General features: G+C 30.1%; 44 protein-coding genes and 1 pseudogene. 15 read left to right on the top strand and 30 right to left on the bottom strand.

Going from position 1 to position 43,153, the window contains the following annotated elements:
• The 5 genes from HGI79_RS16495 to HGI79_RS16515 all read right to left on the bottom strand — a co-directional run.
• Positions 1 to 1,123: dihydroxy-acid dehydratase (locus tag HGI79_RS16495; protein ID WP_185651783.1), on the bottom strand; the 1,123-nt coding region annotated here is incomplete at its 3' end.
• Between the two features lie 433 nt (positions 1,124 to 1,556).
• Entirely contained in the window at positions 1,557 to 2,237 is a 681-nt protein-coding gene (locus HGI79_RS16500; RefSeq protein ID WP_185651784.1) for a FadR/GntR family transcriptional regulator, read from the bottom strand.
• Positions 2,238 to 2,422: 185 nt separating this feature from the next.
• Positions 2,423 to 3,445: a sugar kinase gene (locus HGI79_RS16505; protein WP_185651785.1), complete on the bottom strand. Its 1,023-nt coding sequence runs from the start codon at positions 3,443 to 3,445 to the stop codon at positions 2,423 to 2,425.
• Between the two features lie 18 nt (positions 3,446 to 3,463).
• Entirely contained in the window at positions 3,464 to 4,111 is a 648-nt protein-coding gene (locus tag HGI79_RS16510) for a bifunctional 4-hydroxy-2-oxoglutarate aldolase/2-dehydro-3-deoxy-phosphogluconate aldolase (protein ID WP_185651786.1), read from the bottom strand.
• Positions 4,112 to 4,449: 338 nt separating this feature from the next.
• Positions 4,450 to 5,211 carry an IclR family transcriptional regulator gene (locus HGI79_RS16515; RefSeq protein WP_185651787.1) on the bottom strand — a complete coding sequence of 254 codons (762 nt, stop codon included), beginning with the start codon at positions 5,209 to 5,211 and terminating at the stop codon, positions 4,450 to 4,452.
• Positions 5,212 to 5,388: 177 nt separating this feature from the next.
• Here HGI79_RS16515 and HGI79_RS16520 point away from each other — a divergent pair, with 177 nt between their 5' ends.
• Both HGI79_RS16520 and HGI79_RS16525 read left to right on the top strand, forming a co-directional pair.
• A complete protein-coding gene (locus tag HGI79_RS16520) occupies positions 5,389 to 6,366 on the top strand; it encodes a D-glycerate dehydrogenase (protein WP_185651788.1) in 978 nt (325 codons plus the stop codon).
• A gap of 407 nt (positions 6,367 to 6,773) precedes the next feature.
• Positions 6,774 to 7,859: a DUF3298 and DUF4163 domain-containing protein gene (locus HGI79_RS16525; RefSeq protein WP_185651789.1), complete on the top strand. Its 1,086-nt coding sequence runs from the start codon at positions 6,774 to 6,776 to the stop codon at positions 7,857 to 7,859.
• Between the two features lie 118 nt (positions 7,860 to 7,977).
• Here the strand turns inward: HGI79_RS16525 and HGI79_RS16530 are convergent.
• A pseudogene (locus HGI79_RS16530) lies at positions 7,978 to 8,412 on the bottom strand (glycosyl hydrolase family 18 protein); the annotation flags it as partial.
• Between the two features lie 2,026 nt (positions 8,413 to 10,438).
• On the opposite strand from HGI79_RS16530, the gene HGI79_RS16535 reads away from it, so the two are divergent.
• Positions 10,439 to 10,612, top strand: a complete 174-nt coding sequence (locus HGI79_RS16535; protein WP_185651790.1) for a hypothetical protein — start codon at positions 10,439 to 10,441, stop codon at positions 10,610 to 10,612.
• Positions 10,613 to 10,647: 35 nt separating this feature from the next.
• Here HGI79_RS16535 and HGI79_RS16540 read toward each other — a convergent pair whose 3' ends face one another.
• Positions 10,648 to 10,848 (bottom strand): hypothetical protein, encoded by a 201-nt coding sequence (locus HGI79_RS16540; protein ID WP_185651791.1) that lies wholly within the window; start codon positions 10,846 to 10,848, stop codon positions 10,648 to 10,650.
• 44 nt (positions 10,849 to 10,892) lie between these two features.
• Complete coding sequence (locus HGI79_RS16545) at positions 10,893 to 11,039, bottom strand: hypothetical protein (RefSeq protein WP_185651792.1); 147 nt, start codon at positions 11,037 to 11,039, stop codon at positions 10,893 to 10,895.
• A gap of 154 nt (positions 11,040 to 11,193) precedes the next feature.
• On the opposite strand from HGI79_RS16545, the gene HGI79_RS16550 reads away from it, so the two are divergent.
• Together HGI79_RS16550 and HGI79_RS16555 are read left to right on the top strand one after the other, a co-directional pair.
• Positions 11,194 to 11,616, top strand: a complete 423-nt coding sequence (locus tag HGI79_RS16550) for a helix-turn-helix domain-containing protein (RefSeq protein ID WP_185651793.1) — start codon at positions 11,194 to 11,196, stop codon at positions 11,614 to 11,616.
• 109 nt (positions 11,617 to 11,725) lie between these two features.
• Entirely contained in the window at positions 11,726 to 13,255 is a 1,530-nt protein-coding gene (locus tag HGI79_RS16555; RefSeq protein WP_185651794.1) for a recombinase family protein, read from the top strand.
• Here HGI79_RS16555 and HGI79_RS16560 read toward each other — a convergent pair.
• Positions 13,194 to 14,141 carry a LysM peptidoglycan-binding domain-containing protein gene (locus tag HGI79_RS16560; RefSeq protein WP_241428243.1) on the bottom strand — a complete coding sequence of 316 codons (948 nt, stop codon included), beginning with the start codon at positions 14,139 to 14,141 and terminating at the stop codon, positions 13,194 to 13,196. The genes HGI79_RS16555 and HGI79_RS16560 overlap by 62 nt on opposite strands.
• A 342-nt stretch (positions 14,142 to 14,483) precedes the next feature.
• On the opposite strand from HGI79_RS16560, the gene HGI79_RS16565 reads away from it, so the two are divergent.
• From HGI79_RS16565 to HGI79_RS16580, 4 genes are all read left to right on the top strand, one after another.
• On the top strand, positions 14,484 to 15,005 hold the full coding sequence (locus HGI79_RS16565) for a sigma-70 family RNA polymerase sigma factor (RefSeq protein ID WP_185651795.1): 522 nt from the start codon (positions 14,484 to 14,486) through the stop codon (positions 15,003 to 15,005).
• Positions 14,995 to 16,065 carry a DUF4367 domain-containing protein gene (locus HGI79_RS16570; RefSeq protein ID WP_185651796.1) on the top strand — a complete coding sequence of 357 codons (1,071 nt, stop codon included), beginning with the start codon at positions 14,995 to 14,997 and terminating at the stop codon, positions 16,063 to 16,065. The genes HGI79_RS16565 and HGI79_RS16570 overlap by 11 nt, the downstream gene beginning before the upstream one ends.
• A 93-nt stretch (positions 16,066 to 16,158) precedes the next feature.
• Positions 16,159 to 16,983 carry a protease complex subunit PrcB family protein gene (locus HGI79_RS16575; protein ID WP_185651797.1) on the top strand — a complete coding sequence of 275 codons (825 nt, stop codon included), beginning with the start codon at positions 16,159 to 16,161 and terminating at the stop codon, positions 16,981 to 16,983.
• Between the two features lie 291 nt (positions 16,984 to 17,274).
• A complete protein-coding gene (locus HGI79_RS16580; RefSeq protein ID WP_185651798.1) occupies positions 17,275 to 18,348 on the top strand; it encodes an NlpC/P60 family protein in 1,074 nt (357 codons plus the stop codon).
• Positions 18,349 to 18,413: 65 nt separating this feature from the next.
• Here HGI79_RS16580 and HGI79_RS16585 read toward each other — a convergent pair whose 3' ends face one another.
• The 16 genes from HGI79_RS16585 to HGI79_RS16660 all read right to left on the bottom strand — a co-directional run bounded on the left by HGI79_RS16585 (position 18,414) and on the right by HGI79_RS16660 (position 31,827).
• Positions 18,414 to 18,764: a four-helix bundle copper-binding protein gene (locus HGI79_RS16585; RefSeq protein ID WP_185651799.1), complete on the bottom strand. Its 351-nt coding sequence runs from the start codon at positions 18,762 to 18,764 to the stop codon at positions 18,414 to 18,416.
• 476 nt (positions 18,765 to 19,240) lie between these two features.
• Positions 19,241 to 21,034 carry an oligoendopeptidase F gene (gene pepF / locus HGI79_RS16590; protein WP_185651800.1) on the bottom strand — a complete coding sequence of 598 codons (1,794 nt, stop codon included), beginning with the start codon at positions 21,032 to 21,034 and terminating at the stop codon, positions 19,241 to 19,243.
• A 329-nt stretch (positions 21,035 to 21,363) separates the two neighbouring features.
• The gene (locus tag HGI79_RS16595) at positions 21,364 to 21,528 is read right to left on the bottom strand and encodes a zinc-ribbon domain-containing protein (protein WP_185651801.1); all 165 of its coding nucleotides are present in this window, start codon (positions 21,526 to 21,528) and stop codon (positions 21,364 to 21,366) included.
• A gap of 166 nt (positions 21,529 to 21,694) precedes the next feature.
• Positions 21,695 to 22,342 (bottom strand): fructose-6-phosphate aldolase, encoded by a 648-nt coding sequence (gene fsa / locus HGI79_RS16600; protein WP_185651802.1) that lies wholly within the window; start codon positions 22,340 to 22,342, stop codon positions 21,695 to 21,697.
• Between the two features lie 133 nt (positions 22,343 to 22,475).
• Positions 22,476 to 23,024, bottom strand: a complete 549-nt coding sequence (gene hxlB, locus HGI79_RS16605) for a 6-phospho-3-hexuloisomerase (RefSeq protein ID WP_185651803.1) — start codon at positions 23,022 to 23,024, stop codon at positions 22,476 to 22,478.
• A gap of 3 nt (positions 23,025 to 23,027) precedes the next feature.
• Positions 23,028 to 23,675 (bottom strand): 3-hexulose-6-phosphate synthase, encoded by a 648-nt coding sequence (gene hxlA, locus HGI79_RS16610; protein WP_185651804.1) that lies wholly within the window; start codon positions 23,673 to 23,675, stop codon positions 23,028 to 23,030.
• A 200-nt stretch (positions 23,676 to 23,875) separates the two neighbouring features.
• Complete coding sequence (locus HGI79_RS16615) at positions 23,876 to 25,177, bottom strand: MFS transporter (protein ID WP_185651805.1); 1,302 nt, start codon at positions 25,175 to 25,177, stop codon at positions 23,876 to 23,878.
• 83 nt (positions 25,178 to 25,260) lie between these two features.
• Positions 25,261 to 26,247, bottom strand: a complete 987-nt coding sequence (locus HGI79_RS16620; protein ID WP_185651806.1) for a sugar kinase — start codon at positions 26,245 to 26,247, stop codon at positions 25,261 to 25,263.
• Between the two features lie 52 nt (positions 26,248 to 26,299).
• Complete coding sequence (locus HGI79_RS16625) at positions 26,300 to 27,067, bottom strand: sugar phosphate isomerase/epimerase (protein ID WP_185651807.1); 768 nt, start codon at positions 27,065 to 27,067, stop codon at positions 26,300 to 26,302.
• Between the two features lie 211 nt (positions 27,068 to 27,278).
• Positions 27,279 to 28,358, bottom strand: coding sequence for a LacI family DNA-binding transcriptional regulator (locus HGI79_RS16630; protein WP_185651808.1), 1,080 nt, complete (start codon positions 28,356 to 28,358; stop codon positions 27,279 to 27,281).
• 277 nt (positions 28,359 to 28,635) lie between these two features.
• Positions 28,636 to 28,842, bottom strand: a complete 207-nt coding sequence (locus HGI79_RS16635) for a DUF1657 domain-containing protein (protein WP_185651809.1) — start codon at positions 28,840 to 28,842, stop codon at positions 28,636 to 28,638.
• A gap of 38 nt (positions 28,843 to 28,880) precedes the next feature.
• Complete coding sequence (gene spoVAE / locus HGI79_RS16640) at positions 28,881 to 29,234, bottom strand: stage V sporulation protein AE (RefSeq protein WP_185651810.1); 354 nt, start codon at positions 29,232 to 29,234, stop codon at positions 28,881 to 28,883.
• Positions 29,235 to 29,250: 16 nt separating this feature from the next.
• On the bottom strand, positions 29,251 to 30,252 hold the full coding sequence (gene spoVAD / locus HGI79_RS16645) for a stage V sporulation protein AD (protein WP_185651811.1): 1,002 nt from the start codon (positions 30,250 to 30,252) through the stop codon (positions 29,251 to 29,253).
• Positions 30,253 to 30,732 (bottom strand): stage V sporulation protein AC, encoded by a 480-nt coding sequence (gene spoVAC / locus HGI79_RS16650; protein WP_185651812.1) that lies wholly within the window; start codon positions 30,730 to 30,732, stop codon positions 30,253 to 30,255. It lies immediately after the preceding gene.
• An 11-nt stretch (positions 30,733 to 30,743) separates the two neighbouring features.
• On the bottom strand, positions 30,744 to 31,604 hold the full coding sequence (locus HGI79_RS16655) for a DUF421 domain-containing protein (protein ID WP_185651813.1): 861 nt from the start codon (positions 31,602 to 31,604) through the stop codon (positions 30,744 to 30,746).
• 16 nt (positions 31,605 to 31,620) lie between these two features.
• Positions 31,621 to 31,827, bottom strand: a complete 207-nt coding sequence (locus HGI79_RS16660; RefSeq protein WP_185651814.1) for a DUF1657 domain-containing protein — start codon at positions 31,825 to 31,827, stop codon at positions 31,621 to 31,623.
• 399 nt (positions 31,828 to 32,226) lie between these two features.
• Between HGI79_RS16660 and HGI79_RS16665 the strand changes: the two genes are divergently transcribed.
• Together HGI79_RS16665 and HGI79_RS16670 are read left to right on the top strand one after the other, a co-directional pair.
• A complete protein-coding gene (locus HGI79_RS16665) occupies positions 32,227 to 32,493 on the top strand; it encodes a DUF1294 domain-containing protein (protein WP_185651815.1) in 267 nt (88 codons plus the stop codon).
• 72 nt (positions 32,494 to 32,565) lie between these two features.
• On the top strand, positions 32,566 to 33,129 hold the full coding sequence (locus tag HGI79_RS16670; protein WP_185651816.1) for a hypothetical protein: 564 nt from the start codon (positions 32,566 to 32,568) through the stop codon (positions 33,127 to 33,129).
• A 162-nt stretch (positions 33,130 to 33,291) separates the two neighbouring features.
• Here the strand turns inward: HGI79_RS16670 and HGI79_RS16675 are convergent, their stop codons facing one another.
• Both HGI79_RS16675 and HGI79_RS16680 read right to left on the bottom strand, forming a co-directional pair.
• A complete protein-coding gene (locus HGI79_RS16675; RefSeq protein WP_241428244.1) occupies positions 33,292 to 33,855 on the bottom strand; it encodes an AAA family ATPase in 564 nt (187 codons plus the stop codon).
• Positions 33,856 to 34,140: 285 nt separating this feature from the next.
• Positions 34,141 to 34,677, bottom strand: coding sequence for a peroxiredoxin (locus HGI79_RS16680; RefSeq protein WP_185651817.1), 537 nt, complete (start codon positions 34,675 to 34,677; stop codon positions 34,141 to 34,143).
• A gap of 379 nt (positions 34,678 to 35,056) precedes the next feature.
• On the opposite strand from HGI79_RS16680, the gene HGI79_RS16685 reads away from it, so the two are divergent.
• A complete protein-coding gene (locus HGI79_RS16685; protein WP_185651818.1) occupies positions 35,057 to 36,769 on the top strand; it encodes a methyl-accepting chemotaxis protein in 1,713 nt (570 codons plus the stop codon).
• 392 nt (positions 36,770 to 37,161) lie between these two features.
• On the opposite strand, the gene HGI79_RS16690 is transcribed toward HGI79_RS16685, so the two are convergent.
• Positions 37,162 to 37,743 carry an NAD(P)H-dependent oxidoreductase gene (locus tag HGI79_RS16690; protein WP_185651819.1) on the bottom strand — a complete coding sequence of 194 codons (582 nt, stop codon included), beginning with the start codon at positions 37,741 to 37,743 and terminating at the stop codon, positions 37,162 to 37,164.
• Between the two features lie 233 nt (positions 37,744 to 37,976).
• Between HGI79_RS16690 and HGI79_RS16695 the strand changes: the two genes are divergently transcribed.
• Positions 37,977 to 38,885, top strand: coding sequence for a patatin-like phospholipase family protein (locus HGI79_RS16695; RefSeq protein WP_185651820.1), 909 nt, complete (start codon positions 37,977 to 37,979; stop codon positions 38,883 to 38,885).
• 48 nt (positions 38,886 to 38,933) lie between these two features.
• On the opposite strand, the gene glpX is transcribed toward HGI79_RS16695, so the two are convergent.
• Positions 38,934 to 39,908, bottom strand: coding sequence for a class II fructose-bisphosphatase (gene glpX, locus HGI79_RS16700; RefSeq protein WP_185651821.1), 975 nt, complete (start codon positions 39,906 to 39,908; stop codon positions 38,934 to 38,936).
• A gap of 716 nt (positions 39,909 to 40,624) precedes the next feature.
• On the opposite strand from glpX, the gene HGI79_RS16705 reads away from it, so the two are divergent.
• The gene (locus HGI79_RS16705; RefSeq protein WP_185651822.1) at positions 40,625 to 40,798 is read left to right on the top strand and encodes an aspartyl-phosphate phosphatase Spo0E family protein; all 174 of its coding nucleotides are present in this window, start codon (positions 40,625 to 40,627) and stop codon (positions 40,796 to 40,798) included.
• Positions 40,799 to 41,045: 247 nt separating this feature from the next.
• On the opposite strand, the gene HGI79_RS16710 is transcribed toward HGI79_RS16705, so the two are convergent.
• Entirely contained in the window at positions 41,046 to 41,444 is a 399-nt protein-coding gene (locus HGI79_RS16710) for a hypothetical protein (RefSeq protein WP_185651823.1), read from the bottom strand.
• A gap of 545 nt (positions 41,445 to 41,989) precedes the next feature.
• On the opposite strand from HGI79_RS16710, the gene rocF reads away from it, so the two are divergent.
• Positions 41,990 to 42,886 (top strand): arginase, encoded by an 897-nt coding sequence (gene rocF / locus HGI79_RS16715; protein ID WP_185651824.1) that lies wholly within the window; start codon positions 41,990 to 41,992, stop codon positions 42,884 to 42,886.
• Positions 42,887 to 43,153 lie beyond the last annotated feature (267 nt).

The raw sequence follows: 43,153 nt of genomic DNA on the forward strand, positions 1-43,153 counted from the left end.
TTTCTTTAGTCTTTATTACATCTTCTTTCTTAACTCCAAGAGCTTCTAGGAATTTACTGCATCTTTCATAGTAACCACCTTGTTTTAATTCTTCTAAATTTTCTCCTAAGGTTTTACCTGTAGCAGTAAGCACATCTAAGTGTAAGAATTCTTTAATTTCTTCCATTATTGCTGGTACTCCACCAGCATACCAGAAGTATGCTCCTGGGTAAAATCCACTTGGTCTTATGTTTAGTATATATGGTATTTTTCTGTGAATTTCATCAAATAACTCTGGTTCTATTTCTATTCCTAACTCATGTGCAATAGCTGGAATGTGAAGTAAACTGTTACTTGACCCTGCAATAGCTGCATGTACCATTATAGCGTTTTCAAAAGCTTTTTTAGTCATTATTTCAGATGGTTTAATATTCTTCTCTACAAGCTTAAGAGCATGCTCTCCTGCATGTCTTGCTGCTATTTTAATTTCATCTAAAGTAACTGGTATTAATGCTGTTCCTGGTAGAGCAATCCCTAAGGCTTCAGCCATTACCTGCATTGTTGAAGCCGTTCCCATAAATGAGCAAGCTCCGCAACTCGGACAAGCATTGTGTTTATAGTAAGTATACTGTTTCCCAGTTATTTCTCCTCTTTCATGTTGAGCATGATATTTTCCTATTTGCTCTAGTGTAAGCATATTTGGACCAGCATTCATAATTCCACCAGGTACTAGTACTGCTGGCATATCAAGTCTAGCAATAGCCATAAGGTGAGCTGGCATAGACTTATCACAGCTTGCTATAAACACTCCTGCATCAAAGGGGGTAGCTTGTACTTGTATTTCAATCATATTTGCCATCATTTCCCTTGAAGGAAGTGAAAAATTCATTCCATCATGTCCTTGAGCTTCTCCATCACATATGTCTGTAACAAAGTATTTAGCAGCTCTTCCTCCATTCTCATTTACTCCTTTAAATGCTTCTTCTACTAAAACATCTAAATGAGCGCTGCCTGGATGACTGTGTCCAAAACTACTTTCTACTATTATTTGTGGCTTTTCAAGATCTTCTACTTTCCAGCCTGATCCTAATCTTAAAGAATCAAGTTCTGGTGCCTTTTCTCTTAATTCTTGACTTTTTAACATTTATAAATCACCTCGTAATATTTTTTACTTGTATTACATCTTAGATTAACATTTGTTGTAATATAAACTTTTATATCGTTTTCACTTGTATTACAACTTACTTATATATTACTATGAAAACGATTGATAGTCAATACTTTTTTCGATATATAAAAATAGGTTTTGTATATCGAAACACCGATATATTACACCGGTAAGTTTTTATAAATAAATGTATATACATAATATATTATTTATTTAAATTAACATTTGTTGTAATATAAGCTTTTATGTCATTTTTAATTGTATTACAACTCACTTATATATTACTATAAAAACGTTTATAGTAAACATCTATTTTTTTGATATACAAAAATAAATTTTGCATAGTAAAACGCCCTTGTAATACAATTTGTACTGCAAGGGCGTTTTAGTTCTTAATTTATTGTAACTTTTATTTATATTTCATAGTTTTTATATCTTTTATAGTTCTTTGTAAATGTCTTACCATATAAATATCTGCTAATTCAGAGTCTCTATTTTTTATAGCATCTAAAATAAGTTTATGTTCATTAAGTCCACCAGAAGGTCCTAATGTTTTATATAAGACCCTTTGATGATATTCTAATAAATTTCTCAATATCTCATTTACTTTTATAATTAGAGAATTACTACTACCTTCTGCAATCTTCATATGAAAATTTAAATCTTCCTCTGTAAATTTCTCAATATCCTGTCGATAATTAATCATTCTTTCATAACTTTCTTCAATTTCCTTTATTGTATTATCGCTGCACTTTTCTGCACACATACTAGCAGTTTTTGGTTCTGTAATAAGTCTAAATTCAAGAATATCTAAATAGTTATCCTTGTCTAATGTTATCATAGGTATTAAGCTATTCAAGTAAATAGATGGTTTTAAGTCATTTACAAAGGTCCCTTCTCCCTGACGCTTGCTTATAATGTTAAGAGTAGCCAGTTTCTCTATAGCCTCCCTTACAGACACCCTGCTAACATTTAATTCCTTACACAACTGAGGCTCTGACATAATCTTTTCACCAGGTTTCCATTCACCGTTAAATATTTTCTCTTGTATTGTTTTAAAAACTTTATCGCTTGTTTTAACCTCTTTCATGTTCTATTCTCCTATCTAAAGTGTCAAAATACATTTTAGTACATTATATCTAAAATTAAAAAAATAAAAAAGACATATAGTGATTTAATACGAACTCAATAAGAAGTATTAATCATACTATATGTCTTTTCATCCTTAGGCATCTTCAAAAATAACTTGTTATTTTTGAAGACATCTAAATATTTCTATCGTTGTACGCTTCCAGAAACATTTCCATTTACAAGCTGCATTATTTCACTTTCTGTAACTAAATTAGCATCTCCCTCAACAGTATGTTTTAAGACCCCAGCAGCTACGCCAAACTCTAAAGCATCCTTATGATTTTCTCCTTGTACTAATTTATATATTAATCCTGCAGCAAATGCATCTCCAGCCCCTACCCTATCTTGAATTGTAAAATCATATTTCTTTGATTGATATATTTCATTTCCATCATAAATAATAGCTGATAATGCATTATGACTAGCAGAATAGTTCTCTCTTAAAGTTGATACCATATATTTTATATTGAATTTTTCTCTCATTTTACTAAATACATTTACAAATCTCTCAAGATTTACTTCTTCTTTTGTAAAGTCAGCAACCTTATATTCGCCTTTTTCTTCCTCTATACTGCTTAACCATCCAAAGCAAACATCTACATTTTGTAATAAATTAGGCATTACTTTTTGAAATTCTTCGTAACTCCAAAGTTGTTTCCTATAGTTTAAATCTAAACTTATAGGCACACCATGATTTTTAGCTGCTTCAGCAGCTTTTTCCGCAAGTTTTATACAGTTTTGTCCTAAAGCTGGTGTAATTCCGGAAAAATGGAACCAATCAGCATCTTTGAATATTTCATCAAAGTCTATTTTATCTGCATCTACCTGCGTTATGGCTGAGTTTGCTCTATCGTAAACAACCTTAGATGGTCTTACAGAATTACCTTTTTCAAAGTAATATATTCCTACTCTGTCTCCATCTCTCACTACAAGATCTGTATTTACTCCATATCTGTTTAAATAATTAAGAGCACTCTGTCCAATTGGATTATCAGGTACCTGAGATAGGAAATAAGAATCCAATCCTAATGTTGCTAAAGATACCGCAACATTTGCTTCTGCTCCACCATATACTATTTCAAAAGATTCCGCTTGAGTAAATCTCTCATATCCTGGTGTAGACAATCTAAGCAATAATTCTCCCATAGTTACTACTTTTTTTGCCATAAAAGTCTCCTCCTAAAGTTATTTACTTCTAGCTTCTTTTACTTTTGATACAAACTGCTTTGCAGTTTCAGTTATTGATTCGTAGTCTCCAGTTACTGCTCCTGCAGTAAGTTTGCCACCTACTCCAACTGCAATACATCCATTTTTAATCCATTGATCAACATTTTCTAAACTAACTCCACCAGTTGGCATAATAGGAACTTGTGGAAGTGGTGCTTTTACATCTTTTATAAAACTTGGACCAAATGCACTTCCTGGGAATAGTTTTATAACATCTGTACCAGCTTCCATCGCTCTTATCATTTCTGTTATTGTCATACATCCAGCCATATATGGAATTTGATATCTATTACAAAGCTTAGCTGTTTCTAAATCAAACCCTGGACTTACAATGTATTGAGCTCCAGCAAGTATTGCTATTCTTGCAGTTTCGCTATCAAGCACAGTTCCAGCTCCAACTATTAATTCTTCTTTAGTAAATTTTTCTTTTAAAGTACTTATTACTTTATCTGCATTAGGTACTGTAAAAGTAACTTCTATAGCTGGTATTCCACCTTCTATACAAGCCTTAGAAATTTTTTCTGCCATTTCTGCATTTTCAGCTCTAACTACTGCTACTACCCCAACCTCTTCAATTCTTCTCAATGTTTCTAACTTTTCGATCATAACTAATCCTCCTAGTATACTATTAAATTTTTTAACAATTAAAATATGAATCAATAAATTAATCTATACTATACTTAGTATAAATTATGTAAATAATTTATATTTAATTTCATAAGATCAAATATAAATTTCACTTTAAATACGTCTTTTCTATTTCATTATACAAAATTATGTTTCACATATCAAAACCATTATACACTGTTATTCATCATAATTAATTAAATACTATGCTATAGTTAGCATTTCCTCTAAAATACTATTGAACATTTAAATGTATGTAATATTTAATTTGGGCACAACTTTGTCTTAACTTTACCCATACAAAAAAACTTGGCTACTTATAAAACGTAACCAAGCTCTCTAGAAATATTCTTAGCATATTCTATGACCAATTTTGAAAACTGCTCTATTTTATCCTCTGTAAAACTTATTATAGATCCAGATATGCTAATAGCTCCACAAATCTTACCACTATAATCAAATACAGATGCAGCAACACATCTTATACCAATTTCATTTTCCTGTTCATCAATAGCATATCCTTTCTTTTTTATCAACTTTATGTGCTCTTTAAACTTTTCAAAATCAACTATAGTATTTTCTGTATATTTTTTTATATCACTATTTTCCCAAATCTCTCTAACTTCCTCTTTATTCATATGGGAAATCATTGACTTACCAACAGCAGTACAATAAACGGGACTTCTTTTTCCTATTCTTGAATACATTCTTATAGTATTCTGTGATTCAACCTTTGCAACATATACAATCTCCACTCCATCTCTCACTACTAAATGTACTACTTCATTGGTTTTTTCCATTATCTCCTGTAAATACGGCCTTGCCACAGTAACAATATTCATTTTTTCTACTTTTTTATTCCCAAGCTCAAATAGCTTCAATGTTAACTTATACCTATTAGTTATTTCATTTTGTTCAACATATCCTTTAAATATTAATGTACTTAAAAGTCTATGCACTGTACTTTTATGCAATTTTACTTTTTCACTAATTTCTGTAATTCCTAATCCATTTTCATAATCTGATAACACTTCTAAAATTGATAATGATCTATCTACTGATTGTACAACTTCTTGCATCTTTATACTTCCTCTCCTATGATATACACATTATATTATATTTAATAAATAAAAAATAAAAAAGGGGGTATATTGAATTACTTACATAAATATATTTTTGCAATAATATTCAAAAAGTGTTATTTTATTTATAAAATAATACTTTATCCTAATTAATAATTTTAGTGGAGGGATATTATGAGCAAACCAAAAGTATTTATTGCAAAGCCTATACCTAGACATGTAGAGAATTATATTGCACAATATTGTGATTATAGAAAATGGGATTTTAATGAGGAAATCCCTAAGGAAAAACTATTTAAAGAGTTACTAGATGCAGAAGGACTTTTAACAGCCGGTAGCAAAATTGATGAAGAACTAATATCACATGCACCAAAGCTAAAGGTAGTAAGTAACCTCTCTGTTGGCTATAATAATTTTGACATAAATGCTATGAAAACAAGAAATATCTTAGGAACTAATACACCTTATGTACTTAATGATACTGTAGCTGATTTAGCTTTTGCACTTATTTTATCTTCAGCCAGACGAATCTCTGAACTAGATTTATATGTAAAACAAGGAAAATGGGAAGAAGAAGTTAACGAAAATTTGTTTGGTATAGATGTACACCATTCTAAACTAGGAATTATAGGTATGGGTAGAATAGGGGAGGCCATCGCAAAACGAGGTAAACTTGGATTCGATATGGATGTACTTTACTACAATAGAAGTCCAAAGTCCCATGTAGAAGAAAAATTAGGTGTAAAGTATACTAGCTTAGAAATCCTTCTAAAAGAATCAGACTTTATAGTGCTAATGACACCGTTGACAAAAGATACCTATAATTTAATTGATTATAAAGAGTTTGATTTAATGAAAAAATCTGCTATTTTTATAAATGTTTCTAGAGGCCAAACAGTAAATGAAGAAGCGTTAGTACATGCTCTAAGAAATAAAAAAATTCTAGCAGCAGCACTTGATGTATATAATACAGAACCTGTAAACCTAGATAACCCTCTTCTAAAAATGCCTAATGTAGTAACTGTACCTCATATTGGCTCAGCTACATCTAAAACTCGCTTTGATATGGCTATGACAGCAGCACAAAACTTAGTTAAAGCTGTGTTGGGAGAAATACCGCCTGATTTAGTACCTGAGCTTAAAAAACTATAAATCTTTAGATTTAGTTTTTAATGTTCATAAAATCAGCACTGTTGCATCTTTTGTATTATAGATAAGCATGCCCTAAATTTAACTCATACGACCGGATATATTGCCATTTTTCGTCACGTTAAATATTTTTGATTAGTCTAAAGCTCCAATTTAAGCAGACATACAAAATCTATGATTTTGATATGGTCGCTTACTCTGTGAGTACTCCTCTGACGAAAGGAAGAGGATTTTCATATAAAAACTTTAGAATGACTAAAAGTTTTTAACGTGCCTAAGTTTAGCAGCATATTCGGTGGTATAAGTTAAATTTCTGCCATAGTTATATATATAAATACTGTAAAAAATACGAAATATCTAAACTTATAATGAATATAGTATTATACAAATAATTTTTGGTGGGATAATCATTGATTGAGATTAACTATGGAGAGCTAGATCTTTCAACTTTATTTTTAAGAAGCAGCACTTATACTAACTCCTTAACAGTTATGGATAAGGTATTTTCACCTAGGCTACTAAAAATTTCTTATCCTTTTATAACTAACCACAATGACATTGAACTTCAAAACCGCCTTAATAAGGCGCTTGATAGCTTCCTATGGAATTTTATTATAGAACAAATTTCTCTTTATGAGGAAGATTCTAATGTTTCTAGTATTACAGCTACCTATAAAATATTTATGAATCAAAATAATGTCATTAGTATTCTATATAACTTATATACTCATTTACATGAGTCTTCTAGTAATATCACTGTATTAAAATCAATCACATTAAATACTTCCACGGTGACAGTATACTATCTAAAAGATTTGTTCAAACAAAATTCTAGTTATCAAAATATACTAAGCAATATAATAAAAAAACAAATTAAAAGCAGGAACATTTCTTTGATTAAGGAATATGATGGTGTGAAAGATACCACACAGTTTTATTTAACTCCTTCATCAATAGTTATTTATTATGGAGTATACGAGTATACCGCCTATGCAGGGAGCCCTCTCATATTTGAGATACCTTATAAAGAAATATCAAATATTTTGATTCCTAACTTTTCGGCTAAAGTATATTCTTCATATGGTATAAGCAGTCAAAATACATCTCAAAAGGATGATATCAACGTAATGAAAACAGCTCTTAATTTATTTAAAAATGCTTTAGAGGAATTTGCTGCGTATTCACCAGAAGAAGCTGCTCTTCTTTGGGCAAAAGGAGTAAAAACACGAAATGGTGCTCTCCAGTATTCTGTACTAAATAATAGTTTAAAATATAAAATGAAAAAATGCCTAAAACATACAAATTGGATTACAGGCTCCTCAAGTCCCTGGGTGGATACCTATGATATTATTGAAACTAAAAAAATTGATTCTATAACCTACAAAGTTATAATAAACTTTCATTTAGTTTCTCATAACTATGATGCTGGTTATGTTAGTGCTAATCTAACTGTTGAAAAGAAAGGCAATCACTGGCTTATAGCTAACATAAAATAAAAATTAAGGCATATAACAGAATCAACTCTGTTATATGCCTTAATATTTCTCCATTTGTTATAAAGCAGGAATGTCTGATTAACCGATTCGCACCAAATCACGGATTTGAGCTCTCTGCTTATCTTACAACTTTTGTAATTTGAAACATATCATCAAGTACTTGCCAATTTTGTGGGAACGGTTGAGCCAGTACCCAATAACTTACACCTCTTAATCCATACTCACTGGCTAACTTATATTTAGCTTCAACACTTCTTGCATCTTCAAACCACACTACATGTTGTCTTCCTTGTTCATCTGTATAATTGTAGTAGGGTGATTGAGACTGTACGTCATATTTTATAACAGCGCCATATTTAGCTGCTCTATCTATAGCCTCTTGGTTCCCTATAGCTTCAGCAAATTCTCCTCCAGGTGTGTATGGCAATGTCCAATCATAGCCATATAGAGCCATTCCCATCATAATTTTTTTAGGAGGTATAACAGATACTGCATAGTTAATAACCTTCCTAACTTCATTAAGAGGAGCTACTGCTAGTGGAGGACCACCTGACCGTTTTAATTGCTATTATTTTAAAAAGCTCTGGTTCATTCTCCAGAGCTTTTTAATATATCCCTATTTTCCATCTTTTCATTGGTGTCCACATTTTAAATAAGTGATCATAACTTTTTTATTTCCAACCATTTTTATCATGATATAATTTAACAAAAGTAACTAATCTAAAATTTATTTCATAGTAGCTAGATAAATAAATTATCATTTCCAACCAACGTCCCTTTAATAATAGGTGCTAATTAATTTTAGTGCCTGTTATTTTTTATTTATTGTCAGACAAATAATAAAAACGAAAGTGAAGCTATTAGGAATACAATTATAGAGCTTAGGCGTAAATTTTAGTACCTATTATTTATTTGTATAAGTAGAAATTATATAATTAGAGTATTATATAATGTTATGATTATTAGGTATTATGTAACTCATATTCATCTTAAATCTCCTTTTATTAACTTCAATACTATATCATGTTATGTTTATATTGGAAAATTGTTACACAAAATTTATATTGAGATAAAAAAAGAACAACCATAAAAGGTTGAACTTTTTTATAATAATGGAGGTGCTCCAGCATCATTAATAAAAATAATGTTATAGAGAGCATTAGAGTAATAATTAGAAATTTCCTTTAATATGGTATATTCAAGATTGTTTTATTTTGTAAATATAATTACAAGAATTCAAAATAAAAATACATTAATTGATAAGAAGAGTAACTATAAAAGGTTGCTTTAACTTATAGTCGAGGCCATAATTATGAAACTTTAACACACACTTATATTATATACAAGTTAACCATATTTGTGATTATATTATAATAATGTGGTTATAATTTTAACTGATGCACTTTAATCTCCAATCATTAATTTTTGTCTTACTCCTAAAATTTATGACAAAAGCTGGCGTTATATTGCCAGCTTATTTTTTAAATAACCTTTATTTTTTTCTAAAGGTTAACCTGATATACTAAAATTTTAATATAAAACATAGAGTTATTTAAGTACTAGTTGTTTTTAGACCTAGTATCTTTAATAAAACCTTTATCAAAAAGTTATCACATGCTCTTTTATTGTTAACATTGTCAGCATAGCTATTATTGTATAGTTCGTTATTATTACATGAATATATATACCCTTCAGATGATTTAGCTGAGTTTCTTCAACCTTTTAAAACATAGTGAAGATAGTCTTCTTTTAGCATAATCCTTTGAACTCTTATAATAGCTGCATACTGAATAGTGATATATTCCCACAGTATATCTAAAGTATCCTTCTCCTTAATATTTTGTAAAAAAATAAGCACCTGGAGTTACCAAGTGCCTCTCTTAAAGGGAAGTTGCGTATATACATGTATTTATAAACTTAATGAAGATCTACAATATTATATTAAAATATAATTGTTATATAATTATGACGTAATTATTAAAAATTTGTTTAGTTTTGTAAACAAATAAGCATCAGTGGATTCTACTGATGCTTTAAATAAGGTTATGGTAAGGTATAACTTTATCCCTTAAATACATACTAATACTAAATAATGTAATATTTGTTATGATACTATTAATATTCTGTAAAGTAATAAGCACCTAGATTTCTCTAAGTGCTTTACTGTTGCCACACAGTATGTAATCCCTGCTGGCAAAATATAAATTCTTACACTATGATTTTATAATAAATAATCCCCTAAGAAAATACCACCTTTTTCCTTTTATATCCCTAATGCTTCGACTCCCCATAATAACAAACTTAATTCCTCTGTAACTGTATCTTTCCATATCTTTGGAGAACTTTTACCACATCCTAGTAATTCCTGTTTTTCTTCATTTGTCTTTTTCTGAATATAATATAGTTTAAAAGCTTTAAACTTATATTCTTCACAATTATTTATAAATCGATTTTTTAATATTTCTAATGCACTATCTATTCACATTTTTCTCTTTCAATTCGTTACTTTATCTTTCATGTCTTTTTTTATTACACATATTTAAAATATTCTTTCTCATAATATTACTGGAGGTGATACTATGAAAGATACGTCTAAAGATAAAGCTAATCCTATCACTGACTTTGTCAGCATATTTACTTCAGACTCAAAATTCAATGAGAGCTCTGGTGACGATGTAGATTATGATGAAATACACTTAGCACCAATCAGTGATTTATTTAATAACGATGATGAATCAAAATCTGAAAAGTAGTACTTTAAATTGGGGCACGCAGCCCCTTATTTAGCTTATCTACCATTCCAGCTAACCTTATCAACACGACTATTTGCATATCCTTCTGTTATTGTAATAGCTCCCTCATGTTGTTCAACTACTAAAATATCTACAGCTCTACATGATTGTTCATTAACTTCTTTATAAATAATTTTATCCGTGTCTATAAAAGCATCTCTTACAAACTCATTCCATATGTTATCTAATCTGTTCATCAATTTTCCTCCTATTTTTATTAAGGTGCTAATTTCACTTTTGCTTATTGTGCAATTCCTTTAAGATCGTCTTTGGAAGTCTCCCTAATATATTCCTCATATAGGACTTTCATAAGTTTTTCTTTAGCAGCTTGAAGTCTTTCAGGATTCATGATTACTACTTTTACTTGCTCATCTTTTCTTTTTGCCACCTAAATCACCTATAAAAATATTTATATTATAATATGATGATAGTCTTACACTTGTTACTAACAATTGTAGTTAAGTAAGATTTTCACGTTCTACATTTTACACTATCAGCGTAACATTTTATAATATCATCATAAACACAAGGAGGTTGTAATCATGAAAATATCAAAGAAGGTAAGAGATTTAAGAAAACAAAATAATTTAACTCTTAAAGAACTTTCTGAAAAAAGTGGTCTTTCAGTTTCTTTTATTTCTGATATCGAAAATGAAAGACGTAACCCAAGTATCGAAAAGTTACAAGACTTAGCTAAAGCTCTCGGTGTATCTGCTGATGAGTTTTTGAAAGATGATACTAATGAAAATATGAATATTCCAAAAGAATATACAGATAAGTATACAATCACAAAGAGAGATTTAAACCAGCATGATAACGTATTAGAACATGCTCAAACTTTCATGATGGATGATACAGTTGACGAAAAAGATAAAGAAAAATTATTTGAGAGAGTAAATAAACTTTACTGGAAAGCAAAGGCAAATAATAAAGAAAAATACGGTAAGAAAAAAGATAAAGAATAAAACGTGGTGTTTTTATTTATAGTTATAAATTCTAATTTAAGTGAAGAAAACAGACACATTGTATTAGCGATTCACATAAAAAAATGATTTAAGGAGCTGTTATAGTAAAATGCGGATTGCAATATATAGTAGAAAATCCATTGAAACAGATACTGGTGAAAGTATTAAAAATCAAATAGCAATATGTAAAAGATATTTTGAAAGAGAAAATGAAGAATGTAAGTTTGAAATATTTGAGGATGAAGGATTTTCTGGAGGAAACACTAATAGACCAGATTTTAAGCGTATGATGGAACTTGTTAAAGCTAAACAGTTTGATGCAGTAGCAGTTTATAAGATTGATCGTATTGCAAGAAACATAGTTGATTTTGTTAATACATATGACGAATTAGAAAAGTTAAATGTAAAGCTTGTATCAGTGACGGAAGGTTTTGATCCTTCAACGCCGATAGGCAAAATGATGATGATGTTATTGGCTAGTTTTGCTGAAATGGAAAGAATGAATATAGCTCAACGTGTTAAAGATAATATGAAAGAGCTTGCTAAATTAGGCCGTTGGAGTGGTGGAACTGCACCAACCGGTTATACAGTTGAGAAAATTCAGGAAGATAATAAAACATTTGCATACTTAAAGTTAATACATAGTGAAGCTAACAACATCAGAGAAATATTCTTGAAATACTCTCAAGGTTATACAGCTTTTGATATATCAAAGTATTTTGAATGTAAAGGGGTTTCTTATAAACCACAAACTATATATGGAATACTGACTAATCCAACATATTTAAAATCCTCAGAAGAAAGCATAAAGTATTTGCAGAATCAGGGTTATACTGTATATGGTCAACCAAATGGTTGTGGGTTTTTACCTTATAATCGTAGACCGAGAAAAAATGGCATAAAATCATGGAAAGATAAAAGTATGCTAGTTGGAGTATCGAAACATGAAACTGTTGTTGATTTGGACCTATGGATCTTAGTCCAAGAACAACTTGAGAAAAAAACTGTAGAACCCCATCCACATGAAAGTCAATTTTCATTTTTAACTGGGGGAATCATGAAATGTAAATGTGGTGGTGGTTTAGGTGTTGCCCCTAGTATAAAAAGAAAGGATGGTACGAGGAGATATTATTTTATCTGTAGAAGTAACAGATACCGAGAAAGCGACTGTAAAAATCTTTCTATAAGAGTTGAAAAAGCAGAAAAAGAAGTAGAGGATTTTTTACAAAGTATATGCGATAAAAAAATATTAAGTGAGTATGTAAAGAAAAATAAAAAGACTACAAATATAGATGATGAAATTAAAGCTATAAACAAAAAAATATCTGAAAATAAAAAAGCTATGGATAGTTTGATAGATAAATTAATACTACTATCAAATGAAGCTGCTAAAGAAGTTGCTAAAAGAATTGAGGAAATGACTAAAAATAATAACACCTTAAAAGAAGAATTATTAAAACTAGAAAGAGAAAGACTCTTTAATGAAGTTTATAATATTAATATTGATACATTATATATAAGTATTAAACAGTTTTTGAATGCTAAGACATTAGAAGATAAAAGAAGGTTAATAAAGCTTATAGTTGACAGAATAGTGTGGGATTCAGATAAAAATGAATTGCAGGTTTTTTTGACTTAGAGCGATAGCAATTATTTTGATCTGCACCACCTGACCATCCCCATTCGTAAGTCATAATTACAACAAAATCCACAATCTGCCCATGAGCTCTGTAATCATGTGCCCCGTGCCATGATCCAGTGGTTACATCATAAGTCTTAGGTGCCAACGCAGTTCCTACAACATAGTTTGGATGTAGTCTTTCTACTAGTTTCCTTAAAAAATCATTGTATTTTTGTCTGTCTGCTGGTGGAATTCTCTCAAAATCTATTATTACACCATAGTAACCCTTACCTCTCAAAAGTCCTAAAATATTGTTTATTACTGTTTGTTGTAATAAGTTATCATTAAGAATACGACTAACAAGGTTAGTATCAAAATTAGCACCAGATATGTTAGTAACAGACAACATTGGTGCAACTCTATTAGCCTTTGCCACTTGTAATATAGTCGCATCGTTAAGTGGAGTTAAACTACCATCAGCATTTACTTGATGACTAAATGGCGTAATATAAGTTAGATATGGTATTCCCTCCGCCATAACTCTTCTCTCTCTTTCTGGGGTTGATGGTTGTATAAATGCGTTAACTTCAATATAGCCGTAATTCTTTGATTTTTCTGGAATTCTTATAATCTGTCCTGGAGAGATAGTATATGGACTAGAAAGATTATTTAACCTAATAATACTTTCAACTGATACGCCAAATCTTTTTGCTATAGAATATATACTATCTCCTGGCCGTACCCTATACGCACTTTCTCTTGATGGAATGACTAGAGTTTGACCAACAACCAATTTTGAAGCTTCACTAATTCCATTAGCCCTAATAATGCTTTCAGGTGTTACACCAAAAGCTCTTGATATAGACCATATAGAGTCTCCAGATTTAACCACATATATTTTCAATAAATCTACCTTCTTTTACATACTATCAATAATCAGTATATTCATATCCTAAATTTAGGTTCAATAAAATCTATATAAATATTACTATATTTTAATCCAATATTCTAATGCAATTTCCTCCTTTTAAATAAACGTTTTATATGATATTATATGAATAAATTGATTTAATTTCACATTTAATGCATATTTATTTATCTAAGTAATTGCCTCATGTATTACGCACAAATCATTTGCAACACATATTTTTCTTAAAATACATAGCTATATAGTAAAATATACTTCTATCAATAACTAATATACTAAGAGGAGGTAAATATCTTTATGTAAGATATTATTGTACATATGGACAAAGAAATCGAAAGATTAATTAATAGTTATGGTAATGAAGTTTTAAAAATTGCTTACATATATCTTAAGGACAGGCATCTAGCTGAAGATATTTTTCAAGAGGTTTTTGTTAAGGTATACAAAAATTATGAAAAATTTCGTGGAAAGAGCAGCGAAAAAACATGGATTTTAACTATTACTATAAATACCTGCAAAGATGCATTACGAAGTTCCTGGCTTAAGAAAGTTTTCATGTTTAAAGATGCTGAAAAAGACACTATAGATGCTCTACCTAGTGTGGAAGAGTTAGAAAATAGTGTAATCAAACAAATACAACATAAACAATTGCTAACACATATTATGAATTTACCTAGTAAATATAAAGAAATAATACTTCTTTATTATTATGAACACATGTCTACTTTTGAAATCAGCAAAATACTAAAAATACCAGAGGGTACTGTGAGAAGTAGACTGTTTAGAGCTAGGGAAATATTGAAATATGATATAGATGGGAAGATAGAATATGAAGGATAATATACGAGATATAAAAGAAATTATAGATTTAACTCTTAATGACATCTATGTCACGGACAATCTAAAAAATAAAACCCTAAAAGCTTGTACTATTGAAAGGAAACCTAAGTTAAAACCATATATTGTTGCGGCAGCCTCAGCAGCCTTTATAACTTTATCAATAGTAGGGTACCAACAATTTTATAATAGAGATATTAATCCTTCTCAAAAATTAAGCCAAGCTTTTACTAAATCAACTAGTAAGGATATTAAAGATAAATCAGACAATAAGGTTGTTAAAAATCAGCCAAATAACACATATGATAACAAAACTAACGTAGATGCAAATAATATAATCCCTTACGACAAACAAGTAGTATATAATAAAGATAAAAATGAAGCTATAACAAATAATCATAACAACACTACAGCACCTTTGCCTAATACTAACAAAGATACTAAGACAACAATTAATAAAACTGAAAATCAACAAAGTAACACTACAAATGTATCACCACCAGTTGATACTAAGCCTGATATTACCACTGCCGTTTCAGATAAACTAAAACAAGATCCGCTAATTCAGGATAAAGTTGCTAACATTAACGATACTTCACTTTCTTCTATGGCGGAAGGATTACCATCTATAACAAAGAATTCTACAGATATATCAGGTACAATTTCCAACTCCTCTGTGTCGCACATGGTTTCTCCAAGTACTGCAGAAGCTGAAAATTATTGGGGAGATAAACTATCTTTACCTTCCTATGTACCAAAGGATTTTGAACTTACTGATATATATATTCCTAAAAATGATTCTAAAGAAAAATATGTAAAACTTACATATAGCTTTAAAAATAACTATTTTAAATTACTTGAGAATAAAAGTACAACTTATAGTGGTAACGGAAAGACTATAGATATAAATGGTGCTAAAGGTTATGTTACACAAAATAAAGATGATAGCAACCCCAATAGTACTATTACTCAAATATGTTGGAACAAGAATAATATTCAATTTAGTATCACTGGCAATATCCCTGAAGATGATTTAATAAATATTTGTAACTCAATTAAATAATAATTTTTTATAACTTTATGAAGCAAAATGATAGAATCTATCGTCTATACTAATATAAAAAACTTAATAATTGCAAACTAGGAGGTTTTATCATTGAATAAAAAGCTAGTGTTATGCCTTACTTTAGCTTTAATATTAAATGGTATACAGATTACCCAAAAGAAAGTTAAAGCTGAGCAAAATCAACCTATAACCTTAAATCAAGGAATAATGTATCATAAAGTTAACTTTGAACCTATTAGTAATATAGATACCTTGCAGCATATGAAGGATATTATAAACACTTATAAAGAGAAACAAGGTTTTATATCCTATTATGATGACTCATCTGGATATTATTATATTGCCATTATGTATGGCTTAAAACCTAGTGGAGGTTACTCCATAAATGTAAAATCTGTAGAAGATATTGAAGGTAAAACCAAAATACTTGTTGAAGAAAAAGAACCTGCTCCTGGAACTATGATTCCTATGGTGGTAACCTACCCCTACACTGTAATAAAAGTCACAGGTATAACTAGTAATATAACGGTTGAAAGTACTTCTGGAACTACTTACACTAATTATAGTGAATATGTAAAAAAAGTAGACATGTCTCAATTGACAGATAAACATTGGAAGGACTTAAAAAGTTATAATAATGTATCAACAAATAAACAATGGACGATTAAATTTAATAAACCTGTTATGGAGGAAAATGTAAACAGCCTCAATATATATGTAGTTGACCACCAAGGTAACAAAGTAGCTGCTAAGTTATTATTAGATAAAGATAAAAAATCAGTTATAGTTATTCCAGTTAACCACTATGACTTTAACCAAAGCTACTACTTATTTATATCCAATAGTAAAAATTCACCTTATGCTAATACTATAAAAGGATTTAGAATGCAGTTTACCACAAAGAGTGATGTATAGAATTAAAGCAGAGGTTATATCACCACACCTCTGCTCATTTTACATACAAAAATTCTACCGGCATATTTCTGCTATTATCCTTTGTTCAATTTTATTATATGTATGGGCTTATGCTATGTTACCAATTTAATAGAAAATTCATAACTTCTAATTAAATATTATACATAATATTTAATTAGAGGTTATTTTATATTTATGTTATAATTATAACCTGTCCTAATATTAAATCATAAAAGTATTCTATGGCGTATTTAACGCTTAAATATATATAAATGTCATGGAGGGATATTTTTGAATAAAATCAATAAAATATTTTCCATTAGTTTGCTATCAATATTAGTTTTAAATAAACCTGTGTTAGCAGATCCCACACCTACTAACATTCAAGACCTACAAGTTAAGATTCAAAATATGGAAAGCGATATAGAAAAAATGGATAATCAGATACAAATAGTTCTAAATCAGATAGATGAAAACCAAAAGCAAATTGCTGCCGCTGAAAAAGAAATAACCGATACTGAAAAAAGCTTAAAAAATACACAGGATGACCTAAAGAGCAAAGAAGATCTTTTTAATCAGAGAGTTAGATCTTCTTACATTACGGGAACAGATGGTTATTTCAAGGTGTTGATAGATTCCTCTAATTTAGATGATTTTTTGTCTAGAATAGATTTTATACGAAGAGTTTTAGTTTTTGATAATGATATTATAGATAGTTTGGAAAACAAGGAAAATGAAATATCCTCTAAGAAAAAAAGTTTACAAGATAAAAGAAATAAATTATTATCCCTAAAGACTGATAACGAAAGCAAGCTTTCTAAATTAAATGCTGATAAAGATAGTGAAAAGAAATTAATAGATTCCTTGATAGAGCAAGAGCTTTTATACCAACAGCAAATTTTACAAAATTCTTTAGGAAGTGATGGTCAAATAAATACCTCTTTAAAACAGTTGGAAGAATTAAGAAAGTCTTTTGCATCAGCTGATTTAACTAAGGGAGCCATACCATTTTCTAAAGATGCAGTTATAGCCTATGCTTCTACTTTTTTAGGAACAACTTATGTATGGGGTGGCACAACTCCATCTCCTGGTTTTGATTGCTCTGGTTTTCTTCAATATGTATATGCTAAATTTGGAGTAACAATTGGCCGAACAACTTATGACCAAATTAAAGATGGCACAGAAGTTCCTATGGACAAACTTCAACCTGGTGACTTAATTTTCTTTGGTACATGGGCTGACCCTCATCATGTTGGTATGTACATAGGAAACGGAAACTATATTCATGCTCCACATACTGGTGATGTTATTAAGATTTCAGCTCTAGGTAGAAGTGACTATTTGACAGCAAGAAGAGTTAAATAACTGCACTATAAAATTATAATAAGAGCAGGATTTTACTTTTAATAAAATCCTGCTCTTTATTTAATTTACGTAGCTACTATCTTCCTACATTCATCAGCACATTTTCTACATGCATCAGCACACATTTTATTGTATTCACTGTTAAATTTACTACATTGAACTGCACATTCATCACATATATTAGCACAGGCAGTAAGTATTTCCTTTAAATGCCTGCTTCTTCTTGACATTGAACAAGAAGCTACTGCACATATATCTGCACAATCCATAAGGTCTAATATACAGTGTTCTTTAGCTCGCACATCTGATTCTTCCAAACAAAGTCTAAAACATTCTTGGCAAATTTGAGCACATTTATTGCAAGCATCAATACAATCTTGATATTCTTTATTAGGTGCCATTATAGTTGCATTCATATTAAGTTAACCTCTCTTTCTTTTTACTTTAATGTGTTATCATCAAATTTATTTTGCTCCTAAACTGATGTTTTATACTAAGCCACATAAAGTTTATATATTATTATGGAAAGCTTATTTTTTAATAATTTAGTAATATTTTCTCATTATTAGTGTAATAATATTATATTATAACTAAGAACTTTAAATTAGAAAGGATAAAATTATGAATAACTATAAAGGAAAAAACTTTTTATTTATTTTCTTGGCAATTGCTTGAACTATTATAGTGCTATTGGATATAGTATCAATTATTATAGGTGCAATGAGCTAAAGATATTATTTAATTATGGTAGTAATATACAAGCTATAAATTTAATATTTTTAAAGGGGAGTATCCTCCCCAAGCTGCTGCCATGTAATCCCTTTTGTTCAACAACCTTATCTTAAATATTTAACATAAAATAGTGTTTATATACCATATTTCTACTTTAATTCTACTTTTCAAGCATATCTAAAAGTTCATCAAATCTTTTTATAGTATCTTCTAAAGGTTTTGGAGTACTCATATCAACTCCAGCTTTTTTAAGCACATTAATAGGATAATCACTAGATCCGCTTTTTAAGAAGCCTTTGTATAATTCCACTGCTGATTCTCCATTTCTAAGAATTTCTGATGCAAAGGAATTAGCAGCAGCATATCCTGTAGCATATTGATATACATAAAAATCTCTATAGAAATGAGGTATTCTAGCCCATTCTATATCTACTTCTTCATCTACTGTCATTTCTGAACCAAAATATTTTACATTTAAATCGTGCCATATTTTACATAAATCTTCTGCTGTAAGAGCATTACCTTTTTCAATACTTTCATGAGTTATTTTTTCAAATTCAGCAAACATAACCTGTCTAAATACAGTGGTTCTAATTTGTTCAAGTTGTTGATTTATAAGATAAAGCTTTTTATTTTTCTCACTTTCCTTATTAATCAAGTAATTAATTAATAGACTTTCATTAGTGGTTGAAGCAACTTCAGCTACGAAAAGAGAGTAATCTGAATAAACATATGGTTGATTTTTTCTTGAATAATAGGAATGTATGGAATGGCCCATTTCATGAGCTAAGGTTGACACGTCATTTAACTTATAGTCATAGTTCAGAAGTACATAAGGCATAGTATCATAGTCCCCTGAGGAATAAGCCCCTCCTCTTTTACCTTTATTAGGGTAAATATCTATCCAGCCTGCTTTTATACCTTCGTTAAATATATTTAAATACTCTTCACCCAAAGGTTTAAGCCCCTGTTTTACAGTTTCTACAGCATCCTTAAATTCTATATTTTCTTTTGGGGTATCTATAATAGGTACATACAAGTCATACATATGGATTTCATCAAGTTTCAAAAGCTTCTTCTTTACTTTTACATATCTATGTAAAGACTTTAAATTATTATTTATTGTTTCGATTGTGTTGTCATATACTTTCAGCGGAATATTATGTGGTTCAAGTGAACTTTGCAATGCACTATCATACTTTCTAACCTTTGATATAAATACAAAGTTCTTTATACTTGAAGTTAGTGACGCTGCAAAAGTATTTCTGTATTTATTATAGGTATTAAATAATCCCTTAAATGCATCTTTCCTAACCTTTCTATCCTTAGATTGTATAAATCTTCCGTAGTTTGCTTCTGTTAACTCTACATCCTTCTTTTCTTCATCTTTAATCACAGGAAAAGTCATATCTGCATCAGATAACATACTATATATCTTTCTTGGACCTTGTAAACAATCCGATACTGAAGCTATAAGCTCTTCTTTTTCTTTAGTTAATGAATGGGCCTTTTCTCTTAATATATTTTCGAGAAAAAAGGAGTACATTTTAAGTTCAGGATTATTTTCTATTTCCTTTTTTATAGTTTCTTCTGGCAAACTTAAAATTTCTGGTATAAAGAAAGAACCTATGCTTTTTAATTCTGCAATATATGCAAAAATTCTATCCTTTAAAGATTGAAATTGTGGATTTGCAGTATCTTCGTCACTTCTCATGTGTGCATATACAGCTAACTTCCCTGCAAGCCTTGACACCTTTTCATCTAACTTCAAATATTCTAATAATTCTTTCCCATCTCCAAGTTTTCCAGAGTACTTTGAAATCTCAGGTGTAAGGTTTTTTAAGTTTTGAAAATCCTCTTCCCATAAACTTATACTTTCATATATTTTTTCCACATTCCATTTAAAATCCTCTGATATTTCATCTCTAGTTTTTATTTTTTTAATTTCTAACATATTAATCTCTCCTTTATATGCAGATTATATAGTCATTAGAAAAACTTTCCTACATTTAGTGTATATTATAGCATAACTACTATAATATTTCAGTTACATGCTGTTTTGTTTATCCCATGACTACTGGCTCTAATACTCCCATCTGATTCAAGCTTCACTTTATTTATATACAACATACTTTATGCAATTAATTAATTTATATGATACATTTTGTATATTTAAAATATTTTATCTCGTAGTTAACTGGCATCCCCCTATGAATTCCAGTTTCATTTTATCGCAAAAAGCTAATATAGCTGCTAGCAAAGCTAGCAGCTATATTATTAAAATTAGTATCTTCTACTATTGTTTCTTTCTTGTTTTCTTGCTCTTCTGCAGTCTGGACATCTTACTGGTTCATTTTCAAAACCTTTTTCTTTGTAGAACGCTTGTTCTCCTTCAGTGAATACGAATTCTTTGCTGCAATCTTTGCAAGTTATTGTCTTATCAGCCATGTTAAACATACCTCCGTTTTATAGTGGGTATCTAACTAATCATAAACAATCATTTTCCAGAATAAAATCGGAGAATGTTTTCATGATATTAAATCCCTTAGTTTTTATTACATGTGATATTGTACCATATTGTTTTATATAAGTCTATATACTTTTCAAAAATTTCTTATTTTTGTGGAACATTTTTCCAATCACTAAGAAATTTTTCTATACCAGCAGTAGTAAGAGGATGCTCAGCCATCTTTAAAATAATATTGTATGGCACTGTAGCTATATGTGCACCTATTTCTGCTGCTTGTAAAATATGAATAGGATGTCTAATACTTGCAGCTATAATTTCTGTTTTTATATCATGTATATTAAATATGTTAACAACTTCTTCAATTAAATTTATGCCATCGCTTCCTATATCATCTAGCCTCCCAATAAATGGACTTACATATGTGGCACCAGCTCTTGCTGCAAGTAATGCTTGAGTTGATGAAAATATAAGAGTAACATTAGTCTTTACACCTTCACTAGATAATATTTTAACTGCTTTCAACCCTTCTACGGTCATTGGTATTTTAATTACAATATTTTCATGTATTTTTACTAGCTCTCTAGCTTCACTTACCATTCCTTCTGATTCTAAGCTAATTACTTCTGCACTTATAGGTCCATCAACTATAGAAGTTATTTCTTTTACTACCTCTATAAAATCCCTACCTTCTTTAGCTATAAGTGATGGATTAGTTGTAACTCCACATATGACTCCTAAATCATTAGCCTTATGAATTTCATCTACATTAGCTGTATCGATAAAAAATTTCATAATTTACACTCCCCCAAATTTTTTTTAGTTAGACATAATATAACATTTTCTTTTCCACTTTCACAATAACATAAATTTACCGATAACTTCAAGTAATTACTGTTAATTTTATAAGCATTTTTTCAGAATATTACTACTCCAAGTTACTATGTCTCGCAAAAGCAGAATCATTATTCTGAGACTTTAAGCTACTATATTCTAAACATATAGAGTCAAATAATATATGGGCACACTGGTCAAATAAAGAACCTAGTGGTTGTATACTTGGACTTTCCCCTTCCCTTCTGTATTTAGTTGCTGCTGGAACGTGTATTATAATTGATGCTAAAGCACCTAAATCTGATTGAGGATTAGTTGTTACAACTAGTACTTTGCATCCAAGCTCTTTGGACTTTTCTGCTGTCATAATAACACTTTTTGTAGTGCCAGATCCAGATATAGCAACCAGTACGTCTCCTTTTTCTATAGCTGGTGTTATAGTTTCTCCAACTACATAAACATTAGCTCCAAGATGCATTAAACGCATAGCAAAAGATTTTCCCATAAAACCGGAACGACCTTCTCCAATAACAAATACTCTTTTGCCTTCATTTATTACCTTTACAAATTCAGTAATTTTTGATAAATCAACATTATCCAAAACTCTTTGTATTTCTTGTAATATAGTTTTTATTTTATTCATTATCTATACCTCCTGTATTGTTTTTACTACTTCCTGTATTAATTTCGCAGCTAATATTGGATCTTCAGCTTTAGTTATGGTTGAACCAACAATAACTACATAAGGATTAATCTTATTTAAACTTTTAACAGCATCTATATCAATTCCCCCTGCAAAAGCTATTTTAGCATTATTCTTTATTAATAGTTCTTGAATTCTAGTTAGTCTGCTAAATTCCTGTTTTTCTCCCTTAACCTCTTGCTGATCTTTGCTCACGTGAGAACAAAATATAGCATCCTTAAATTCTAATAATGCTTGTACTTGTTCTTCAGATGTATTTAATAAATCTATCATGACATTCTTTTTATATTTACTTGCTATTTCTATGCAGGTATCAATAGAAACCTTAGGTGCTGCTCCCATTACTGTAGCCACATCAGCACCAGCCTTAAAACACATTTCAAACTCATACTTTGCATTGTCAAAGGTTTTAACATCTGCAAGTATTATTTTATTTGGGAAAGCCTTACGTATTTGTATTATACTTTCTACTCCAAATTCCTTAATCAGTGAAGTTCCAACCTCTATCCAGTCAATATAATCCTGAACCTTTTTTCCAATATTTATAGCCTCTTCTATAGACAATCTATCTAAAGCTAATTGAGTATTCATTATATTTTCCTCCAATTTCCATTATATAGTTTTGATTTTTTATTACTTACTATTAATGATGTAATACTTCGCATAATTGGTATAACTACCCAAATTAGAACTAATAAAAAATTTATATGCCTTAAATATTAAAAACTTTTGTTTTAAACTACTAACAGTTATTATACTATACAACAACTGTTAGCAGTGAAGTAATTTAACTAAATATCACTTGAGCTAAGAATACCATCTGATGCCTGTTTATCCTTATATGAAGATGAGGTTTTTACTACAAGAGTAAATATTACTGATAGTAATAATGATGCTGCCATAAATTTATAAGATGCATTAGCATTTCCTGTTACACCATTTAAATATCCTACCACATAAGAACCAACAAAGGAACCAAGAGCTCCCATACTATTAATTAGTGCAGTGGCTCCACCAGAAACATTCTTAGGTAATATTTCTGGTATTATAGCGAAAAATGGACCATATGGTGCGTACATAGCGCCTCCAGCTATTACGAGTAATATGAATGATGCCCAAAAGTTTGAAGTTCCAATTAAGTATGAACCATAGAAAGCAATTGTGCCGATTAGTAGATATATCCAAACAAAGCCTTTACGATTCATAGTGCGGTCTGAATAATAAGAAGTTACAACCATTAGTATAGATGCCAACAGATATGGTACAGAAGAAAGCCAACCAGCTGTAACAATACTAATGTTGGATGCAGACTTTAGTATTGATGGTAACCACATTACAAATCCATATACACCAATACTCCAAAAGAAGTATTGACAAGATAAAAGTATTACTTTAGGATTTTTAAATGCTTCTCTATAATTCTTAACAGGCTTTATTTTCGCTTGTTCTTCTTTAAAGGTCATTTCCATATCTCTTTTTTCTTGTTCTGTTAACCATGTTGCGTCTTTAGGGTTATCGTTTACAAGTTTCCACCAAACAAAAGCCCAAATAATTGGTGGCAATCCTTCTAATATGAACATCATTTGCCAACCTAAAGATTTTACTAAATATCCAGATACAACAGACATCCATAAAACGGTTACAGGATTACCTAAAATTAAGAAAGTATTTGCTCTAGAACGTTCTGCTTTTGTAAACCAATTACTTAAAAATATAAGCATAGCAGGCATAACTGCACTTTCTACAACACCTAACATAAATCTAATTCCATATAGATACTTAACATTAGTGATTAAACCTGTAGCACTTGCCAATACTCCCCAAAGTATTAAACTAACAAAAACAAGTTTCTTAGCACTTTTCTTTTCCGCATAAGCTGCTCCTGGAATTTGAAAGAAAAAATATCCAAGAAAAAATAAAGCACTTAAAAGAGAAGCTACACTTGGAGTAATATGAAGAGTTTTTCCCATACCACCAGCTACACCAAAGCTGTAATTTGCACGGTCTAAGTAAGCTAGACTATACGTAATAAAAGCAATAGGTATTAGCTTGCTCCATCTTTTAGGAGCTAACTGTTTATTGGCTTTTTCCATGATTAATGCACCCCTTCTTATATATAATAAATTTTTTATTTACCCAAGTTTTAATTATATAGTATATATATTTTAGTTTTCAGTTAACACTCACTAACCCTTTTTTTCGTAGAAGGCAGTACCCTTGATTCTTTAGAATAAATAAACTGCTCTAAAATTCTTCTTGTTGGCAATCCATCTGAATCTCCTGGTGACATTACTGCTAATGCTCCTATTGCATTTCCTCTAATAACTGCATCCTCTATATTTAATCCGTCTAATAAACCACTAATTACCCCTACAGCAAAACCGTCTCCTGCTCCTACTGTATCTATAACTTTTTCAACATGAAATCCTGGAACAAACGTTTCTTCATTTTCTGTTCTAAAATAAGCTCCCATTGGACCTAACTTTATAACTACAAGTTTTACCCCTTGATCTAAATAAAATTTTGCAATGTCTTCTGCTTTTGAATATCCTGTTAGTAATTTTCCTTCTGATATACCTGGAAGCACCCAATCTGCTTGTACTGCAAATCTATTTATAACCTCAACCATCTCATTTTCACTATTCCACAAATTTGGACGTAAATTAGGGTCAAAAGAAACGGTTTTACCAGCAGTCTTCATTCTTTTTATTACTTCTTCTGAAAATTCTCTCGCTGAACTTGACAAAGCTGGAGGTATGCCTGTAGCATGTAAGTGCCTAGCTGCCATAAAATAAGTATTATCAATGTCTTTCTTAGAAAGTGTACTTGCCGCAGACCCTTTCCTAAAATATTTAACTTTAGGATCTCCTACTAAAACCTTTGACTTTAATTGAAAACCTGTTGGATAACTTGATTCTATACTGATACAGCCTGTATCTACTCCCTCAGATTTTAATGCCTCTATTATATATTGGCCAAAAGGATCATCCCCAACTTTGCTGACCCACCCAACCTTATACCCTAGCCTTGAAAGTCCTATAGCTACGTTAGTTTCTGCTCCAGCTAAGGCTCTAGTAAACTTTTCAACCCTGTGTAATTCTCCTATTTCATCTGCTATAAACATAGTCATTGCCTCTCCAAAAGTAACTATATCGGTGTACATACTATCAACCTCCATATTATATGATTAAGAATTTAATATATTAATTATAAATTTAAGCATTTTTTAGTAATGTTACATATTTTATCGTCTCTTCTTCTAGATTTATTCCTGTTATGGGGAACTCTATAGCTCTTAAAGCATCCTGCGGTAATTTTGCTAGTACTTTTCTCCAAATCGCATTTGGAGCCTCTGGTAAAGGTACAGTATTTAACTGAGTTCTGTCCCTGTCAACATGCTTAAAATGAATATATACCACATATTTACTTAGTTTTTCTGCAGCTTCTATAGGATCTTCATTAGTCCAATTCCAGTTCCCCACATCAAAAGTCATGGATATTGGTATATTGTATTTTTCACACTGTTTTAAAAAATAGTGTAGATTATACAAGTTTCCCCCATAGCTTGTTTGATCATTTTCTATAGTAAGAGTTAAATTGTATTTTTCAGTTTCAAGCTGTCCAATAACTCTTTGTAGTGCCTCTATATTGGATACATTATCTTTAAAGTTACCTAAAGAAAATTTAACTATTTTTGCTTCTAGCTCTATGGCCTTCGATACCACAGACCATATCAGCTCTCTATTTAATTCTCCATTTTCTTTCCAAAGACTTACTGGTGCAGAATATATGCATTCTAATCTTTCTTTTTTAACCACCTCCCTTAGAGTACCTAATGGTATATCTCTTTCTGTGATTAATTCTTCTCTTATTTCTACTCCATTAGCTCCTGACTTAGCTATAACTGGTATATAAAATTGCTGTCCTTTATCACATACCTGTTTTGTTCCAAAAGCTGAGGTTGTTATATATACAAATTTCATATTATTCATCACTCCTATACTAAAAAATATTCACTTAAATTAATATGTTTTAGAAACCGATTCCATCACTATCAAAAGAAATTCTAAGGGTCAATCTATAGTTATAAACCCATATATGAAATCGGTGCCATTTCACTTAAAAAATATAATATTCTCTGTCTTTCACTATAATTTTGGTATCGGTTTCATTTATGCGTTAAAGAGAGTCGTATTATTGCGACAATTCTTCTTGTTTGACTTTTTGTTTGACTTCATAAGGGGTTGATCCTCTAGTTATTAATGTACAAGGCAAATGAATACTTTGAAAAATAGATTTATCCCCATCTATTCTCCTTAGGATTCTTTCCATTGCTGTAACTCCTATTTCATAAGTTGGTTGTTCTACAGTAGTTATTCCGGAGCCTATAGCTGGTGTCCATTCTAGATTATCAAAACCTGCAATAGCAACATCTTCAGGAATTCTAATTCCTCTTTTTTGTAAAGCTAATATTATTTTTAACATTATAACACCGTTAACAGCAAATATTACTCTTGATTGTCCCTTAGAATCTGTAAGAAACATTTCCACATCCTTGTCTAATTGATCTTTATCCTTTAAATCTATAATAAATATATCTTTATGAACCTCATGGTTATCCCTTTGTTCTAAAATACTTCGAAATGTAGAAAGACGTTCTAAACGGGAGCTTACCCCTGATATTGGTTCGCTAAAAAAAGCAATTCTTTTATATCCTTGGTTAACCAAATAATTTACCATTTCTGATGTTGCACCTATATTGTCTACTACTACAGTATCTAATTTAAGTTCAGGAACCTTTCTATCAACTAATACTACTGGAGTTTCATCATTCATTAACTCATGTAAAAATTCATTATTTTTGCCTGTTGTATTAATTATTAGTCCATCAATTCTGTGTGACTGCAGCATGAAAATATAATCACGTTCTCTAATGGGATCATTATCAGTGTTGCATACTACTACGCTATATGATTTCTTTCTGCACATATCTTCTATTCCTCTCAACATAGCTGTAGAGAATGGATTTGATATATCAGCCATTACTACTCCAATTAAGTAGCTTCTGTTTCTTTTTAATCCTTGAGCCATTTGATTAGGTCTGTACCCAAGAGACTTTATAGCTTCTTCTATTCGTTTTTTAGTATCTTCAGCCAACATTTCATGTTTACCACTTAAATATCTTGAAACCGTGGTTTTAGATACTTTAGCTATGCTTGCTACATCTTCAATAGTTGTCCTGCGAATACGGGATTTTTCATGGCTCTTTGTCATTTGTAAACCTCCTTTGACTATCCTCTAATGCTGATTTAAAATGGAACCGATTTCACTTTATGATATAATTATATTCCTTTAAAAATATATTGTCAATAAAGATTTTTGGGTCTTTTTGGAAATTTAATTCATGTAAAATACACTCAAACACCAGATAAAGTTTGTATAGGACTAGTGACAGCTATCTATAAGAAAATAAAATTTACAAATAAAAAATCTTGATATAGCTAACTATATCAAGATTTTTTATTTTAAATAATCTAATAATACAATATTTTTATTGTTGTGTATATGTTGGTTCTTGCTGTTCTATAAAATTCTGTCTATTTTTTAGAGTTTGTAATGAATTTTCAAAAGTTTGAGCTAATTGATTAAACTCTTGCTTTGCTGTCTTATCCTCAGTTTGTAACGCGAATGTTTTCATAGTTGCAGCGGCAGTCTCTACACCAGCTATAGCTTGTTGCATTTGAGTTCCTACAGTCATATTTATCACCTCCCTTCAATGGATAAAAATATGTAATTTTAACCCTTAGGCTTAAAAATTAAGGAAGCTAAAAAAGAAAAAATCAAAGCAGAAGAAATACCAGCACTAGTGACTTCAAATATTCCAGTAAGTACTCCAATAACTCCAGTTCTTTCACCTTCCATTAAGGCACCTTTTACTAAAGCATTACCAAAACTACTAATTGGAACAGATGCTCCTGCTCCTGCAAATTTAATCAAAGGTTCGTATAATCCAAATCCTGCCAAAATAGCACCTGCTACTACTAATGTACATGTAGTATGTGCTGGAGTTAACTTAAAAACATCTAACATAATTTGACCAATAACACATATTATACCGCCAATTATAAAAGCCCAAATAAATTTTTCCATACCTGTTGCCACTCCTTTATATTTCAATAGAAACTGCATGAGCTATGCATGGTATACTTTCTTTTTGTTGGTATGACATTGGGGAAAGTAAGGCTCCTGTTGCTACTATTAAAATTTTCTTGAGTTCTCCTCTTCTCATGCGATTAAGAAAATGACCGTAAGTTACTGTGGCAGAACAAGCACAACCACTTGCTCCAGCTATAACTGGTTGATCCTCTTTATATATTAATAACCCACAATCAGTAAACTTTTCTTGTGGAATTTTTATTCCATGCTCTTTTAATAAATCACCAGCTATTCTATGACCAATAGCCCCTAAATCTCCTGTAGCAATTATGTCATAGTAGCTAGCATCAATATTTAAGTCTCTGAAATGTGATTCTATAGTATCTACTGCAGCTGGCGCCATAGCACTTCCCATATTAAACGGATCCGAAAGCCCCATATCTATTACCCTGCCTATAGTAGCTGATGTTATTTTAGGACCTTCACCTTTTTGAGCTACTAAAGCTGCTCCTGCGCCAGTAACAGTCCATTGAGCAGTAGGAGGTTTTTGGCCGCCATACTCCGTTGGATATCTAAATTGTTTCTCTACTGCTGCATTATGACTTGATGTTCCGGCAATTACATATTGAGCCGAGCCACTATTTATCATTAAAGCAGCTAGTGCTAACCCTTCCATCGAACTAGAGCAAGCACCAAATATTCCAAAGTACGGCATAGCAAGAGTACGAGCTGAAAAACTACTAGTTACAATTTGATTTAATAAATCTCCACTTATGAAGAAGTTAACATCCTCTTTTTTCATGTTAGCTTTATTAACTGCTACTTCACAAGCCTGCTCTAGAAGTTTTTTTTCTGCTTTTTCAAAGCTATCCTGTCCTAACCAAATATCTTCATGAAAATAATCAAAATCCTTAACTAAAGCTCCCTTAGCTTCAAAAGGCCCTCCAATTGCAGCTGAAGATATTATTACAGGCTTTGATTCAAAAACCCATGATTGATGACCTTTTAGCATTTATATCACACCTAACCACTTTATAGTAATTTTTATAATAGCAACAACAAAAGCTGCAAATACTCCATAAACAATAACAGATCCAGCAATTTTAAACATGTTTCCACCCACCCCAAGAACATAACCTTCACTCTTATGTTCTATAGCGGCAGATGCCATAGAGTTAGCAAAGCCTGTAACGGGTATAGCTGTACCTGCACCAGCCCACTGTGCAATATGATCAAATACTCCAAAACCTGTAAGAATAACTGATAGTATAATTAATGTAGCCGTTGCTGGATCACCAGCTGTTTCTTCTTTAAAATTAAAATAATTTATATATGCCCATTGCAAGCATTGCCCTATTAGGCATATTGCTCCTCCAACAACAAATGCTTTAATACAATTTTTCAATACTGGTCTTTGAGGTTCCCTTGCTTTTGCAAATTCCTGATACTTTTGTTGTGTTGGAGTTAACTTTTTCTTTTTCTTATTAGACATTTAATCACCTTCTACCGTAATAAAAATGGTTTTAAATCCGTCATAATTTTTTGCAGCTTACCTGCGTTTTTTGAATACATAGTCTTTGCTTTAATATCTTGAGTCTCAAGAGAATATGACATAAAATCCGCGTGACATTTTTCAATATTAGCGTAAAGCAACTGTTTTACTTTTGGTTCGACCATCTGTATACTATCATCAAATAAATCCAAATATAATTCACCTGATGAATTTACCTGACCAATAAACACATTATCTAAAGATACTCCACTATTTTCTAACTGAGTTTCCAACCAAGCATGGTTTAACCCTATGTTACTTAGAGGTTCTTCTAAAACATTCCCATCTGATATTACGGTTTGTGGTACAGACTGTGGGGAAACCATTCTACCCAAATCATATGAAGTTACTGGTTTTTTATCTGCTTTTAAAAATACATTTATATCTCCTGTAGTTTCCAACTGTGCAAATTCCACGTCAGCTAAACTAAAAGCATTTTTTGATCTTAAGGCTCTTAAAAACTGTTCTGGTGTCATTCTTGCCTGTTTTAAATTTTCTTCCATTATCTTTCCTTCTTTTACTAGCACTATTTCTTTTCCATTAATTAAGTCCTGTAGCAATTTACTTTTCATACTTATAAAGTCTAAGGCAATAGGGATTAATGCCCACACCAATAAAGCTATAATTCCTAATGGAAAGTTTGTAATTATGTTTGTAGACATTAACGCTACTAAAACACCTATAACAATGTAATTTAGAAGATTAAAAGGCGTTATTTTGCTTAATTGCTTTTTTCCCATAATCCTTATTATAATAAGTGTAGTAAAGAATAAAACTATGGATCTAAATAATATTATTATCCATTCCTTCATTTTTTATCGCTCCCATTTATTTACCTTTATATTGTGGCTCATGAAACTCCATAATTTTCACCCTGTTTTCTAAATCTGTAATTATTTCACTAGTAACATCTAATGATTGTATATATGCATTTTTAGCAGCTTCATTTTGTTCTTGAACAGAATATAATCTTAATGTACCCTGTATGTTTCTTAAAGTTGCTAAGGTTTGTTTTATATTACTTCCTACAGTCATTTATATCAAATCCTCTCTTAAATCCTCTTACTTATTGTTACAACATTTACTGTTTTAAATACATAAAAAATAAAATTTATTTTAAAATTATATATAAATTTTACTATTAGCAGAAGTATTATATAGGTTGCTGGAGTCTGTAGAATTAAACATAGTAACCACCTCTTTATAATAGTTTGGTTTATATTTCTTAATTTATTCATTTTAAATAATTTATCCCATGACTAACTGCTCTAATTCTCCCATCTGATTCAAGTTTCACTTTATATTGACTTGTATGTTAAAGCTACACGCATCATTGTAAATAAAAATATAAAATATTATAATTAAAATACCTTGGTAAAGTTAAAATTATAACTAATATCCAATGGACAAATCTTACAAATGAGGTTTTAAATTATGAAGTTAATATATTATTATCTTTTGGCAATTAATATATATGCAGCAGCTATAATGTACTGCGATAAGAAAAGATCTATAAAAAAAGCTTGGCGAGTTCCTGAAATGAAGTTATTTTTAATAGCTTTATTATTAGGTAGTCTTGGCATCTACTGTGGTATGTATTTATTTAGGCATAAAACGAAACATATGAAATTTGTTATTGGAATTCCTCTAATTTTTATACTCCAAGTGTGTTTAATACTGTTATATATATTATTAAAATAAATTTACAATTTCATTGTCAATTTTTATCATTATTCATATGATAATACTGTAGTTAATTTGTGGAGGAGTAAAATGAAATATAACAATAATGAGGTTACGAATCCTAAAGATGATAAAATGGATATAGATGAACAGTTTGTTTCAAATAACTCTGATGATAATATTTTAGATAACGTGTTTGGAGATAAGATGGCTAATATGCCGAAGCCATTAGAAGAAGATAACGATTATACTAGGATACCAGAAACCTATCCTAATAACGAGACCTATACCTTTGATAAAACTATACCTTATAGATTTGAACAATATTATACAACTGAACCAGTTGATTCTTATAGGATTGGCCAACCATATATATCAGATACTCCTACATTTTATGGGGCTCAACAGGAATCTTATTATCCTTGCTCTTATTTTTGTCCTTTTGGTACTGTTTCATCACCTACAGTTAGTGAAATACCAGGAGATATAGGTGAAGCTTCTGACTCTCTCTATAGGGCAGATGGTTTATTGCCCTTATCATTAGGCTTACTTGGTAGTTCCGCCTATTATCGTGACTATGGCGCTTACAATCCATATTACAATTATAACCCCTACTATAGTTATAGTTCACCATATGGATTTTACCCTTGGTAAAGCTATGGTATTTTAGACTGAGATGTCACTTATCATGAGTAAACTATTATTATAACACTACTTACAAAAACTACTTAATAGAAGAAACAGCCCTTATGTCTCCTTAAATTGGAGTCTAAGGACTGTTTTTACTTTGTGTCTATCTATAAGTTTATGACAAATCTAAAGTTTATTTAATAAATCTTTAAAACTTTCTTCCGCTTCTTCTTCAGTATTATTTTTATAGATTAATAAATTCTCTATATCAGGAGCATTAAAGTTCTCTGTTTTAACATATTCATCCCAATGCTCTAGTTTCCATGTATCACGTTCAGAATTTCTTTCTATCATTCTCTTATGTGCCACTTCTGGAGAACATTCTATCCATATAACTTTTAGTTCGCCATTATAAGCCTTTAGTTTTTCTCTTAGTTTTTCTATATACTGCTTATCTCTTATTTCACGACCAAAAGGTGCATTTATAATTACATGTGAATCATATTCTATTGCTTCAAAAGCTAAATCAAGTATAACTTTATATTCTAAATCTCTAATATGTGTTTCAAAAAACTCTGAACTTCTATTATACTCTTCGTTAGCTACTTCAAAGATTTTTTTTGATAGTGGAATTAGGGTATCCTTATCTAAGTAAACAGTTTCCTGCAGTTCTTTAGCTAATTTTTTTGCAAGAGTGGTTTTTCCACAAGCCGGTGGGGAAGTTATCAAAATCATATTATTAATACTCATTTTTGGCCCTCCTATTTTTTTAATTATAGTATTTCATATTAAAACTTATAGTTTCATTAAAGAATACATTTAAAACCTGTTAAGGTTTTGAGTATTTAATATTATTATAGTAAAATAATCGAAACTATGCCAATAGAAGTAAACTTGTTACTATTTGAAAAACTAGCTGGATCAATTTGCAGCTATTGTTTTCTAACATTAAAAGCATATAGCACAATAATGTAACTTTTTAAGCACATCATTGGCACTATATGCTCCTCTAACACAAACAAGACTTATGTTATACTACAAAGTTTTTTCCCCTTCTTGCCAATTTATAGGACACATTCCTCCTGTTTGTAAAGCCTTAAGTACACGTAAAACTTCATCTACATTTCTGCCTACATTTAAATCATGCACTACTGAATATCTAACTACACCTTCTGGATCTATGATGTATAATCCCCTTAGGGATATACCTTCCTCTTCTATTAGAATGCCATAGTTTTTAGCAACCTCCGTGGTCTTATCTGAAGCTATAGGAAAGTTTATTTTTCCTAGTCCGCCTTCTTCCTGTTTCTGATTTATCCATGCTTGATGTGAGTATTGACTATCACAACTTACAGCAAGAACCTCCGCCTTTGAATTTTTGAATTCATCATATTTATTACTAAAACCAGTAATTTCAGTAGGGCAAACGAAAGTGAAATCTAGAGGATAAAAGAACATAATTAACCATTTTCCCTTAAAATCATCAAGTTTCACCTCTGTAAAATTGCTGCCATCACCCTTTACTGCAGACATTTTAAAATATGGAGCTGCTTTTCCAACTAATCTATCCATTATTACTCATCCTCCTTAATTTTAGTTTTCCGTTGTTATTATTTTCTTATTTTAAGAACTTATTCATAAGTAACTTCTTGAAGTTTGTTGATTTAAAGTTAAAATAATTTAATATATTATCTGCTAATTTATAATTAAGTTATTATATTATGAACATTAATTATTAACAAATATTTATTATTAATCACATGATAATTTAATTATTTATTTTAGTCAACATATATTTTAAAAATTTTAACATCTAATTTCCCTCTGTTTTTCTTCCTTATTTTTCAATATTGCTATATAATTAGTAATGTATAATTTAAATAGTGTCTATTACTTAATAAATTTTTAATAGTACTATAATTAACTATAGTTTGTTTATGGAGGAATTTATATGCAATGGTTTAAAAATCTAAAAATACAAAAAAAGCTTACAATATCATTTATCCTAATAAGTACATTTGTACTTTTAGTTGGTGGTATAGGTATTGTTAATATGGGTAGGATAAATTCAAATCTCAATTCTATGTATAATGAAGATTTGAAGGTATTACAAAACTTAGAACAAATTAACTCTAATACTTTACATAATAGACTTGAAATAATAAATTTAGTAGAAAGTAAAGATAGTACAAAATCTCAAGAAACTAAAAACACTATAAAGAAATTTAGAGACGCTAATGATAAGATGCTAACTGAATATGAAAAAACAAATTTATCTAATGAAGAGATTACTATATTGCAGAAATTGAAAAAAGATCTTTCCCAATATAGACAGTCTAGTGACCAGATAATTGAACTTGTAGCTAGCGGAAGATATGATGAAGCAATGTTATTAAGTAAGCAAAGTGCTTCCATGAGAAACAAGTTAACTACATCTTTGGACAAACTGATAAGTATAACTCAACAACATGCAGATAAATCTAATGGTGATAGTAATAAGGTATATATGAGTTCTCTTCGTTCCATGAGTACCATAATATTACTTGCTATAGCTGTTTCCTTTATATTAGCACTTTCAATATCAACTATGGTTTCGAGAAACATTAATAAGGTTCTACATTTCGCAAAAGAACTTGGCAGTGGAAACTTAACACAAAATATAGATATTGATTCTAAAGACGAAATAGGTAGTTTAGCCAAAGCATTGAATGAAGCCGGAAGTAATACAAGAAAACTCATAGATGAAATAATCTCAAGCTCAGAAAATATGACTTCCTCCAGTGAAGAGTTGTCTGCCACTCTTGAAGAAATATATTCAAAAATAGAGAATATTAGTGATTCATCCAAAGAAATATCTAGCAGCGCAGAGGAATTAAGTGCATCTACAGAAGAAGTAAACTCAACCATTGAGGAGATAGTAGCTACCACTAATTCTTTGGCTACTAAAGCTGGTGAAAGTGATGTTTCGGCAAAAGAAATACAGAATAGGGCCATTGAAATAAAAACAAAAGGATTAAATTCTATTAAGATTTCAGAGGCTATCTATAAAGAAAAATACAGCAGCATAGTTAAATCTATTGAAGAAGGAAAAGTAGTTGAGGAAGTTAAAGTTATAGCAGAGTCTATAGGAAATATAGCTTCCCAAACGAACCTATTAGCACTGAATGCTGCAATAGAAGCCGCAAGAGCTGGAGAACAGGGAAAAGGTTTTGCTGTAGTTGCCGAAGAAGTTCGAAAACTTGCTGAACAATCTGCTTTTGCAGTATCAAATATTCAAAGTATAATTTCTCAAGTAAATAAAGCATTCAATAACTTATCCGAAAGTGCACAAGATATATTAAAATTTATTGAAAACAACGTTACTCCAGATTATAAATTACTGATTGACACCGCTATACAATATGAAGAAGATGCTAAACTAATAACTAATATGTCACAAGAACTATCCTCTTCAGCAGAATCTATAGCAGAATCTATGGATTTAGTAAGTGGAGCAATTGAAAATGTGACTGCTAGTACTCAAGAGTCAGCTATTCACTCTGATGGTATACTACAAAGTGTAAATGAAACTTCCTTGACCATAGCGGATGTTACTAAGTTATCTCAATCTCAGTTAGAACTTGCAGATAAGCTTAATAATTTGATTCAAAATTTTAAAGTCTAATAAGTATTTTTAATATAGTATAAGGGTTTCAAAATAAAACCCCTATACTATATTAACCTTTATAATTTCCTTCATAGATGCAATATGGCCAATAAACCCCTTAAAATTTATGTTATTATGTTTATATAGTTTAAAAATCTACATGAAAGTACATATTTAGTAACTTAATATATCTTATGCAGCTTTAATGTATATCTGTACTATGTATATTAAAATTATGAACTTCTGAATAGATTGAGTTTCGAAAAACGGAGAGCTAAGGGTATAAGTAGAATGGATTATATTAAAAGGCTATTTATTCAATAAAGTTATAAAAATCTGTGTAAATTCTTAAGCATTTTTTGAATAACACAGATTTATAAATACATTAATGAAACTATAAATAATAAAATTTATAAAATTTGTGATATTACTTTTTTCACTTCTTCTAAATATTGTTTTTTCTTATCTTCATTAGATTTTAAAATATAACCAAAAAAACTATGCTGAATAACTTCTATTCCACATAAATTAAATATACCAATATCAGTTGTACTTTTCATTGAATTTATCATTCCATCCTGATTATATGCTTCATTTTGAGTTCCCATAGGATTAAATATAAATACCTTTTTATCTTTCATCACTCTATTAGATGCATCTTTTTCTTGCTTTGAAATTATGTCATAAAAAAACACCTTATCTATATATCCTTTTATAATAGCAGGCATACCAGTCCACCAAATTGGATATATAAAGGTTAGTATATTAGCCCAATCTATATATTCTTTTTCTCTTTTAATTTCTTCTGGAATCTTATGTTCACACATAAGTTTAAGATCAACACCTTTTAATACAGGATCAAATCCCATGGAATAAAGATCTCTAATTTCAGTCTTATGGCCTTTCCTCATTGACACTTCTCTTACAACGGTCATTATTGCATTTGAAAAACTCTCTGGACTAGGGTGAGCATATATAATTAAATGATTCATAATGCAGCCTCCCAATAATTTATCTATTGATATGTATTTATTTTTTTCAAATTTTATTTTTTTATTATTTAATTTATCATAAAGTAAAGTATTTATAGATTATAAATCTATTTAAATTTTACAGTAGTTAGCTCTAAAATTTAAATAATATAAACACCTAAGTTTTCATATTATAGTCATATATAGAATAAACTTATTTAGATTCATTAATTTTTATTAGGAGAGAATATGATATGAAAAAATATAAAATCATGACTTTTGATGGTGGTGGTATTAGAGGTGCTTTAAGTTCTCAACTTTTAAAAAGACTAAATGATTTTTTCCCTAAATTAATTGAAAATACTAATTTGTTTGTGGGAACATCCACAGGTGCCTTTATTGCTCTTGGTCTAGCTTATGGTGTATCTCCAGATAAACTTGTAGATATATATATAAAAAATGCAAAATATATCTTTACTCCCAGGCACGAAGAGTTTACTAGGCCCAGATATAACAATGAACACTTAAAAGAGGTGCTAAGTTCTATATTTCCTGAAAATCTTACACTGAAAGATTTAAAACGCCATGTAATTATTCCATCTTTTCAACTGCTATCTACCAGCACTTTGAGTTGGAACCCTATCCTCTTCAACAACTTCCACAATTCCCTAACACTAAATGAAAAAGTTATTGATGTAGCCTTATCCAGTAGTGCGGCTCCTGTTTATTTCCCATCTTATCAAGGAAAAATAGATGGAGGCGTTATTGCAAACAATCCTAGTACTACTGCATTAGCCTTTTCTAGGAATAAAGTTGGTGGATATAAATATTTAGATGAAGTTACTTTGTTATCAATAGGAACTGGCTATAAATCTTATGAAATAAGTGCTGATACAACAAAATGGGGCGCACTTCAATGGGTAACTTATTTTAACCCTCCAGTACCCTTAATAAATATATTATTTGATGGTGGTGCTGAAATGGACTCTATGCTTACTGCTCAATTTTTAGGAGATAACTATTATAGACTTAATGTTAACTTACCTAAATCAGTACACCTAGATGATTACAAGATGATACCTAATTTAATTAAATTAGCTAATAGCTTTAATATGGATGCCTGTAAAAACTGGTTGGAAAAAACTTGGGTTATACCTAAATAAGAAGATCAGTACAAACACTGATCTTCTTATTATTAAAAATTAATATGTTTATCTTATTACTAAACTGCTTCTTGTCAAATCATGATGCGCTTCTATAAATCTTATGGTTCCTGATTTTGATCTCATAACTATAGTATGAGTTGTTGCCCAATGATTTCTTGAGTATACAACCCCTTTTAAAAGATCAGAATCCGTTATACCAGTTGCCGCGAAATAAACATTATCACTTTTAGCTAAATCATCCGTAAATAACACTTTATCTATATCATCTATTCCCATAGACTTACATCTCTCTATTTCTTCTTCGGTGTGAGGATCTAATTTTGCTTGCATTTCACCGTCCATGCACTTTATAGCCGCTGCAGCTATAACTCCTTCTGGTGCTCCACCAGTTCCCATAAGCATATCAACGCCTGTATCTTCAAATCCGCAAGCCAGAGCCGCTGCAACATCACCTTCGCCAAACAATTTTACTCTAGCACCAATTTCTCTAGCTGCTTCTATAATATAACTGTGCCTATCTCTTTCTTGAACTATTACCGTAAGCTCTGTTATATGTTTATTTAAAGCTTTTGCAACACTAAGCATGTTTTCTTTAGGAGATTTATTTATATCTATAGCTCCCTTAGCTCCAGATCCTACAGCTATCTTCTTCATGTACATATCTGGTGCATGAAATAAACTTCCTCTTGGTCCCATAGCTACTACAGCTATAGCACTAGGTAACCCTTTAGCTATTAATACAGTTCCATCTAAAGGATCTACTGCTATATCCATCTCCGGCATATCCTCATTCCCTATACCTAATTTCTGTCCAATATAAAGCATAGGTGCATTATCTAGTTCACCTTCTCCAATAACTACAGTTCCTCTTACAGGCATCAAGGAAAATGCTTTCTCCATACCATCAACTGCAGCCTGATCAGCAGCAATTTTATCTCCTCTTCCCATGAACTTAGCCGAGCATAATGCTGCTGCTTCTGTAACTCTAGCAAGCCCCATTGCTATATCTGTATTTAGCATATCATTTTACCTCCATCACTATTTAAATAAAAATATGTAAATTACTTACTCTAATAAGTCAATTTAATTATATATCTTATACATTAATATATACTTTTTTCATATTATTGTTTAATGTTCCGTTAAGTATTATATCACATTTCACTCATAAGACAAGTTTTATATTTTCTTAATTAAAAATTGTAATTTTTATTGTTTCTCCACCATAGAATTAATTTATAACCTAACAGCTGAACAATAATATATACTGTTATTAGATTGTGAATATATTGTTAGTTGTATGTGAGTTATATGTGAGTTATATGTGAGTTATATGTGAGTTATATGTTAATACATTTTGTCATTATAAATTGTTATAGAATAACATGTTTATTTTCATCTTTGTCACATGTCTTTCTTTAAAATTCTACAAATATACATTTAATTATTTAATTATATTATATATATATTCATAAAACAAAAAAAGTTTTAGACATTTACTTAAAATTCCATATAATTACATAGTTCTGTATTTCAATGCATAAAGACACATTTTTTCTTTTTCCACACACATATCACAGTTTTCTCACATAGTAATCCACATTTTATCTACAGAAAAAATGTGCATTTATGTAACAACGTGTACTATAGTGGCTATCAAAATTTGTGATAATTTTACCCTAATCTGCTAAAATATAAATATACTAAAAATCATATTTAATAACGGGGTATAAATAATGAATAATAATAACTTAGATTTAAAAGTATTAGATACAGAAATAAAAAACTTAAAAGAAACTCTTTATCTTTTGATGGCATATAACGATCTTACTAATAAAGCGGTTGTAGAGTGTAGTCAGAAATTGGACGAGCTTATATTGCAATATCAAACATACGAAAAATTGTTATAATTAAAACATAAGTATCTTACTCATTGTATAATGAATGAATTTAGCTAGCAAAGAATTAGTTCCATTAATATTCAGATGTAAGTTAAATACCTAGATAGTATTTAACGGGCAGTTAGCTGATGTGAGCCAGCATAAAAACTGCCCTATGGTGACTAGAGAAATGTCCTCTGAATGAAAATTCAATTTACCTTACTTTTGACTTTTAATGAAAATTTAATTATAGATTATAATAGATAGAGTGTATTCATTACAGTTCTAAACTATCTAAGATTTCACCTAAATCTATTTCTTTTCCTCTTTCATAGAATACAGCTACAAACTCATTGTAATTATAGTCCTCTTTGCTAATTTCATAAGATATAAATTGAGCTTCTACTTCTAACTCATCCATTAAATCTTCAATGATTTCTCCCACAGTATCTATAGCCAATTCGTTTAAGTATGGAATAAAAAAATTATCATACCATGTATCATTTTCTTCTGTTTCTTCACTTTCATCATCAGCATAAGCTTTTGCTGCATCAATTTCTTCTTTATCAAAATCAAAATCAAATTTGAGTAGTAGACCTTCCTTATTATGTTTAATTTCTTCAATTTCAGTAAGTCCGTTATCGTCCAAAAAACTTATTATATTTTCCTTATTCATTAATACTCAGCTCCTTTATTATAAAGTTTAAAAATTTTATTCATTGAATTACCAGACCTTACATAGGCGTATTTATTTTACCACATAACATATATTTTTACTAATATTTTTATATTTAACCTTAAAACTTTAAAAAATTTTGTGAAAATTTACTGTATAAATAATACAAATTTAATTTTAGTGCCCTTATTATAAGATAATTATACAAAAATAAACAAAATCTTACTTATATCGTATTTTATTACTACACTGGAGCTTAAAAAATCTACATTATACTTCATAAAATTTATTGAAATTGGGAAATTTAAATTTAAATATAGTTTGTATAACAATATAAAATATCTGTATCTATTTTAATTATTTATCAATATATATAAAATATTATATATATTTTTTCACATAAATGAGTATTTATAACATAAATGAGTATTTATAAGTTTATGAATCTTCCCAATAGATATTCTTTTTTTAAAGTACTTTTTATTTTTGTTAATTAGTGTATAATCAAGTATCTGGAAAGATATTTTACAATGGAGGTAATTGCAATGAATATAAGTCTAATCGGCGTACCCATATTCTTTGGTTCAGATAAAGCTGGTTCCGATTTTGGTCCTAAAAAACTTAGAGAAAAGAATGTAATTGCAGTTTTATCAAAACATCATACTGTGTATGACTGCGGAGATATTTATGTTGAAAATATACCAGAAGAACAAAAATATGAAATTCATCCTACTATGAAGTATCTAAGACCCATAGTAGATGTAAATAGAAACTTAGCCCATCAAGCATATAGTGCCCTATGTTCTGGTAGTTTTCCTCTTATTATTGGAGGAGACCATTCTATAGGTCTTGGAAGCATTTCAGGTGTTAGTAAGTATTACAAAAATCTTGCTGTGATTTGGGTAGATGCTCATGGAGATATAAATACACATGAAACCTCACCAACAGGAAATGTACATGGTATGCCCTTAGCTGCTGCTATAGGTTTAGGTTTTAATAGGTTAATAAACCTATATTACCCTGGTCAAAAGGTTAAACCTGAGAATGTATTTATAGTAGGTGCTAGGGACTTAGACCAAGGGGAACAGGAATTTGTAAAGGCTCATAATCTCACAGTATACTCTACAGAAGATGTTCATAACCTTGGCGTAGAAAAGATAATGAAAGAAATTCATTGTATATTAAATAATAGAGAAATAGATGCAATACATCTAAGCTTTGATATAGATTCTTTAGATACTGGTTTAGTTCCAGGCACTGGCACTCCGGTAAAGAATGGTATGAATGTAACTGAAGCCAAATACATTCTTAAATATTTAATGGAGACAAGTCTTGTAAAATCTATGGATTTTGTTGAATTAAATCCAAAATTAGACAAGGACGATAAAACAGCTGATTTGTGTATAGACTTATTAGACTGGACTTTTAACTATTTAAAGTAAAAAACATATATGCAGGTAAGCTACTCTGCTTTCCAGCATATATGTTTTTATACATTTAGACTTTTAACCATATCAAAAGTTCTAAGGTTTTTCTCAAATTTTCGCCAAAACTAATTAAAAGATATTTAAATGTGACTTCAACATTAGTGATATATACCTGAACATAAATTAAATTTAAGTTGTGGGTATCTATAGGGTTTCTAACTAAAAACTTAACTTATACAAGGAAACTTCTAGCATAAGCTAGTGAACGAATTTTATCAGAAC

The sequence above is a fragment of the Clostridium sp. DJ247 genome (assembly GCF_014231265.1).

Excerpts from the sequence above, each read along its gene's own strand:
- HGI79_RS16535 (WP_185651790.1), top strand. The coding sequence starts at position 10,439 with ATGAAAGATACGTCTAAAGATAAAGCTAATCCTATCACTGACTTTGTC.
- rocF (WP_185651824.1), top strand. The coding sequence starts at position 41,990 with ATGAATATAAGTCTAATCGGCGTACCCATATTCTTTGGTTCAGATAAA.
- HGI79_RS16655 (WP_185651813.1), bottom strand. The coding sequence starts at position 31,604 with ATGAAGGAATGGATAATAATATTATTTAGATCCATAGTTTTATTCTTT.
- HGI79_RS16570 (WP_185651796.1), top strand. The coding sequence starts at position 14,995 with ATGAAGGATAATATACGAGATATAAAAGAAATTATAGATTTAACTCTT.
- fsa (WP_185651802.1), bottom strand. The coding sequence starts at position 22,342 with ATGAAATTTTTTATCGATACAGCTAATGTAGATGAAATTCATAAGGCT.
- HGI79_RS16695 (WP_185651820.1), top strand. The coding sequence starts at position 37,977 with ATGAAAAAATATAAAATCATGACTTTTGATGGTGGTGGTATTAGAGGT.
- HGI79_RS16550 (WP_185651793.1), top strand. The coding sequence starts at position 11,194 with ATGAAAATATCAAAGAAGGTAAGAGATTTAAGAAAACAAAATAATTTA.
- HGI79_RS16685 (WP_185651818.1), top strand. The coding sequence starts at position 35,057 with ATGCAATGGTTTAAAAATCTAAAAATACAAAAAAAGCTTACAATATCA.
- hxlB (WP_185651803.1), bottom strand. The coding sequence starts at position 23,024 with ATGAATAAAATAAAAACTATATTACAAGAAATACAAAGAGTTTTGGAT.
- HGI79_RS16680 (WP_185651817.1), bottom strand. The coding sequence starts at position 34,677 with ATGGATAGATTAGTTGGAAAAGCAGCTCCATATTTTAAAATGTCTGCA.
- glpX (WP_185651821.1), bottom strand. The coding sequence starts at position 39,908 with ATGCTAAATACAGATATAGCAATGGGGCTTGCTAGAGTTACAGAAGCA.
- HGI79_RS16520 (WP_185651788.1), top strand. The coding sequence starts at position 5,389 with ATGAGCAAACCAAAAGTATTTATTGCAAAGCCTATACCTAGACATGTA.
- HGI79_RS16540 (WP_185651791.1), bottom strand. The coding sequence starts at position 10,848 with ATGAACAGATTAGATAACATATGGAATGAGTTTGTAAGAGATGCTTTT.
- HGI79_RS16625 (WP_185651807.1), bottom strand. The coding sequence starts at position 27,067 with ATGAAATTTGTATATATAACAACCTCAGCTTTTGGAACAAAACAGGTA.
- spoVAE (WP_185651810.1), bottom strand. The coding sequence starts at position 29,234 with ATGGAAAAATTTATTTGGGCTTTTATAATTGGCGGTATAATATGTGTT.
- HGI79_RS16665 (WP_185651815.1), top strand. The coding sequence starts at position 32,227 with ATGAAGTTAATATATTATTATCTTTTGGCAATTAATATATATGCAGCA.
- HGI79_RS16675 (WP_241428244.1), bottom strand. The coding sequence starts at position 33,855 with ATGAGTATTAATAATATGATTTTGATAACTTCCCCACCGGCTTGTGGA.
- HGI79_RS16555 (WP_185651794.1), top strand. The coding sequence starts at position 11,726 with ATGCGGATTGCAATATATAGTAGAAAATCCATTGAAACAGATACTGGT.
- HGI79_RS16515 (WP_185651787.1), bottom strand. The coding sequence starts at position 5,211 with ATGCAAGAAGTTGTACAATCAGTAGATAGATCATTATCAATTTTAGAA.
- pepF (WP_185651800.1), bottom strand. The coding sequence starts at position 21,034 with ATGTTAGAAATTAAAAAAATAAAAACTAGAGATGAAATATCAGAGGAT.
- HGI79_RS16670 (WP_185651816.1), top strand. The coding sequence starts at position 32,566 with ATGAAATATAACAATAATGAGGTTACGAATCCTAAAGATGATAAAATG.
- HGI79_RS16690 (WP_185651819.1), bottom strand. The coding sequence starts at position 37,743 with ATGAATCATTTAATTATATATGCTCACCCTAGTCCAGAGAGTTTTTCA.
- hxlA (WP_185651804.1), bottom strand. The coding sequence starts at position 23,675 with ATGAATACTCAATTAGCTTTAGATAGATTGTCTATAGAAGAGGCTATA.
- HGI79_RS16510 (WP_185651786.1), bottom strand. The coding sequence starts at position 4,111 with ATGATCGAAAAGTTAGAAACATTGAGAAGAATTGAAGAGGTTGGGGTA.
- HGI79_RS16620 (WP_185651806.1), bottom strand. The coding sequence starts at position 26,247 with ATGTACACCGATATAGTTACTTTTGGAGAGGCAATGACTATGTTTATA.
- spoVAC (WP_185651812.1), bottom strand. The coding sequence starts at position 30,732 with ATGTCTAATAAGAAAAAGAAAAAGTTAACTCCAACACAACAAAAGTAT.
- HGI79_RS16595 (WP_185651801.1), bottom strand. The coding sequence starts at position 21,528 with ATGGCTGATAAGACAATAACTTGCAAAGATTGCAGCAAAGAATTCGTA.
- HGI79_RS16660 (WP_185651814.1), bottom strand. The coding sequence starts at position 31,827 with ATGACTGTAGGAAGTAATATAAAACAAACCTTAGCAACTTTAAGAAAC.
- HGI79_RS16705 (WP_185651822.1), top strand. The coding sequence starts at position 40,625 with ATGAATAATAATAACTTAGATTTAAAAGTATTAGATACAGAAATAAAA.
- HGI79_RS16635 (WP_185651809.1), bottom strand. The coding sequence starts at position 28,842 with ATGACTGTAGGAACTCAAATGCAACAAGCTATAGCTGGTGTAGAGACT.
- HGI79_RS16630 (WP_185651808.1), bottom strand. The coding sequence starts at position 28,358 with ATGACAAAGAGCCATGAAAAATCCCGTATTCGCAGGACAACTATTGAA.
- HGI79_RS16565 (WP_185651795.1), top strand. The coding sequence starts at position 14,484 with ATGGACAAAGAAATCGAAAGATTAATTAATAGTTATGGTAATGAAGTT.
- spoVAD (WP_185651811.1), bottom strand. The coding sequence starts at position 30,252 with ATGCTAAAAGGTCATCAATCATGGGTTTTTGAATCAAAGCCTGTAATA.
- HGI79_RS16500 (WP_185651784.1), bottom strand. The coding sequence starts at position 2,237 with ATGAAAGAGGTTAAAACAAGCGATAAAGTTTTTAAAACAATACAAGAG.
- HGI79_RS16505 (WP_185651785.1), bottom strand. The coding sequence starts at position 3,445 with ATGGCAAAAAAAGTAGTAACTATGGGAGAATTATTGCTTAGATTGTCT.
- HGI79_RS16615 (WP_185651805.1), bottom strand. The coding sequence starts at position 25,177 with ATGGAAAAAGCCAATAAACAGTTAGCTCCTAAAAGATGGAGCAAGCTA.
- HGI79_RS16585 (WP_185651799.1), bottom strand. The coding sequence starts at position 18,764 with ATGAATGCAACTATAATGGCACCTAATAAAGAATATCAAGATTGTATT.
- HGI79_RS16710 (WP_185651823.1), bottom strand. The coding sequence starts at position 41,444 with ATGAATAAGGAAAATATAATAAGTTTTTTGGACGATAACGGACTTACT.